This is a genomic window from Helicobacter brantae (assembly GCF_003364205.1).
In the GTDB taxonomy this organism is placed as follows: Bacteria; Campylobacterota; Campylobacteria; order Campylobacterales; family Helicobacteraceae; genus Helicobacter_G; species Helicobacter_G brantae.
The window spans coordinates 1-42,518 of record NZ_NXLV01000014.1 but is presented as its reverse complement, the minus strand read 5'-3'; the positions used below and the strand labels follow the sequence as shown (position 1 = coordinate 42,518).

Sequence of the window (42,518 nt, the reverse complement as noted above, 5' to 3'; positions counted from 1 at the left end):
AGCACACTCAATCTCTTAAGAGCCTTTAGCAAGGGGGGAATGGCAGACTTGCACCTTATTTCACGCTATAACCTTGATTTTGTAACGCATAATCCTTTGGGAGATGAGGTAAAAAATGAACTAAATGCCACAAGAGGGAGGGAGTAAAAAGCTTGAGGGATTGGGGTAGGGGAGAGGCAAAAAATCTCATCATCATATTCAAAGAGAGCTTTAAGAGAGGGGAGTGTTGAGGGGAGAGTGAAGGTTTTGCAATACTCTAGTGTGCGATTTTGATAGAAGCAAAGAAGAGAGAGTGAGGGATAGACAAACAAAACACAGATTTTTTCTCTATCAATTTGAGTGGGGAGAGATAAATCTAGCATTGCAAAATTGCTTTTTGGGATTTTTGAGGTTGGAGCAAAAAAGCATAGGGTTTGATTGTGAAATTTTAGAGGAAAACAAAAAGAGAGATAATTTTGATCTGAGGAGAGAATCTTATTTTGATAGGCTCTAAGAAGTGGATTGGGTTCATTGAGTTCAAAATGGGCTTGGATACACAAAGAAGAGGGAATGAGAGAGAGTGGATTTTGGGAAACATTGGGAGTGAGCGTGTTTCCTTTTTTCTCTAGCAAGATAATTTGATTTTCCAAAATCCAACCTTTAAGCTAAGATTTTATTATCCTAACATAAAATAAAAGTGATTTTAGGAAAATCTAAAGTTTTTTATGAGAATTTAGGATTTATTGTGTATCAAGCCTTTTAGAAAATATCAGCAAAACCACAGGGGTAAAGGCGATGATAAAGGCTGTGAGGGGAATAAAGCTTACACCAATATGAGTTAAAACTACACCACCAATCAATGAAGCGATTGCAATCCCAATATTAAAACTTGCCTCATTGATACTTATAGAGCTTTCAATCGTCTCAGGTGTGTAAGCCACAGCATATTCCATTGCAAACTTTTTCAGAGGTGCGACACAAGAAAACGCCCAAAATCCTACAGAGCAAAAATTAAAAATTGCCACAAAAGGATAGTGGATACTCCAAGTCATCAAAAGCAAAGAAAGGCTTAGCATTCCTAGAGCAATCAGCAAAGATTTATGAGAGCCTTTGCTGTCGGTGAGTTTGCCCCCAAAGAAATTCCCCCCTACCCCAAACACTCCATAAAGCAATAAAATCCAGCTTAGTTTGTCTTTGTTGAAATAGGGATTTGAGAGGAAAAATGGTTCAATGTAAGTATAGAGGGCAAAAATACTCCCACAAAAACATGCTGTAATCAAAAAGGCTTTGCACATTGGAAGACTTTTGCATGATAAAATCAAATCAAAAAAGCGTGTTTTTTGACTTTTGAGATTTTTGGGCATAAAGAAAAGCGAGAGAAAAAAAGTCATAAAAGCACAACAAAATACAAGCAAAAACACACTTTGGAATCCCAATGTATTACCCAAAAATGAGCCAAGTGGAACTCCACAAATCATAGAGAGTGTAAGTCCTGAAACCACAATAGCAATCGCTTGAGTTTCTCTGCCCTTTTGAGCCACTTGCAATGCAATCAAAGTAGCAATCACAAAAAACACCCCATGCATACACCCTGCCACAAACCTAGCAAGAGCTGTGAGGTAGAAGTTTGAACTCATATACACCACAGCATTTGCCAAGCCAAAAATCCCAATATTGATAAGAAATTGTTTTTTTCTATCAAAACGACTTAGGGGGATAGTGAGTAGAGGTGCTCCAATAATCACACCAAAGGCATAAATTGCCACCAAATACCCTGCTTCTTGTTGAGTGATTGAGAAAAAGTGGCTAACTTTTTCTAGCATTCCTGCGATTACAAGTTCTGCTACGCCCATACAAAACGCCCCAAATGCTAGGGGAATGATTGAATAATAAGAGGAGTGAAGTTTCATTGTGCCTATCCTTATGAGAATAAAGCGTGGGATTTTAGCATAGCTTGAGGGTGTTTAATTGTTTTTGGATAAAATAGATTGATTAAAATTTTTACTAAAAGAGAGATGATGAAAAAAATATTTTGTTTGGGTGCATTCTTTGTGTTTTTGGTGGCTCAAAATGTGGTAGATGGGATTGCTTTCAAAGTCAATAATTACCCTGTAACACTCTATGAACTCCAATCTTTGGAGCAAACCCAAAAACTCTCCCCCAAACAAGCCAAAGAGCAACTTATCCTCAAAGTGATTAAAATGCAAGAGATTGAGAGATTGCAAATCATTGCAGATGAAACGATGATAGATCAGCAGATTCAAGCTGCTGCGACGATGAAGGGAATCAGCCGAGATGAGTTTGTCGCCAATATGATAGGCAGTGGATACTCTTATGAAGAGCTAAGGGCTTTTTATAAAGAATATATCCAAAATGAGCTTCTCACTCAAAGAATTCTCTCCACCAACCTCAAAATCGTTGATGAAAAAGAGCTAAAGAAGTTTTATGATACTCATCAAAAAGACTTCACACTTCCCAAAGAAGTGGTGGTGATCCAATATGCTTCAAACAATGAAAAGCTCCTAGCTCAAGCGATGAATAGTCCATTGATGCAAATTCGTGGGGTAGAAAAAAGAGAGGAGAAAATCGCTCTAGGCAATATCAATCCTCAAATCGCTCAACTCTTTGCAGACACACCCAAAGGTGAATTTACTCAAATCCTCAATAATGGTGGGGCAGTTTTGGCTTTCTATATCAAAGACAAGATCGGAAGCACGACTTTGCCTTATGAGCAAATCAAGCCTATGATTATGCAAAAGATTGTATATGAGAGAAAGGACTTAATTTTGAAAGAATATTTTGAGCGACTTGTAAGCAGTGCAATTATCACAAATGTAAGGAATTAGCCTTGAATGAATTAACCCAAATTTATCGTGATCCACTCTTTGGGATTGCCATTCTTTTGGGAATCATTGCTTTGGTTATTTTGGGGGATTACTATCGCAACTATTATCGCAAAAAACAACGCCAAAAATCACTCAATACCCTTGTAAAAAGCTATGAGCATAATGGACTTTTTGATGGGATTTCAGAGTTTTTAAAAGTTTCCAAAGATCCTATCCCAACCCTTATTTTCCTAGCCAAAAGCTATGCAAAAGGAGGGGACAATCAACAAGCAATCAAAATCTATCTTACCCTCATTGAGCAATTTGATGATATGCAAAAAAAGATTGAAATCCTTCAAGAGCTAGGGATTTTGTATCTCAAAGCAGGGTTTTTGCAAAAAGCCAAAGAGAATTTTTTGGAGATTTTAAACCTCAATCCTCGCAATCTCAAAGTCCTCTACAAACTCATTGAGCTTTATGAGATTTTAGGAGATTTTAGGAGTGCTTATGATGCACTAGAGTGCGTTGAGGAAAATATACTAGAGATGACAATAGAGCAGAAAAAGAAAGTAAAACTTGCAAGAGATTATTTCCTTGCTCAGATTCTTTTTGGCTCAAGAGAAGAGGATAGAGAGGAGAGATTATGCAGACTAATTCAAGAGCAACCCTCATTGCATAAGCTAATTCTTGGACACTTCAAGCTCCATAACCCAAAGCTATTTTGGGAGAATCTTCCAACTAAGGGATGGGAAAACTACATTGATTTGTTGTGGGATTTTTCCCTAGAGCAAATCCCACTCTCAATCATCAAAGACTCCCCTTGTATTGAGCTATATCAAGCTAAGGGCTATTATCCTACAAGAGAGTGTCATAACTTTTATTTAGAAACTCTAAGGCTTTTTACTTCTTGCTCTGTGCAGAAAGCAACGCTAAGCTTTAGCTATACCTGCCCTCATTGCAAGGGCGAATTCCCTTTTGATACCTTTAGATGTTCTTCTTGTGGGGAGTTAGGAGTCCTTCATCTCAATCTCAAACCCCAAAGGGTAAAAAGTGAAAAAAATTACTCTCTACTCTGATGGCTCATCTTTGGGAAATCCTGGTGCTGGAGGGTGGTGTGGAATCTTGTGCTACAAAGATAAAGAGAGGATTGTGAGTGGGGGAGAAGCCAATGCTACCAATAACCAAATGGAGCTTAAAGCTGTGATAGAATCCCTCAAAGTTTTAAAAGAGCCTTGTGAAGTAGAGCTAGTGAGTGATTCTAAATATGTTTGTGAAGCCATTAACTCTTGGCTAAAGAATTGGATAAAAAAAGATTTCAAAGATGTAAAAAATCCACATTTATGGAGAGAATATTTACAAGTCTCAGCACCTCACAAAGTCAAAGCCACTTGGGTGAAGGGGCATTGTGGATTTGTCTATAATGAGAGGTGCGATACAATCGCCAAAGAAGAAGCTCAAAAATATCAAGGATTACGATGATAAAAGATTTGCAAAAAAAAATCGGATATGAGTTTAGAGATGAGAGTTTGCTGACTTTAGCACTCACTCACAAAAGCTACAAAAAGGGGGGCAATAATGAGAGATTGGAGTTTTTGGGAGATGCTGTGGTGGATTTGGTGGTGGGAGAGTATCTTTTTTTGCGTTTTCCCACTCATCAAGAAGGGAAGCTAAGCAAGATTAGAGCAAGTATTGTCAATGAAGAGGGATTGGCAAAATTTGCTCTATTTTTGGATATGCCACAATCCTTGCTTCTCTCAAGTGCTGAGGAGAGCAACAATGGAAGAAGTAAGCCCTCAATCCTAGCTGATGCGTTTGAAGCCCTTATCGGAGCAATCTATTTGGAATCGGGCATAGAGAAAGCCAAAGAGGTGATTTTGTCTCTTGTAGAGAGATTTTATTCTCATATTGATTTTGAAGGGGTGGTGCTAGATTACAAAACTGCACTCCAAGAGCTTACTCAAGCTCATTTCTCTCAAATCCCTGAATACATTTTGATTCAAGAAATTGGCCCTGATCATCAAAAAAGCTTTGAGATGGCAGTGAGGATTGAGGGAAGAGAGTATGCAAGAGCGATGGGGGGGAGCAAAAAAAGTGCTCAGCAAGAATGTGCCAAAATCGCCTATGAGGTTTTAAAATCATTATGAATACCTTTGGCTATGCACTAAGGCTAAGCACTTTTGGAGAATCACACGGTGAGTATATTGGAGGAGTGCTAGATGGATTGCCCTCAAATTTACAAATCAACTTAGATAAGATACAAGAAGATATCAAGAGAAGAGGTGGGGGAAGAAGTGCGTATGTAACGCCAAGAAAAGAGAGTGATATTTGTGAGATTATTAGTGGAGTATTTGAGGGCAAAACCACAGGAACTCCACTAGCTTTCATCATCAAAAACACTCATCAAAGAAGCCAAGATTACTCTCATATCAAAGATATTTTTCGCCCCTCTCACGCAGATTTTACCTACTTTCATAAATATGGCAATGTAGATTATAGAGGTGGAGGAAGGGCAAGTGCGAGAGAAAGTTTGGTGCGAGTGGTTGCCTCAAGTATCATCAAACCATTGCTTAAAGATATAGAAGTGGAGAGTGGTGTGCTAGGAGTAGGGGGGATTTTGGGAAGTGAAGTGGATTTCTCTTATGCTAGAGAGAGTGAAATCTTTGCACTTGATAGAGGTGTGGAAGAGGCTCAAAAAGAGTGTATCACTCTAGCAAGAGAGAGTGGGGATAGTGTAGGGGGAGTGGTAATGCTAAGGGCTAGAGGGGATTTGCTAGGATTGGGAGAGCCACTTTATTATAAGCTTGATGCTGAAATTGCAAGGGCGATGATGGGGATTAATGGCGTGAAGGCTGTGGAGATTGGAGAGGGAGTGAATGCTTCCAATCTCAAAGGCTCACAATACAATGATGTGATGAGTGAAAATGGATTTTTAAGCAATCATAGTGGGGGAATTTTGGGAGGAATTGCAAATGGAGAGGAGATTTTGGTTAAGATTCACTTCAAACCCACACCCAGCATTGCTCTCCCTCAAAAAAGTCTTGATAAAGAAGGGAGAGAGAGGGTGATAGAGATTAGAGGACGACACGACCCCTGTATCGCCATTCGTGGAAGTGTGGTAAGTGAGGCGATGATGAATCTTGTATTGGCAGATATGATTTTAGCAAGGAGCAAAAGATGACAATTACACAAATTCAAGCCAAAAAAGGCGTAGAGAAAATTACAGCGATTACAGCTTATGATGCACTTTTTGGGAAGATTTTTGATAATGAAGTGGATTTTATTTTGGTAGGAGATAGTCTTTCTCATAGCTTTGGAGGGAATAGCGATACATTAAGTATCGGAATTGATGAGATGATTTATCATACCAAAGCTGTATGCAAAGGAGTGAAAGAGAGTTTAGTGGTGGGAGATATGAGTTTTGGAAGCTACTGCAATGAGAGTGAAGCCCTTAAAAATGCCATTAGATTCTACAAAGAAACAAATGCAGGAGCTATCAAGCTTGAGGGTGGGTTAAATCGAGTGGGGATTGTAAAAAGCATTATCAATGAGGGCGTGGCAGTGATGGGGCATATTGGGCTAATGCCTCAATTTGCAAGAAGTGAGGGGGGATACAAAATCAAAGGCAAAAGTGAGGAGAGTGCTAATAGGCTCAAAGAAGAAGCCCTAGCCTTGCAAGAAGCAGGGGTTTTTGCTATTGTGCTAGAAGGGGTAAAGCACGAAGTTGCCACAGAGATTACTCAAATGCTCTCTATCCCTACTATTGGCATTGGCAGTGGAGTGCATTGTGATGGGCAGATTTTGGTATGGAGTGATGCCTTTGGATTTTTCACAGAGTTCAAGCCCAAATTTGTGCGACGCTATTTAGAAGGAGAAGCATTGCTTAAGGGGGCAATCAGAGAATATGTCAAAGATGTAAAAAATCAAAATTTCCCAAACTTAGATGAGAGTTATTGATGGAGAGGATTGTTGATATTGAGAAAATCAGCTTTGAGGAAAGCACAGAAGTTTCCTTGCGTCCGAGTGTGTGGGAGGACTACATCGGACAAGAGCAAATCAAAAAAAATCTTCAAATCTTTATCCAAGCCTCAAAAAAGCGTAATGAGTGCTTAGATCATATCCTTTTCTTTGGCCCCCCAGGGCTTGGTAAAACTACACTCAGTCATATTATCGCCCTAGAGATGGGAGCAGAGATTAAAGTAACAGCTGCTCCTATGATTGAGAAAAGTGGAGATTTGGCTGCGATTTTGACAAATCTAGGAGAGGGGGATATTCTCTTTATCGATGAGATTCATAGACTAAGCCCTGCGATTGAGGAGATTCTCTATCCTGCGATGGAAGATTTTAGACTAGATATCATCATCGGTTCTGGTCCAGCAGCACAAAGTGTCAAGATTGATATCCCACGCTTTACTCTCATTGGTGCAACTACAAGGGCAGGAATGCTAAGCAATCCTTTGCGTGATCGCTTTGGAATGAATTTTAGAATGCAGTTTTATAGCCCTGAAGAGTTAGCCAAGATTGTAAAGATTGCAAGCTCAAAGCTAGGCAAATCTCTAAGCAGTGAGGGGGCAATGGAGATTGCAAGGCGTTCAAGAGGCACTCCAAGAATCGCTCTAAGACTTCTTAAGAGAGTGAGAGATTTTGCAGATGTGTATGATGAGGAAAGTATCACTTTTGAGAGAGCCAAATCTGCCCTAGAAGAGCTAGGGGTCAATGACTATGGCTTTGATGAGCTAGATTTGAGATATTTGAGAATCTTGTGTGAGAGCAGAGGTAAGCCTATTGGGTTAAACACGCTTTCAGCTGCAATGAGTGAAGATGAAAGCACGATTGAAGATGTGATTGAGCCTTATCTTTTGGCAAATGGCTACCTAGAGCGAAGTGCCAAAGGAAGGGTGGCAACCTATAAGACATTTGAATTTTTTGGGATTAAGCAAGAAGGGAGTTTGTTTTGAAAAAAGCACAGGCTAAAGGATTGTATTTTTTTTGGGTGATATTTATTGCTAGTTTGTGTGCAATGGGGTATTTATACAATGCCTTTTTGCTCAACCTTCTCATTGCCATTTTGCTTTGTGTCTCAACCTTTTTTCTCAAAAACTTTTTTGATAAATATCTCAAATACAATTGGCTCTCCTCTCTTGCTAGCACGCTCATTCCTGTGATTTTGTTTGCATTGCCTATGGTGTTTGTCATCATCAAAAGTGCTGATGTGCTCTCAAGCCTTGATCCTGCCTCACTTAGTCAATTTATCGAATCCACAAAAGAGAAAATCTCTCTATGGCTTTATGACTTCTCTCCTGAAATTGCTCATAGAGCCAAAGATTTTATGAGTGATTTTTCAGCAAGTAATGTGTTAAATTATGTGTTTGGAATGAGTGCAGGATTTGCCAAATGGGGGATTAGCCTTGTTATCAATATTGGGTTTATCATTGTGTTTTTGTATTTTTGCTTCTTTTATTCTAGGGCTTTTAAAGACTTTGTTCTCAACCTCATTCCCTTTAGCAAAGAGCAAACAAGTGGGATTTATGAAGAAATCAGTGCTGTGCTAAATATCGTGTTTTTTACTTCTATTCTCAATATCTTGCTTCAAGGCTTTTGCTTTGGGGTGGCAAGTGGATTTTTGGGATATGATGGGTTTTTATTGGGGGTGCTTTATGGATTTGCTTCCATTGTGCCCATTGTAGGAGGGGCTTTGGTGTGGGTGCCTGTGGCATTTCATCAGCTCTATTTGGGAGATAGTGCAGGGGCGATTTTTATTGCTATTTATGGGGCGATTTTTATCGGACTTGTGATTGATAATGGAGTAAAGCCCCTTTTGATAGGGTTTGTTAAACGCAAGATTATCAAAACCTCTGTAAGAATCAATGAAATGCTTATCTTTTTTGCAATCTTGGCAGGGATTAGTGTCTTTGGGTTTGCAGGGATTATTATCGGTCCTGCTGCTACGGCATTATTTATTGCTCTGTTACGAATTTACGACAATACTTTCAAAAATTAGTTACCAAAAGTGATAATTAGAGAAAAATCTTTACTTTTTCTCTAATCTTTTGAATCATCTTCCTTTTTTCTGAAGTAAAATAAAGACTATTTAGAATTTTTAAGGAGGAAGAATGGCATATACAGCCTTGGCATTTTTGCCTATTGTATTGATTCTTGTGATGATGATTGGACTGAAAAAGTCTTCAGCCCTCTCACTTGGTTTGGCGTTATCATTGAGCATAGCAATTGCTCTAGGGTTTTGGAAAATGGACTTTACAGCAGTCAGTGCTTATGTCTTGTTTGGCTTTCTCAAAGCCTTTGATATTTTGGTGATTGTCTTTGGAGCGATTTTGATCCTTAACACTCTCAAATATAGTGGAGGAATGGATTCAATCAATCGAGCATTTAACTCTATCTCTACTGATAGAAGAGTGCAGATTATCATCATTGGTTGGGCTTTTGGTGCATTTATTGAGGGGGCAGCAGGTTTTGGAACACCCGCAGCTCTTGCAGCACCACTTCTCATCGGTCTTGGTTTCCCAGCTCTTGCAGCAGCGATGGGAACTTTGATAATGAATTCAAGCCCTGTAAGTTTTGGAGCTGTTGGGACACCTACAAATGGGATTAAGACTTCAATCTCTCAGCTTGTAGGAAGTGGAATTGATGGCTATATGTCAGAAGTTACATTCCTTACAGCCTTTATCCACTCTTTTGCAGCGATGATTGTTCCGACTTTGGTTGTCTTTATGCTTGTGAAGTTTTTTGGCAAAAATAAGAGCTTCAAAGATGCATTACCTATCATTCCTTTCTCAATCTTCTCTTCAGTAATGTTTATCATTCCTTATCTTTTGATTGCAAAATATGGAGGATTTGAAATCCCCTCACTTATCGGTGGGCTTGTATGTTTGGGTATTTTGGTTCTTGCAGCAAAAGTGGGATTCCTTGTGCCTAAGCAAACTTGGGATTTTGATGAGAGTCAAAAATGGCCTGATTTTTGGGTAGGAAGTCAGAAAAAAGAAGAGCCAAAAGAGCATAAAAAGATTGGGATTTTTATGGCGTGGGTGCCTTATTTGCTCATTTCTTTGATTCTTGTTGCTACAAGGATTCCAGCATTTGGATTGAAGCAAAAGCTTGTTGCACTTAAAATTTCTTTCCCACCTATTTTTGATACAGCAAACACAGCTTATAGTTTCTCTTATGCATATCTACCAGGGATTATTCCTTTCATTTTGGTAGCAATCTTGACAATTTTCTTGCACAAAATGAGTGGAGATGAAGTCAAAGAAGCGTGGGGTGCGACATTTAAGCAAGTAGGGAAGGCTGTCATTCCTTTGTGTGCAGGAGTAGCAATGGTTCAGCTAATGCTTAATACTGGAAACAATCCTGAGCATTTGGATTCAATGCTTAAAATGATGGCGAAATTCTTTGCAGATATTTCAGGGCAAGTTTATTTCATCGTTGCTCCACTTATTGGAGTTTTGGGAGCATTCTTCTCAGGTTCAAATACTGTTTCAAATCTTCTTTTTGCTCCATTGCAATTTGAAGCAGCTCAGCTTGTAGGACTCAAAACTCAAGTGATTATGGCATTGCAAAACATTGGAGGAGCAGCAGGAAATATGATTTGTATCAATAACATTGTTGCTGTTTGTGCGACTGTGGGATTGATTGGTAAAGGAGAACACCGCTTATTGACTTACAATATTTTGCCTTGTTTGCTCTATTGTATCATTGCAGTAAGCGTAGCATTCTTTTTATTGTAGGAGTTGAGAGATGAAAGTTTATTTCTTTGGGACTTGTCTTGGAGGGGTGGCTTACTCCAAGGCATTGATGAGTTCAATTAAGCTTTTGCAACATTTTGGATGTGAAGTAATTTACAAAAAAGATCAAACTTGTTGTGGGCAACCAAGCTATAACTCGGGGTATTATGATGAGAGTCGCCAAGTGGCTCTCAAAAACCTTGAGCTTTTTAAAGAGCCTTATCCTATCATCGTTCCCTCGGGTTCTTGTGCAGGAATGATGATGCATGATTATCTTCATCTATTTGAAGGAACAAATCAAGAGAGTAGAGTAAAAGAATTTTCTCAAAGAGTGTTTGATTTGAGTGATTTTCTAGTAGAAAATCTAGGAGTGGATTTAGTCGATCAAGGCAATAGCACAAGAGTAACTTGGCATTCCAATTGCCACGCTTTGCGTATTGCAAGATGCGTGGATTCTTCAAAAAAACTTCTTAGAATGCTCAAAAATGTAACATTGGTTGAGCTAGAAAGAGAAGAGGAGTGCTGTGGTTTTGGTGGGACTTTTAGTGTGAAAGAGCCAGAAGTGAGTAAGGCAATGGTTGAGCGAAAAGTCAATGATATTATCAGCAAAGATGTAGAGTATATCATCTCTGGTGATGGCGGGTGCTTGCTCAATATCTCTGGTGCTTTGCAAAAAATGGGAGCAAAAGTGAAACCTATGCATCTCTATGAGTTTTTGGCTCAACGCATAGGTTTGGTGTAAGGAGGAAGAGATGAATACTCAAGAATTGATTTCAGAAAAATTACACGATGAGCAACTCAGAAAAAATCTTGAATTTGGAATGGGATTGCTTCAAAACAATCGCAAAAAGCTTCTCAAAGAGCGATATGGGGATTGGGAAGCTTTGAGGGAAGAGGGAAGAAAGGTTAAGCAAAACACCCTCTCACGACTTCCTGAGCTTTTGGAGATGTTTGAGAAAAAAGCAAGTGAGAATGGAATCAAAGTGCATTGGGCAAGTAATCCCAATGAAGCCAATGAGATTATCTACAATATTGCCAAAGCAAACAATGTTACCACAATCCTCAAAGGCAAGTCAATGGCAAGTGAGGAAATCCACCTCAACTCCTATCTCAAACACAGAGGCATAAAAGCTATTGAAACAGATTTGGGAGAGATAATCATTCAGCTCATTGATGAGCCACCAGTGCATATCGTTGTCCCTGCGATTCATAAAAATCGCTATCAAATTGGAGAGATTTTTGAAAAACACTTAAAAGTTGAGCGATTTAGTGAGCCTGAAGATCTCAATGCTGTGGCTAGAACTCATCTTAGAAAAGAGTTTAAAGAGTTCAAAATGGGGCTTTCAGGAGTGAATTTTGCAATCGCCCAAGAGGGAGCAATTTGGCTACTAGAAAATGAAGGAAATGGGCGAATGAGCACCACCGTTCCTGATATTCATGTAGCAGTTTGCGGGATTGAAAAGATTGTTGAAAAATTTGATGATGCTGTGATTTTGGATACTTTGCTTATCCCCTCAGCCACGGGACAAAGTATCACTTGTTACAACAATATCATCACTTCTCCTAGAAAAGAGGGAGATTTAGATGGGCCAAAAGAGGTGCATGTGATATTGCTAGACAATCATAGAAGCGATATTCTCTCTCACAAACAATATGCCAAAGCATTGAGCTGTATTCGATGTGGAACTTGTATGAATCACTGCCCAGTGTATGACAAAATCGGAGGACACGCTTATGGTGCGACTTATCCAGGACCAATTGGAGAGGTGATTTCTCCTCAACTCTTTGGAATCGATAAATATGGCTATATCCTCAATCTCTGCTCTCTTTGTGGGCGATGCTCTGAGGTTTGCCCTGTAAAAATCCCACTCTCTGAAATGATTAGAGATTTAAGATATGAGAAAGTCAAAGAGAAAAAAGAAAAAATACTAGGAATTGAGCGAGTAGGAGCCAAAGGAGGAGAGAAGTTTGCATTTGGAACTTTTGCTTGGCTTGCGACTACTCCTTGGGCGTGGAGAGTGCTGATGTGGAAAATCAATCTCTTTGGCTCACTTGCCAAACCTTTTGCTTCTCTTATCCCAGGACTTAAGCAATGGACTTCTTGCAGGGCTTTCCCACAACTTGATGCAAGTTTTCATTCAGAAGTAAAAAAGATGGAAGGAGTCATTTATGAGTAAAGAAAAAATCTTACACAATATCCAAAATGCCCTCAAACACAACCCCTTGCAAAATGAGAAAGGGACTTATCGTGATATTATCATTCCTATTGAGAAGGATAAAATCGCAGAATACAAAAGGGCTCAAATTGCCAATAAGGCTGAATTGATTGAGACAAGTGAGGGAGAGATTCCTCAAGTTGTCAATGAGATTTTGCAAAAAGAGGGGTTTGAGAGTATTTTAGTCCCCAAAAATCTCTCTCATCTTCCTTTGCAGATCAAAAAGATCGATTATGATAAGCCAATGGAGGAGTTAAAAGATGAGCTTTTTAGCACTGATTGTGCACTCTTAGAGGCTGATTATGGAGTGAGCAATCTTGGAATCATCTCCCTAGTTTCTTCTCCCACTCAACCACGATTGCTCTCTCTTATCACTAAATGCAGTGTGATTTTGCTAAAAAAAGAGAAGATTTTGAGCAATATGTCAGAGGTATTTGCTGAGATAAAAAAACAATATCCTGAAGTATTGCCTACAAACATTCTTTTCATTGCAGGACCTTCAAGAACTGCTGATATTGAATTGCAAGTGGTTTTTGGAGTGCATGGACCTCAAAAGGTTTATATCATTTTATATTAACCCCCAAAAGATTTCCCTTGTGGAAATCTTTTGTTTTTCCTCGATAAAAGTGTAAAATCCCCTTTTTGATTTCAAAGATTTTAAGGAAAATAATGTTAGAGTTTTTCTTGAGTAACAAAAAGGCTTTTTTTGATGTTTTGAGTATGTGGATTTTGGCTGTGATGATGCCAGGACCAGATATGTTTTTGGTGATTACAAGTGCAATCAAGAAAAACAAAAAATACGCCCTAAGTGCAGTATATGGAATCGTTGCAGGGACTATTGTGTGGTTGATTGTAGGATTTTTCCTCATCGGAATGCTCTCAAAAACTTCATTTTTTCAGTGGGTTCAGCTCTGTGGGGGGTGCTATTTGCTCTATATGACTTGTAAGATTTTTCTCTCACTCTTTGCAAAATCTTCACAAGATTTTCAATCCCAAGAAAGCTTTGTCCCTCAAGAAAATCGAAGCAAAGCCTTTATGAGTGGCGTGATGACAAATCTCTCCAATCCCAAAGCCCCAATCTTTGTAGGTTCTGTTTTGACAAAACTTCCTCAAGAAACCCCTTTGGAAGGGAGTCTTGTATGCTTTGTGCTTATGCTACTCATTCCTATGATTTGGTTTTCTTTGGTGGCACATTTTTTCAGTATCAAAAGAATCTTTTCACTCTTTTTGCGTTATGCAAAAGTCCTAGACGTTTTGGCTGTATGTATTTTTGGTATTGTAGGGATTGAGTTACTTCGAGAATTTTTTGGTTTTTAGAAATATTATTTTTTGATTACTGATGAGATAGATTTTTCATTGTATAATCCTTTGTTTTCAAATCATTACAATAGGAGTAAAAAATGGGTCATTATATTGAACTAACAAAAGAAAACTTTGCAGAGCACACTCAAAGTGGTGTAGCACTTGTGGATTTTTGGGCACCTTGGTGTGGTCCTTGCCGAATGCTTTCCCCTGTGATTGATAAACTTGCTGAAGAATTTGCAGGAAAAGCTAATATCTGCAAAGTCAATACTGATGAGCAAGAAGAGCTTTCAGCTCAATTTGGAATCCGAAGTATTCCTACAATGCTTTTCTTCAAAGATGGATCAGTAGTTGATCAAATGGTGGGTGCAACTTCAGAGCAAGTTCTCAAAGACAAGCTCAACTCTCTTCTATAAGCACAGGGGCTTTTTGCCCTAGTGATACTTTTGGTTTATCTTGACTTAATAGTATAGATAATAATTTTTATCAAAGGAGAGAAAATGTTAGATTTAGCAATTATTGGTGGAGGACCTGCAGGACTAAGTGCAGGATTGTATGCGACAAGAGGTGGTTTGAAAAATGTTGCCTTGTTTGAGATGGGAATGCCTGGAGGGCAAATCACAGGAAGCAGTGAGATAGAAAACTATCCGGGTGTTTCTCAAATTGTCAGTGGAATTGACTTTATGCAACCTTGGCAAGAGCAGTGCTTTAGGTTTGGACTCAAACACGAAATGACTGAAGTAAAGCGAGTGAGCAAAAAAGGTGATATTTTTGAAATCATTCAAGCCGATGGCAAGAGTGTTGAGGCAAAAAGCGTGATTGTCGCCACAGGAGGGAAACCCAAAAAAAGTGGAGTCAAAGGCGAGAGTGAGTTTTGGGGAAAAGGTGTTAGCACTTGTGCGACTTGTGATGGCTTTTTTTACAAAAACAAAGAAGTTGTAGTTTTAGGTGGTGGAGATACAGCATTAGAAGAGGCTATCTATCTCTCAAGGATTTGCTCCAAAGTCTATTTGGTGCATCGCAGAGATGAATTCCGTGCAGCTCCAAGCACAATCGCTCACGCCAAAGAGAATGAAAAAATCGAATTCATCACTTCAGCAGTGATTGAAGAGATTGGGGGAGATAGTATGGGGGTAAGCTTTGTTGATGTCAAACAAAATGGAGAAATCAAAAGACTTAATGTAATGGGAGTATTTATTTTTGTAGGCTATGAGGTGAATAACTCTGTGCTTAAGCAAGAAGATGGCAGTATGCTTTGTGAGTGTGATGAGTGGGGCAGTGTGGTGGCAGACTTATCAATGAAGACAAGCATTAAGGGACTCTTTGTAGCAGGAGATATTAGGATTCAAGCTCCTAGACAGGTTATCTGTGCAGCAGGAGATGGGGCGACAGCAGCCCTAAGTGTGCTATCTTACCTAGAAGGACATTAAATGCTAAGAGTAGGACTAGTTGGCTTTTCAGGGAGAATGGGGCAACTGATTGCTACTCAGATAGAAAAGGAGAGAGATTTATCCCTCTCTTGTATTTTCTCTAGGAATCCCTCAAAAATTGAGGGAGTAGAAGCAACAAATGATTGGGAAGTATTTTTAAATCAATGTGATTGCTTGATTGATTTTAGCAATCCCTCCCTTACCCCCTCTTTGCTTCAAGCCCTTCTTAAAAACCCCAAACCTGCCATCATCGGCACAACAGGGCTAGAGAGTGAAGCAAAATCCTTGCTTTCTCAAGCCTCAAATCTTGCCCCCATTGTGTATGCTACAAACACAAGTCAAGGCATTGCACTTCTCAATCAGCTTGTTTTCTTGCTCTCTGAAAAACTTCCTCAAGCAGACATTGAAATCAGTGAAATTCATCACAACAAGAAAAAAGACGCCCCCAGTGGCACAGCAATGACTTTGGCTGAATTTTGTGCTAAGGGCAGAGGGGTAGAGCTAGAGAGTGTGAGAGTGAGTGGAAGAGATGGCAATATTGGAGAGAGAAAAAGTGGAGAGATTGGGGTGATGAGCTTTAGAGGGGGAGATATAGTGGGAAGACACACGGTGGGGTTTTATTGTGAGGGAGAGTATTTGGAGCTTACACACAATGCCACAAATCGCAATACTTTCGCACTAGGAGCAATCAAAGCACTCAAATGGGTAGTGGAGCAAAAAAGCGGACTTTATAGTATGCTTGATGTTTTGAAATTCTAAAAAGGACGCAAAATGAAGCATTGGAATGAAGAATGTGCAGTTGTGGGGGTGTATGGGGTTGAGAATGCAAGTTGGCTAACTTATTATTCTTTGTTTGCAATGCAACATCGTGGGCAAGAAGCAAGTGGAATGAGCGTGTTTGATGGGGAAAAGATTCACACTCACAAAGCTCAAGGATTGGTTTCTGAAGTTTTTGATGAAAACTCTTTGCAAACGCTGAAGGGCAATATCGCAATCGGACACAATCGCTATGCCACTGCAGGTAAGCAATCTAGCTCTGATGCTCAACCTCTATATGCAAGATGCTCTCTAGGAGAGATTGCAGTGGTGCATAATGGCAATCTTACTAATGCTAAGGCACTAAGAGAGAAGCTAACTTCTGAGGGATCAATTTTTCAGAGTTTTTTAGATACTGAAGTGATTTTGCATCTCATTGCCAAAAGCCAAAAAGAGAGTTTTGAGGAGTGTATCAAAGAGTGTTTGAAGATTATCAAAGGAGCATATTGTCTTATTTTTGTATTGAAAGACAAAATGATTGTAGCAAGAGATTGCTATGGGCTTAGACCTTTAAGTCTTGCAAAAATCTCAACTGAAAGTGGCGAGGGATATATCGTTGCAAGTGAGAGTTGCTCTTTTGATCTTTTGGGGGCTGAATATATTAGAGATATTGGGGCAGGAGAAATGCTTGTTTTTGAAAATGGCAAGATGACTTCTATGCAAATCTTTACCCCAAGAGATTTTAAATGCGTATTTGAATACATCTACTTTGCTCGTCCTGATAGTCAAGTTTTTGGAAAAAATGTTTATGCGATTCGCAAAGAAATGGGAAGAGAGTTGGCAAGAGAGTGCAAGATTAGTGCAGATGTTGTTATCCCTGTGCCAGATAGTGGAGTGCCTTCAGCTTTGGGTTATGCCCTAGAGAGTAATATCCCCTTTGAGATGGGAATTATTAGAAATCACTATGTGGGACGCACTTTTATAGAATCAGAGCAAAGTATTAGAGAGCTAAAAGTCAAGCTTAAACTCAATCCAATCAAAGAAATCATTGAGGGCAAAAGAGTGGTTGTGATTGATGATTCTGTAGTGAGAGGAACGACAAGTCGCCAAATTGTCAAGATTTTAAGGAATGCAGGGGCAAAAGAGGTGCATTTGCTTATCTCCTCTCCTCCTACAATCTCTCCTTGCTATTATGGAGTAGATACTCCAAATCGCCAAGAGTTGATTTGCTCTACCCATAGCCTAGAAGAGGTGAGGGCATATGTAGGAGCAGATTCTTTGTATTTTTTAAGCCTAGAGGGACTAGCTAGAAGTGTGGGAGGAGGTGGATATTGTCAAGCGTGCTTTGATGGGCGATATATCAAAGATTGCTTTGGGGAGAGCGAGGAGTGAGGGAACTTTTAACGCTAGGAAGATATTTCAAGAAAACTTTTGGGGAGAGGGTGAGGAAGATTCCTATCACCCTGCAAGGATTTACTTGTCCCAATATTGATGGCAGTGTGGCAAGGGGAGGTTGCATTTATTGTCGCAATGAGAGTTTTTCTCCTAGTATTATCAAACTCCCTCAAGAAAAGAGTGTGAAGATGAGTTTTTCTCTGAAGCAAAACCCCATTCTCTCCTCACAGCTCTCTCAGCTCAAAGAGCAATTTTTTTGGCACGCTGATTTTCACAAAGAGAAATTTTCAGTTGGCAAATATATGATTTATTTTCAATCCTATACCAATACCTATGCACCCCTCTCTACCCTCAAAGCCCTCTATGATGAAGCACTCTCTTTGCCAAATGTGGTGGGAATGAGTGTGGGGACAAGGCTAGATTGTGTAAATGATGAGATTTTGGATTTGCTAGAGGGTTATGTCAAAGAGGGTTTTGAGATATGGCTAGAGTATGGAGTGCAATCCATTTTCCCTCAAACCCTAGAGCTTATCAATCGTGGGGAAGATATGAGTAGGGCTTCAGAAATCTTTGCTGATACAAGAAAGAGGGGGATTAAAGTTTGCTCCCATTTGATTTATGGATTGCCCAATGAGAGTAGGGAGATGATGCTAGAGAGTTTGAGAAGTGTGCTAGAGTGGGGAGTAGATGGGCTAAAGCTCCACCCTCTTTATGTCGTAGAAGGCACACAACTTGCCAAAATGTATAAAAAAGGAGAATACACTCCAATTGATTTACAGACTTACACTCAGCTCATTTTAGATTCTATTGAGCTTATTCCTGAAAATGTCGTTTTACAACGCATTAGTTCAGGAGCTCACGATGAAACGCTCCTTGCTCCTAAATGGTGCTTTGACAAAAATATCCAAATGCGTTACATTCGAGATGAGTTAAGGGAGAGAGGGATTGAGTATTGAGCTAAGCTCTGATGGGAGCTATACACTTTTTAATTCAAGCTATCAAGAGAGTTACCATAGCCTCAAAGATGGAGCAATCAATGAAACGCTTTTTAAGCATATCTTCCCTTGTTTTGAATACGCACTTTTGGGAGAGAAAATCAGGGTTTTGGATATTTGCTTTGGGTTAGGATACAACACATTCTTTACACTCAAGCATTTTCTCTCTTCACACTATTCTCAAACCCTTGAGATTTACTCTCCTGAAAAAGATGAGCTTTTGCTTCCAAGTTTGCTTAATTTCTCTTATCCCAAGGAGATTGAAGACTTTGAGGGAATCTCACTCAAAGAGATTTTACAAACTCTCAATTCCCAAAAAGTCTTTAATGCCCCAAATTACAAAATCCAATGCTTTATCGGAGATGCGATTGAGTATATCAAACAATTTCCTGACAACTTCTTTGATATTATCTATCAAGACGCCTTTTCTCCTAACAAAAACGCAGAGCTTTGGAGCAAGGAATACTTCACGCTCCTTTATGAGAAGTTGAGCAAAAACGGAGTGATTAGCACCTATTCTCAAAGTGGAGCTGTAAGAGATAATGCCAAAGAAGCAGGATTTTTAGTCTATGAAATCCCCCAAGATCTCACACGCAACAGCCGAATTTTCTGCAAAAAAGAACAAAATTGCAAAAAATTGAGACAAAAATAGGTTTTGCTCTTGACTTTTAATATTTTAAACTCTATAATGCCACTTTTGTTTTGAATTGCTGGTTTAGCTCAGTTGGTAGAGCAGCTGCCTTGTAAGCAGCAGGTCGGGGGTTCAAGTCCCTTAACCAGCTCCATAATTTTTGGTGTTTGACCGGTAATAAGCTATTTTGGTGAGATACTCAAGTGGCCAACGAGGGCAGACTGTAAATCTGCTGACTTTGTCTTCCGTGGTTCGAATCCACGTCTCACCACCACTTTCTAGCCGAAGTGGTAGTCGATTAGCTAGTGTTAGAGATGCGGGAATAGCTCAGTTGGCTAGAGCATCAGCCTTCCAAGCTGAGGGTCGCGGGTTCGAGCCCCGTTTCCCGCTCCATATCTGGGAGCCAATCTTCTTTTTAGAAAATTATCCCAAAGTCTTTTTATTGTTTGGAGTTATGCCCATATAGCTCAGGGGCAGAGCACTTCCTTGGTAAGGAAGAGGTCGGCGGTTCAAATCCGCTTATGGGCTCCAGTAGGTGTTAGATGTTTTGAATGTAATAAAGAACGAGTTTTTTTGTTATAATTCAGAGCATTTTTTAATTTTAAAGCTAGGAGTAAATTATGGCTAAAGAAAAATTTGTAAAAAGCAAACCACACGTAAATGTGGGAACAATCGGACACGTTGACCACGGTAAGACGACTTTGAGTGCAGCGATTTCTGCTGTTTTGGCAACTAAAGGTTTGGCAGAGCTCAAAGATTATGACAATATCGATAACGCTCCAGAAGAGAAAGAGAGAGGGATTACAATCGCGACTTCTCACATTGAGTATGAGACAGAAAATCGACACTATGCTCACGTAGACTGCCCAGGACACGCTGACTATGTAAAGAATATGATTACAGGTGCAGCTCAAATGGACGGAGCGATTCTTGTTGTATCTGCTGCTGATGGCCCTATGCCACAAACTAGAGAGCACATTCTTCTTTCAAGACAAGTAGGTGTTCCTTACATCGTAGTATTCCTCAACAAGCAAGATATGGTTGATGATGCTGAATTGCTTGAGCTTGTAGAAATGGAAGTAAGAGATTTGCTTAGCAGTTATGAGTTCCCAGGAGATGATACTCCTATCGTTGCAGGTTCTGCTCTCAAAGCACTTGAAGAAGCAAAAGCAGGAAATGTAGGTGAGTGGGGACAAAAAATCCTTGATTTGATGGCAAAAGTAGATGAGTATATCCCAACTCCTGAGAGAGATACAGAGAAAACTTTCTTGATGCCTGTTGAAGATGTATTCTCAATCGCTGGAAGAGGAACTGTTGTTACAGGAAGAATCGAGAGAGGTGTTGTAAAAGTTGGTGATGAGGTTGAAATCGTTGGAATTAGAGATACTCAAAAAACAACTGTTACAGGTGTCGAAATGTTCCGAAAAGAGCTTGATAAAGGTGAGGCAGGAGATAATGTTGGTATCTTGCTAAGAGGAACTAAGAAAGAAGAAGTTGAGAGAGGTATGGTTCTTTGTAAGCCAGGATCAATCACTCCACACAAGAAATTTGAGGGAGAGATCTATGTTCTTTCAAAAGATGAAGGTGGAAGACATACACCATTCTTCAACAATTATAGACCACAATTCTATGTAAGAACAACTGACGTTACAGGTGCAATCACATTGCCTGCAGGAACTGAAATGGTTATGCCTGGAGATAATGTAAAAATCACTGTTGAATTGATTAGCCCAATCGCTCTTGAAGAGGGAACACGCTTTGCGATCCGTGAAGGTGGTAGAACAGTTGGTGCTGGTGTTGTTACAAAAATCATTGAATAATTGGATTTATTATGAAAGTCAAAATAGGTCTAAAATGTTCAGAGTGTGGTGATATCAATTACAGCACCACAAAGAATGCGAAAACTAACACCGAGAAGCTGGAGCTCAAGAAATTTTGCCCTCGGCTAAATAAACATACACTTCACAAAGAAGTGAAGCTAAAGAGCTAAGGCTCTTTAGCAACCATAGGTCAGTAGCTCCAATGGTAGAGCGTCGGTCTCCAAAACCGAGTGTTGGGGGTTCGAGTCCCTCCTGGCCTGCCAAATTTTAAATGAGATGCTAAGATGATAAAAAAAATTGTGACTTATTACCAAAACGCAAAAGAAGAGTGGAGAAAAGTGATCAATCCAACTAAGCAACAAGTGAAAACTTCATTTATTGCAGTTGTTGTAGTTGTAAGCGTTGTAACACTTTTTTTGGCATTAGTTGATTTTCTTTTATCGGCTTCTGTGTCAGGCATTTTGTAGAATTTTACTTAAGAGAGGTGTCGTTTGGATTGGTATGCTATACAAACCTACTCAGGAAGTGAGCAGTCAGTAAAGAGAGCGATTCAAAATCTTTTCCGTGAATGCAATATGCAATCAAGACTAGAGGAGATCGTTGTCCCTACTGAAGATATTATTGAGATGAAAAATAGCAAGAAAAGAGTGGTTGAACGCAGTCTTTATCCTGGATATGTTTTTATCAAAGTAGATTTGGATACAAAATTGTGGCATATGATTCAGTCTTTGCCTCGTGTTGGTCGCTTTATTGGTGAAAGTAAAAAACCTACACCCTTAACAGAATCTGACATTAAGAACATTCTAGAGAAGGTTGAAAACAGAGCCGCTCCAAAACCAAAGATTTTCTTTGATTCAGGAGAGGTTGTGCGAATCGTTGAGGGACCATTTGCAAACTTCACAGGTATTGTGGAGGAATACGATATGGAGCACGAAAAGCTCAAGCTCAATGTATCAATTTTTGGGAGAAATACACCTGTTGAAATTTTGTATTCCCAAGTTGAGAAAATTATTTAACTTTAGATAAGGAGAAAAGATGGCAAAAAAAGTTATCGGTGAATTAAAACTTCAAATTCCTGCAGGAAAGGCAAATCCATCACCACCCGTAGGACCTGCATTGGGACAAAGAGGTGTCAATATTATGGAATTCTGTAAGGCTTTCAATGAGAAGACTAAAGATATGGGTGATTTCAATATCCCTGTTATTATCACAGTTTATCAAGACAAAAGCTTTAGTTTCATAACCAAGAAACCCCCTGTTACAGATTTGATTAAAAAAGCAATCAAACTTCAAAAAGGATCTGATAATCCTTTGAAAAACAAGGTTGGAAAACTAAGCAATGCTCAACTTGAGGAAATCGCAAAAACAAAAATGGAAGACCTCAATACAAAAGACATTGAAGCAGCGAAGAAGATCGTTGCAGGAAGTGCCCGAAGTATGGGTATTGAGATTGTAGATTAAGGAGTTAGGAAGCTATGGCAAAGAAAGTATCAAAAAGATTACAAAACCTTGCAGGTAAGGTTGATGCAAGCAAGGTTTATGATGTAGAAAGTGGTGTAGCGACTCTAAAAACTTTGGCTTCAACAAAATTTGATGAAACCGTTGAAATTGCATTAAGACTTGGTGTTGATCCACGACACGCTGATCAAATGATCCGTGGTGCAGTTGTATTGCCTCATGGGACAGGAAGAACTGTGAGAGTAGCAGTATTTGCTAAAGGTATCAAAGCTGATGAAGCAAGAAGTGCAGGAGCTGATATCGTAGGTGATGAGGATTTGGCAGAAGAGATCAAAAATGGAAATACCAATTTTGATATGGTTATTGCTACTCCTGATATGATGGCTTTAGTTGGAAAAGTTGGAAGAATTCTTGGGCCAAAAGGTTTGATGCCAAACCCTAAGACTGGAACTGTAACTATGGATATCCAAAAAGCAGTAAGCAATGCCAAGAGCGGACAAGTGAATTTCCGTGTCGATAAAAAAGGAAATATTCACGCTCCTATTGGTAAAGCAAGTTTTGATGTTGAGAAAATTAAAGAGAATATGCTAGAATTCGTCAGAGCTGTTAATCGATTGAAACCTGCAAGTGCAAAAGGAAAATATATCCGCAATAGTGCCTTGTCTTTGACAATGAGTCCAGCTGTGAGAATTGATTCTCAAGAACTATTGGAAGTAAAGTAACCCTTTCTTCCGTTTTATCTTAGACTAAGACTATTGGTGCCTAAGGCTTAATTCCCAATATATGTTTAAGTCTGAAAGGAGAAGAAGATGACCAAACAAGAAAAAGTTGAAATAGTTGAGTTTCTAAAAGCTGAATTCTCTAATTCTTCTGCAATTGTTGTTTGTGATTACAAGGGTATCAAGACTAAACAACTTGAAGACTTGAGAAACAAGTCAAGAGATTTGAATGTCAAAGTTCAAGTAATCAAGAACAAACTTGCAAAGATTGCGATGAATGAAGCTGGATTACCTGAAAATCAGCTAAAAGATACAAATATCTTTATTTGGGGTGAAGATCAAATTGCTCTCTCAAAAGTCGTTTGCAAGTTTGCACAAGATAGCAAAGAGAACTTCTCTCTCAAGTTTGGATATTTTGATAAAGAACTTGTTGATGTAAATCACATCGAAGCGATTTCTAAATTGCCAAGCAAAGATGAGCTTATTGGTATGTTGTTGTCTGTATGGACTGCACCTGCTCGATATTTTGTCACTGGGCTTGATAATCTTAGAAAACAAAAAGAAGAACAATAAAACCATAAGGAGTAAAAAATGGCAATTACAAAAGAAGATGTATTAGAGTATATTGGTAGTCTTTCTGTTCTTGAGCTCTCTGAGCTTGTGAAAGAATTTGAAGAGAAGTTTGGTGTATCTGCTGCACCTACTGTTGTAGCAGGAGCTGGAGCTGTTGCTGGTGGAGCTGCTGGTGGAGCTGAAGAAAAAACTGAGTTCAATGTCGTGCTTGTTGATGGTGGTGCAAACAAAATCAACGCAATCAAAGCTGTAAGAGAGCTTACAGGTCTTGGACTCAAAGAAGCTAAAGAAGCAGTAGAGCAAACACCTTACACAATCAAAGAAGGTGCAAGCAAAGATGATGCTGAAGCAATGAAAAAGAAACTTGAAGAAGCTGGTGCAAAAGTAGAAATCAAGTAACTTTTGATTACAAAAAGCCCAAAAATGCCCCTAGAAAAGTCTAGGGGCATTTTGTATTTATAAAAATAAGTCTCTAAATAAGGTTCTTTTAGGGACTTTATTTAGAGTGCTTAGTGACTCTTTCAAATCCATATCTGAGGACAGAAAATGCCAATGAAAAATGACTTAAAAAGCAGACTACGCGTTGATTTCACAAAACACCCACAGAATTTAGATGTTCCCAATTTGCTTCTCCTACAAAGAGATAGTTATGATTCTTTTCTTTCCACTGATGGTCGGACAGATAGTGGTATTGAGAAAGTTTTTCGATCTATTTTTCCTATCCAAGATGCACAAAATCGTGTAACTTTGGAGTATATGGGATGTGAGTTTGGCAAACCTAAATATACTGCCACTGAAGCAATGGTAAGAGGAATTACTTATTCTATCCCACTCAAAATCAAAGTGCGACTTGTGCTTTGGGATAAAGATGAGAAGACAGGAGAGAAAATTGGAGTTAAAGATATCAAAGAGCAAAGTATCTTTATCCGTGAAATCCCCCTGATGACAGATCGCACATCTTTTATCATTAATGGTGTTGAGAGAGTTGTGGTTAATCAACTCTATCGAAGCCCCGGTGTGATTTTCAAAGAAGAAGAATCTTCAACTGCTTCAAACAAACTTATCTATACAGGACAAATCATTCCTGATCGCGGTTCTTGGTTGTATTTTGAATATGATGCCAAAGACACACTTTATGCAAGAATCAACAAGAGAAGAAAAGTTCCTGTAACTATTATCTTCCGTGCTATGGGATATAGCAAACAAGACATTTTGCAAATGTTTTACTCAAATCTTACAATCAAGCAAAAAGGCGATAAATACCTCACACGCTTTGATCCTGCAAACTTTGATGGGCGTTTGGAGTTTGATCTCAAAGATGAGAGTGGAAAGGTTATCCTTCAAGCCAATAAGCGTCTAAGTGTAAAAAAAGCAAAACAACTTCAAGATGAGGGATTAGAGTGGATTGAATATCCGACAGAAATCTTGCTTAATCGCTGTTTGGCACAATCTATTATTGATGAGGAGAGTGGAGAAGTAGTCTTTGATACTCTCACTCAGCTAGATGAGGCAAAGCTTAAAAGAATGCAAGAGCTTAATGTCAAAGAATTCCAAATCGCTAATGATTTGGCAAGTGGTTCTGATCGCTCTATTATCAACTCTTTCTCTGCAGATGCAGAATCTCTCAAACTCCTCAAGCAAACTGAGAAAATTGAAGATGAGAATGATCTAGCAGCAATTAGAGTATATAAAGTGATGCGTCCGGGTGAGCCTGTAACAAAAGAGGTTGCCAAAGCATTTGTTCGCCAACTCTTCTTTGATCCTGAGCGATATGATCTTACAAAAGTGGGAAGAATGAAGATGAATCATAAACTAGGATTGAATGTCCCTGATTATGTAACCGTTCTTACTCATGAAGATATTTTTGAGAGTGTGAAGTATCTCATCAAAGTCAAAAATGGACAAGGGCGAATTGATGATAGAGATCACTTAGGAAACCGAAGAATTAGAGCTATTGGTGAGCTTTTGGCAAATGAATTGCATGTAGGACTTGTCAAAATGCAAAAAGCAATCCGAGATAAACTCACAACAATGAGTGGGCAATTTGACACCATTATGCCTCACGACTTAATCAACTCCAAAATGATTACAAGCACAATTATGGAGTTTTTCACAGGAGGGCAACTCTCTCAATTTATGGATCAAACCAACCCACTCTCAGAAGTTACACACAAAAGAAGACTTTCAGCACTTGGAGAGGGAGGACTTGTCAAAGAGCGTGTAGGATTTGAAGCAAGAGATGTTCATCCAACTCACTATGGAAGAATCTGTCCGATTGAAACTCCAGAGGGTCAAAATATCGGTTTGATTAACACTCTTTCAACTTTCACAAGAGTTAATGATCTAGGATTTATTGAAGCACCTTACAAAAAAGTCAATGCTGGAGTAGTAAGTGATGAGATTGTTTATCTTACAGCCACTCAAGAAGAGGGACTTATCATTGCTCCTGCAAGTACAAAGGTTGATGAAAAAGGACAAATTGTTGAAGATTTGATTGAGGTGCGACAAGATGGAGAGATTATCCTTTGTGAGAAAAACAAAGTTGATCTAATCGACTTAAGCCCAAGAATGCTTGTAGGAGTAGCGGCTTCTTTGATCCCATTCCTAGAGCACGATGATGCCAACAGGGCATTGATGGGTTCAAATATGCAACGCCAAGCTGTGCCATTGCTTAAGCCTGATGCACCAATGGTTGGAACAGGGATTGAGAAAATCATCGCTAGAGATTCTTGGGAAGCAATCAAGGCTACAAGAGCAGGTGTGGTAGAGAGAATTGATGCAAGGAATATCTATGTTTTGGGTGAAGATGAGAGTGGAGCATTTATCGATCACTATGCACTTCTTAAAAATCTTAGAACCAATCAAAACACTTGCTTCTCTCAACGCCCAATCGTCAAGGTAGGAGATAGAGTAGAAGTAGGGCAAATCATTGCTGATGGTCCAAGTATGGATAAAGGAGAGCTTGCATTGGGACAAAATATGCGAGTTGCCTTTATGCCTTGGAATGGATACAACTTTGAGGATGCTATCGTTGTCAATGAGCGAGTTGTCAAAGATGACGCTTTCACTTCAATTCATATCTATGAGAAAGAGATTGAAGCACGAGAGCTTAAACACGGAGCAGAGGAAATCACAGCAGATATCCCAGGGGTGAGAGAAGAAGAAATCGCTCATCTTGATAGCAGTGGTATTGTAAAGATTGGAACTTATGTAAGTTCAGGAATGATTCTTGTAGGGAAAGTTTCTCCCAAAGGTGAGGTTAAACCAACTCCTGAAGAGCGACTATTGAGAGCCATTTTTGGAGAAAAGGCAGGACATGTTGTCAATAAATCACTCTATTGTCCTCCATCGCTTGAGGGAACGGTAATTGATGTAAAAATCTTTACCAAAAAAGGATATGAGAAAGATGCAAGAGCAATCAGTGCTTATGAGCAAGAAAAATCTGTGCTTGATATCGATCATCACGACAGATTGACAATGCTCAACAAAGAAGAAATGCTAAGAATCACCACAATTCTCTCCAAAGAAAAGCTTTCAGCCCCTGCTTCAATCAATGGCAAGGATTACAAAAAAGGCGAGGTGATTGCAAAAGAGGATATTTCAAATATCAATCGTTTTGCACTCAATACCCTCATCAAAAGCTACTCTGAAGAGATTCAAGCCCAGTATGAAGCGATCAAAAATAACTTCCTAGAGCAAAAGAAAACTTTGGGAGAGGAGCATGAAGAAAAACTTGCAATCCTAGAGAAAGATGATATTTTGCCAAGTGGAGTAGTCAAGCTTGTAAAAATCTACATTGCCACAAAGCGAAAGCTCAAAGTCGGAGACAAAATGGCAGGACGCCACGGAAACAAAGGTATTGTCTCAAATATCGTTCCAAGCGTAGATATGCCTTATACGATTGATGGAGAGTCTGTAGATATTGTGCTTAATCCTCTAGGAGTTCCTAGCCGTATGAATATCGGACAGATTTTGGAGGTGCATCTAGGACTTGTAGGTAAAAATCTAGGACTTCAAATCAATGAAATGATGCACAATCAGACTCAAGAGTGGCTCTCTTCTATCCGAGAGAAAATGATTGAGATTATTGATTTGGTGACTCCAAAGAGCTTGGAGGGCAAAAAATGGGCATTGTCTTTGAGTGATGAGCAATTGCTTTCTTATGCCAAAGATTGGAGCAAGGGAGTGAAGTTTGCAATCCCTGTATTTGAGGGAATTGAGCAAGAGAAGTTTAATCAACTCTTTGATATGGCACAAATCAGTCTTGATGGAAAAACTGAGCTTTATGATGGAAAGACAGGAGAGAAAATCAAAGAGCGAGTGAATGTAGGATATATGTATATGCTCAAACTCCACCACCTAGTTGATGAAAAAGTCCATGCAAGAAGCACAGGACCTTACTCACTTGTAACCCAACAGCCTGTGGGAGGAAAAGCACTCTTTGGAGGACAAAGATTTGGAGAGATGGAAGTGTGGGCATTGGAAGCTTATGGAGCAGCTCATACCCTCAAAGAAATGCTTACAATCAAATCTGATGATACAGAGGGAAGAGTTAAGGCCTATAAAGCGATTACAAGAGGAGAAACAGTAGGAGAGTCAGAAATCCCTGAGACTTTCTATGTCCTCTCAAAAGAGCTTCAATCTCTTGGACTTGATGTAAGTGTTTATAGCAATGATAGAGATGAGGATGGCAATCCAAAATTGCTTACAATCAAAGAAGATGATCGTCCAAAAGACTTCAATGCATTCCAGCTCAACCTTGCAAGTCCTGAGAAAATCCTTTCTTGGAGTCATGGAGAGGTTAAAAAGCCTGAAACTATCAACTATCGCACACTCAAGCCTGAGCGTGATGGACTTTTCTGTACCAAAATCTTTGGACCTGTAAGAGATTATGAGTGCTTGTGTGGTAAATATAAGAAAATGCGATACAAAGGGATTGTTTGTGAGAAGTGTGGAGTAGAGGTTACAAGTGCCAAAGTTAGACGCTCTAGAATGGGGCATATTGAGCTTGTAAGCCCTGTGGCTCACATCTGGTATGTTAGCTCACTTCCAAGCCGTATTGGAACACTCCTAGGAGTAAAAGTCAAAGACTTAGAGCGTGTGCTTTATTATGAGGCTTATATTGTCAAAGAAGCAGGTGAGGCATATTATGATAATGAGAAGACAAAGCCTGTAATGAAGTATGATGTGCTTAATGAAGAGCAATTTCAAAGCATTAATCAACGCTTTGAAATGACAGGATTTGTCGCTCAAATGGGAGGAGAAGCAGTCAAAGAATTGCTAGAGGGATTAGATCTAGTTTCTCTTCTTGCTTCGCTCAAAGAAGAGGTAAAAAACACCAATTCAGAAGCCAAGAAAAAAACAATCATCAAACGCCTCAAAGTCGTAGAAAGCTTTGTGGCTTCAGGGAATCGCCCTGAGTGGATGATGCTCACTGTGCTTCCTGTGCTTCCACCAGATCTTAGACCTCTTGTCGCACTCGATGGTGGGAAGTTTGCAGTCAGTGATGTCAATGACTTGTATAGAAAAGTAATCAACAGAAATCAACGACTTAAGCGTCTAATGGAGCTTGATGCACCTGAAATCATTATCAGAAACGAAAAAAGAATGCTTCAAGAAGCAGTTGATGCTCTCTTTGATAATGGAAGAAATGCAAATGCAGTCAAAGGTGCAAACAAACGCCCACTTAAATCACTTTCTGAAATCATCAAAGGAAAGCAAGGACGATTTAGACAAAACCTTCTTGGAAAACGTGTGGATTTCTCAGGAAGAAGTGTTATTGTCGTGGGGCCAAACCTCAGAATGGATCAGTGTGGATTGCCAAAAAATATGGCACTTGAGCTTTTCAAACCTCACCTTCTCTCCAAACTTGAGGAGAAAGGCTATGCCACAACACTAAAACAGGCTAAAAAAATCATTGAGCAAAAGAGCAATGAGGTTTGGGAATGTTTGCAAGAAGTGGTTGAGGGTTATCCTGTATTGCTTAACCGTGCTCCAACACTCCATAAGCAATCAATCCAAGCTTTCCACCCCAAACTCATTGATGGAAAAGCTATTCAGCTTCACCCACTTGTATGTTCAGCATTCAACGCTGACTTTGATGGGGATCAAATGGCAGTTCATGTGCCACTCTCACAAGAGGCAATCACAGAGTGTAAGGTATTGATGCTAAGTTCGATGAATATCTTGCTCCCTGCAAGTGGAAAGGCCGTAGCTGTGCCTAGCCAAGATATGGTTTTGGGACTTTATTATCTTTCACTTGGAAGAGATGGAAGCAAAGGAGAGCATAAGCTTTTTGGAAGCATTGATGAGATTATGACAGCTATTGAGCTAGATGAGCTTGATATCAATGCCAAAATCCGAGTCTCTTATGAGAGAAAAATCATTCACACCACAGCAGGTAGAATGATTTTGCGTTCAGTCTTGCCTGACTTTGTGCCTACTCACTTGTGGAATAAGGTGATGAAGAAGAAAGACATTGGAACATTGATTGATTATGTGTATAAAGTCGGAGGAATTGGGATTTCAGCAAGTTTCCTAGATAGTCTTAAAGACTTAGGATTTAAGTATGCAACCAAAGCAGGGGTTTCAATCTCAGCAGCAGACATTATCGTGCCTGAAAACAAGCAAAAAGTGATTGAAAGTGCCAAAGCCAAAGTAAAAGAAATCCAAAGCCAATTTGAATCAGGACTTCTCACAGAGCAAGAGCGATACAACAAGATTATTGATATTTGGACAGAAACCAACAATAATATGAGTAAAGAGATGATGAAGCTTGTAGAGAGTGATAAAGATGGATTTAACTCTATCTATATGATGGCAGACTCAGGTGCTAGAGGAAGTGCAGCACAAATCCGTCAGCTCTCTGCAATGCGTGGTTTGATGGCAAAACCTGATGGGACAATTATTGAAACTCCAATCGTTTCAAACTTCAAAGAGGGATTGAATGTTCTTGAATACTTTACTTCAACGCATGGAGCAAGAAAAGGTCTAGCAGATACTGCTCTTAAAACAGCAAACGCAGGATATTTGACAAGAAAGCTCATTGATGTTTCTCAAAATGTCAAGGTTGTTACAGATGATTGTGGCACACACGAGGGTGTAGAGATTACAGATATTACCGTGGGTAGTGAGATGATTGAGCCAATGGAGGAGAGAATCTTTGGGCGTGTTCTAGCTCGTGATGCAATCGATCCAATCACCAATGAAATCCTTGTGAATGAGGGCACAATGATTGATGAGGAAATGGCACAAAAGATTAAAGAAGCAGGATTGAAGTCAGTGGTGATCCGAACTCCTGTAACTTGTAAGGCTCAAAAAGGGATTTGTGCTAAGTGCTATGGACTAAATCTTGGTGAAGGAAAAATGGTAAAACCTGGAGAGGCCGTAGGTGTGCTTGCAGCTCAATCTATCGGAGAGCCAGGAACTCAGCTCACACTTAGAACTTTCCACGTGGGTGGAACAGCTTCAAGAAGTGCAGAAGAGCGACAAATTGTTGCAAACAAAGAAGGATTTATCCGCTACTACAATATTAAAACCTTCAAAAACAAAGAAGGTAAAAATATCATCGCCAACAGAAGAAATGCAGCGATTTTGGTAGTAGAGCCAAAAATCCGTGCTCCATTTGATGGTAAGGTAAGCGTAGAAACAGCTCACGATGAGATGATTGTAACCCTTGTTTCTAAAAAAGGTGAAGCAAAATTCAATCTAAGAAAAGATGATGTCGCCAAAGCAAATGAGTTGGCAGGAATCAGTGGAAAAATTGAAGGGAAAATCTTCTTGCCTTATGAGAATAATACAAGCGTGAAGCAAGGAGAGAGTATCGTAGATATCATCAAAGATGGTTGGAATGTGCCCAATCGTATCCCTTATGGAAGTGAGCTAGTGATAGCAGACAACACATCTATCCCACAAACTATTAGCTCTCAAGCTAATGGGGTTGTGAAGTATTATACGCTTGAAGTGGATACTTTGCAAAAAGCAGAGGGAATCAAAGCCAATGCAACAATCAAAAATGAAGGGTTGTTTGCTGTGGTTGTAGATGAGAATGATCGTGAAGCTTATCGCTACTACATTGCAAAAGGCTCTAAAGTGCTTATCGGAGAGGGCGAGAGCGTAGCAAGTGGAGGCGTTATTGCACAACCTGCAAATGCAGAGCAATTCATCGTGGCAAATTGGGATCCATATACAACTCCTGTGATTGCTGAGATTGCAGGTAGAGTGGTTTATGAGGACATTATCCCTGGATTGACTGTGGCAGAGCAGATTGATGAAACCACAGGGCAAACTTCACTTGTAGTCAATGAATATTTCTCAAGCAACTACAAACCTGCTATCGTGATTGAAGCAGAAGATGGAAGCAAAGCCACTTATCGCCTAGAGCCAAAGACTTCAATTATGGTTTCAGATGAGATTAAAGTGGGTGTAGCAGATATTATTGCTAAGACTCCTAAAGCTCTTGCAAAATCAAGAGATATTACAGGAGGTCTTCCAAGAGTATCTGAACTCTTTGAGGCAAGAAAGCCAAAAGATATGGCAATCCTCTCTGAGCTTGATGGAATCGTAACATTTGGAAAACCTGTAAGAGGCAAAGAAAAGCTTATCGTTACAAGTGAAGATGGAAGAGTATGTGAGTATTTGGTGGATAAAAACAAGAGAATTTTGGTGCATCAAAATGAATTTATCCACGCAGGTGAGGCGATGACTGATGGTGTAGTCAGTAGCCACGATATTCTAAGAATTAGTGGCGAAAAAGAGCTACACAAATACATCATCAGTGAAGTTCAGCAAGTTTATCGCCGACAAGGGGTAAATATTGCAGATAAGCATATTGAGATTATTGTCTCTCAAATGCTTAGACAAGTCAAAATCGTGGATAGTGGAGATACCAAATTCATTGAGGGTGATTTGGTAAGTAAGCGACACTTCAAAGAAGAAAATGAGAGAATCCAAAGACTAGGTGGTGCTCCAGCGATTGCTGAACCTGTGCTTCTAGGAATCACAAGGGCAGCAGTAGGAAGTGATAGTATCATCTCTGCTGCTTCATTCCAAGAGACAACAAAGGTTCTCACAGAAGCATCAATCGCGGCCAAAACCGATCACTTAGAGGATCTCAAAGAAAATGTCGTTCTAGGAAGAATGATTCCTGTGGGAACTGGACTCTATAAAGATAGCAAGTTCAAATTCCATATCAGCTAAATATATGGGAAATTTCCCATATATAAGGTAAAAACCAAGAAAAAATATTGTAGAATTACAGCATTTTTTCATTTTAAAAAAACATAAGGGAGAAAAAAGTGCCTACGATCAATCAGTTGATTAGAAAAGAAAGAAAGAAAGTCATCAAGAAGACTAAGTCTCCAGCATTGATGGAGTGTCCTCAAAGACGAGGAGTTTGTACTCGTGTTTATACAACAACACCAAAGAAACCAAACTCAGCTTTGAGAAAAGTAGCAAAAGTCAAGCTTACAAGCAAAGTAGAAGTGATTAGCTATATTCCTGGAGAGGGACACAATCTTCAAGAGCACTCAATCGTGCTTGTAAGAGGTGGAAGGGTAAAAGACTTACCGGGTGTTAAGTATCACATTATCCGTGGTGCATTGGATACTGCAGGTGTGGCTAAACGAACTGTTTCAAGAAGTAAGTATGGTGCCAAAAAAGCTAAAGCTGGCGATAAAAAATAATTAGAGAGGTTAGAGAATGAGAAGAAGAAAAGCCCCTGTTAGAGAAGTTTTAGGTGATCCTGTATACAATAACAAGGTTGTAACAAAATTCATCAACAAGATGATGTATGATGGTAAAAAAAGCGTAGCTGAGAAAATCATCTATGCAGCATTCAATAAGATTGAAGAAAAGAGTGGAGAGAAAGGAATTGAGACTTTTGAAAAAGCATTGGAGAAAGTCAAGCCTTTGGTAGAAGTAAGAAGCCGAAGAGTGGGTGGAGCGACTTATCAAGTGCCTGTAGAGGTTCGCCCTGCAAGACAACAATCACTTTCAATCCGCTGGATTTTGGAAGCGACAAGAAAGAGAAATGAGCGAACAATGATTGATCGATTGGCAAATGAGCTAATTGATGCTGCAAATGATCGTGGAGCAGCTTTCAAGAAAAGAGAAGATGTGCATAAAATGGCAGAAGCCAACAAAGCATTTGCTCACTATCGCTGGTAAAACTTTGGCTTTCCTTGTGAAAGCCCTCAACACTACAAAATCACAATAAGGAATCAAAATGGCAAGAAAAACCCCATTAAATCGAATTAGAAATATTGGTATTGCTGCTCATATCGATGCAGGAAAGACAACAACATCTGAGAGAATCCTTTTTTATACAGGTGTAAGCCACAAAATCGGTGAGGTGCATGATGGTGCAGCGACGATGGACTGGATGGAGCAAGAGAAAGAGCGAGGGATTACGATCACTTCTGCTGCTACAACTTGTTTTTGGAAAGATTATCAAATCAACTTGATTGACACTCCTGGACACGTGGATTTTACAATCGAAGTTGAGCGTTCTATGAGAGTTCTTGATGGAGCAGTTGCAGTATTTTGTTCAGTAGGTGGAGTGCAACCTCAAAGCGAAACTGTATGGAGACAAGCCAATAAATATGGTGTGCCAAGAATGGTTTTTGTCAATAAAATGGACAGAATCGGTGCAAACTTCTACAATGTCGAAGAGCAAATCAAAGCAAGGCTCAAAGCCAATCCTGTGCCTATCAATATCCCAATCGGAGCAGAAGATAGTTTCAAGGGAGTAATCGATCTTATCCAAATGAAAGCCATTGTTTGGAATGATGAAACAATGGGTGCAAAATATGATATTGAAGATATTCCTGCAGACTTGTTAGAGAAAGCCAATGAGTATAGAGAGAAGCTTGTAGAAGCAGCAGCAGAGCAAGATGAGGCTTTGATGGAGAAATATCTTGGTGGAGAAGAGCTAAGTGTAGAGGAGATCAAAAAAGGTATCAAAGCAGGGTGCTTGAGTATGAGTCTTATTCCTATGCTTTGTGGATCATCATTCAAAAACAAAGGTGTTCAAACACTTCTTGATGCAGTTATTGACTTCCTCCCAGCTCCAACAGAGGTAGCAGATATCAAAGGAATCGATCCAAAAACTGAGCAAGAAGTTAGCGTAAAATCAGGAGATAATGGAGAGTTTGCAGGACTAGCATTTAAGATTATGACTGACCCATTTGTAGGACAGCTTACATTTGTGCGTGTATATCGAGGAATGTTAGAGAGTGGAAGCTATGTGCTTAACTCTACAAAAGGCAAGAAAGAGAGAGTAGGACGACTTCTCAAAATGCACTCCAATAAGCGAGAGGATATCAAAGATGTATATGCAGGAGAGATTTGTGCATTTGTAGGACTTAAAGATACTCTTACAGGAGATACACTCTGCAGTGAGAAGGATCCTGTAATCCTAGAGAGAATGGAATTCCCTGAGCCTGTAATCCACATTGCAGTTGAGCCAAAAACAAAAGCAGATCAAGAGAAAATGGCTGTTGCACTTGGAAAACTAGCTGAAGAAGATCCTAGCTTTAGAGTAAGCACACAAGAAGAGACAGGACAAACACTTATCGGTGGTATGGGTGAGCTTCACCTAGAAATCATCGTCGATCGTCTTAAGCGTGAGTTTAAAGTAGAGGCAGAGATAGGACAACCTCAAGTTGCATTCCGTGAGACTATCAGAGGATCAGTAGAGCAAGAGTGCAAATATGCTAAGCAATCAGGTGGTAGAGGACAATACGGACACGTATTTATCAAACTAGAGCCAAAAGAGGCAGGAAGTGGATATGAGTTTGTCAATGAAATCTCAGGTGGTGTAATCCCCAAAGAATACATCCCAGCAGTTGATAAAGGGATTCAAGAAGCGATGCAAAATGGTGTGCTTGCAGGATACCCTGTCGTAGATTTCAAAGTAACACTTTTTGATGGAAGTTATCACGATGTAGATAGTTCTGAAATGGCGTTTAAAATTGCAGGTTCTATGGCATTCAAAGATGCGTGTCGCAAAGCTACTCCAGTGCTTCTTGAGCCTATGATGAAAGTAGAAGTAGAAGTGCCTGAAGAGTATATGGGAGATGTGATTGGAGATCTCAATAGAAGAAGAGGACAAATCAACTCAATGGATGATCGAATGGGATTAAAAATTGTCAATGCATTTGTTCCACTTGCAGAGATGTTTGGATACTCTACTGACTTGCGTTCTGCTACTCAAGGGCGTGGAACTTATACAATGGAATTTGATCACTATGGTGAAGTTCCTGCAAATATTGCCAAAGAAATTACAGAAAAGAGAAAGGGTTAATCCCTCTCTTTTCCCTCTCAAAACTTATAAAATCCTAAGCTTATTTTAATTTTTCTATTTTTTGTTTATTATTCTTTTATCTGTCTTTGTTAAATTGTCATATATTTTTAAACAAGGAGAAAAAAATGAGAATACTATCTTTAATCATTGTTTTTATCTTTACTCTCTCTCAAGCTCAAGACATTCAGCTTCCTCAAGATTTGGCTTCTAAGCTTCCTGATGCTTTGAAATACAAACTTGCTCAATACATTGATGAGGAAACTGCAGAGGCGATTAAAAAAGCCAATGAAAATGATGAATTGGGAAATAAAAGTGGTTTTGTGCTTGGAGTGTCTTTGGGACTTAAAAGCTTTGACGCTCAACAAATCATTAGTGGATTTCAAGAGCTTTCAAGCAGAACCCCCTCACTTAATGGTGGAATTGTTTTGGGATATCAATATTTTTTCAACAAATATGTGGGGATTAGACTTACAGGCACTGCAAATGTAGGGACTCAAGCAAGAATCAAGGCTCAAACACTCACACCTGCATATCTAGCAGGGCAAGTGCCATACGACAAGACAAGAGAGGTAGATTTGTATCAATCCTATTTACCTATCCAAGCAGGAGCAGATCTTGTATTTTTGGCTTCAGTGTATGAAAAAGGCAAACACGCCTTTGGTTTGAGTGCAGGGTTTGGGTATGAGGCAGATTGGTATGTTGTGCAAAAAGCTAGTTCTCAATCCACTTTTGACGCCCTCACCAATCTTTTTCAAAAGCCCAATAGTCTTATCACTCAAGGGATATATCCTGAGTTTGGGATTTTCTACTTCTATGGAAGTCATCAGTTTGAGATTGCTTATCGGTTTGCAGAATTTTCTTTTATGGGGAATGAGGGCAAGGATTGGAACTTTGATTTAGGAAATGATCAAATGAGTAATGCCAATACTAAATTCCTCAAAACAAGCTCACTTGTTTTGAGTTATCTCTATCGCTTCTAGACCAAAGGCTAGATGATTTTGAGTGCCTTAAATGTAGGTATCCACTCTTTGATTCTTTGGATTTGAGATTGAAGCTCTTCTTCAATCTCTGCCCCCTCCAATTCTCTTCCATTTTTGCTGATTTTTTCATTTCTTTTTGAAAGCCAATCTTTGACACACTCTAGCCACTTCTCTTCTCCGACTTTGAGATAAGTTGATAAAAAGAGCATTTCAAAGCGATTGAGAGCAAATGCTTCAGCACTTACAGGGCTAATGAGATGATGGATAAAATTGCTACTTTCTAGGGCTTGTTCTAAAATATAGCTATTGAGGGCTTGAGTATGAGGCAAGGCAAGTTCTATGGTCTCTTCATCTTGAGCAAGTTTGATATAGTCTTTGGAGCTTAGAGCGATGAGAGATTCTAAAAGCTCGTGATAATGCACTTCTCTTTTGAGAGATTGCTCCAATGCCTCTTTGATTTGCTCCACCAAAACAGGTTGATTGTCTTTGAGGGCTTTGAGGATAGGGGAGTAAAAATCTTGGTTGAGATTGAGTGCTCCTCTGCGAGTATTGAGCGTGTAATCCACTTTGCTAAAAGGCACAATCATCACTACTCTAAGTTTGAGAAGTTCTTTGAGGCTTTGCCAAGTGTTGAGCTTGATTGCACCCTTTACCCAATAATCACTCCTAAAGCTTGTAGCAAACATCAAATCTTTGAGCATTTCATAGATGATTTTTGAGTGAGAAACTTTGGAGAGAATATTGCGTTCTTGCTCAGAGAGTTGGATATTGCAGAGATGATCTGAGAAATTTGCATAAGAAGCAAACTCAAGCCTTGCACTTCCTAAATCATTGCTGATTTGTGAGAAATTAAACGCATTTTGAACTTCATTTAAAAGCTCGTGAGCTAGGTAGGTATCGTCCATTTTGGAGAGGGTTTGGAGCATTGAGATACTTTGAGGGTTTTTGATAGCTTCTGTGCTAGGAAGACACATCAATTCATTGATAAACTCCAATCCCTCTCTAGCTCTCTTGGGGCTTGATTTGCCACTTGGAGTAAGAAGAGTAGAGTAGGCATAGAGCAAATCCCTCAAAGGTGCCACAGAAGCCCACCCTGCTTGAGTGTTGTAGCTGATAAGCACGACTCCTCCGACATTGAGTTTTTTTTGGATAAAGGAGAGGATTTGCTCTCTTACTTTGGGAGATACCCAGCTGTAAATCCCATGCAAAGCGATGAAGTCAAAGCTAGGTAAATCTTCCCTCTCTAGCAACTCTTCAAAGGAATCATTGAGGATTGTAAGAGGAGCTTGAGAGATTTTGGAGAGATTTTTGGCAAATGTAGCTTGAGAGGGGTTAAAATCTGTCCCATACCATAGGGCATTTCTAGTGGCTGAATTGAAATTGAGCGTGATTCCTTGCCCAAACCCTAGCTCACACGCTGTGGAGATTGTAGGGGGGAGGAGGTTTTGAGCCAAGAAGCAGAGTTTGATTCTTAGAGGGTTGAGTGTCCCATAGTAGCCATTGGTGTAGTTGATATCTGTAACATAGCCTTGATTCCATTCTTGCATAGCAATTCCTTATAATTTTTCTTCAAATTATAGCTATTATTGGTGTTTTTGTGTGGTTTGTGTTTTTTGGCGTTGTTCTTTATCAATTTGAGCGATTTGATATTGATTGACCCAATACATAATCAAGCAAATCAAAACAATCAAGAAAAAATCAATTTTTCTAAGCTTAAGTCCCTTACAAAAAAAACAAGGCCTCTTTTTCTCTCTCATTCTATCCCTCCAAGATTGACTGCCTCTAGTGGGGGAAGCCAACCTATTGTTTGAATGTATTTGATTTTTTTTGCCTCACTTACTGCCCCCTCACTCATCTCCAAAACGATCATTTGTAAAATCACTTTTTGGCTCTTGGATACCTCAAACTTAGCTCTTGCTAGTCCTGTAAGTCCTCTCTCAATAGGTGCTTCACTCTCCATTCCAATCACACTATCAAACCCCCCACACATTCCTACATCACTCACATAAAAGCTCCCCTTATCAATCAGCAAATCATCTGTCCCTATATGGGTGTGAGTGCCAAAGACTGCTCCTACTTCTCCTTTGAGCATTTCAAAAATCGCTCTTTTCTCACTTGTAGCTTCTGCGTGCATATCTATAATAATATTGCGATATCCCCTCTCTCTTAGTAGCCTTACGCTATCTCTTGCACATACAAAGACATTATCACAATGAGGCATACCAAAATGCCCCATTAGGTTTAGCACTGCGATTTTCTCCCCACACACCTCCCCTGTATATATCCCACTCCCTTCAAGCTCTTTAGAATAGTTATGCGGACGCAAAATCTTCCCTCCCTCTTTGAGGTAGGCAGTGATTTCTTTTTTGTCAAAGCTGTGATTCCCACCTGTGAGGATATCAATCCCAAAAGAATGAAGCAAATTTGCGTGCTCTAGGCTTAGTCCAAAGCCGTGTGAGGCATTTTCTGCATTGGCAATGATAAAATCTAGCTGGTATTGGGTTTTGATTTGGGGGAGTAGGTGTGCTAGAAGCACTCTAGCAGATCGTCCGACAATGTCGCCAATAAGTCCGATTTTCATAAGTATTCCAAAAAGCTCTCCCCAAAAGGGAGAGAGTAGATTATCTCTTGGAGAATTGTGGGCTTCTTCTTGCCTTTCTCTTTCCGTATTTCTTTCTTTCAACCACTCTTGAATCTCTTGTAAGAAGTCCTTTTGGTTTCAAAATCGCACGGAAAGCGATATCATAGGCATTGAGAGCTTTAGAGATACCGTGTCTAAGTGCTTCAGCTTGAGCAGAGTATCCACCACCCAAAGTTACAGCGACAATATCTACGCTTTTTTCTTGTTTTGTGAGAACTAGAGGTTGCATTACTTTCATTTTAATAGCCTCGTGTCCTCCTAGCCAAGTATCAAGACTCTCTCCATTGACGCTAAGTTTTCCACTTCCATTTGTTAGCCAAACTTTAGCGACTGCTGTTTTTCTTTTTCCTGTTGCATAAACTTTTGCCATTCTCTATCCTTTATTTCGCTTTTGTGATTTGTGCTGTGTGAGGGTGTTCGCTTCCTCTATAAACTTTGAGTTTTTTGAGCATTGCACGACCAAGCTTGTTTTTGGGGAGCATTCCACGAACTGCCAAGTGATAAAGCTTCTCAGGGCTTTTCTCTAGCATTTCTTTGAGAGTTTTGCTCTTTGTGCTACCAAAGTATCCAGAGTGAGTGAAGTATTCTTTGTCCTCAAGTTTAAGACCTGAGAATTTCACTTCTGTTGCGTTGATAATCACGACATAATCTCCACAATCAAGATGAGGAGTGAAGCAAGGCTTGTGCTTCCCTCTCAAATAAGTCGCCACTTCTGTAATCAAACGACCAAACACTTTGTCCTTAGCGTCAAGAACAATCCACTTTCGCTCAATTTGAGCTTCTGTTGCAATTTTTGTAATTTCCATTGTTTTGCCTTTTTACAAAATTAAAACACGAACTTTATCCAAAAATACCTTAAACTATGCTTAAATTAAGGAAAAAATAAGCTAGTCTATTGTATTTTCTTCATCAGAAAAATATCTTCTCTCTTGATAATCTAGCAATCTCTTGGTTTCTGTGGGGAGAGTGAATGAGGTTTCATAGCCCTCTTTGATAATCTCAGTAATCTCATCAAGTTTTTGGGGAATCCCCTCAAAGGCATCAAGAATCAAAGAAAACATTTGAATGTTTTGCACGACCATTTCAAGGACTTTGTGTTTGTTTTCTTCAAATAGCTCTTGATTGAGGAAATATTTTCTTGCTTTAAACATTATCCGACGAAATACAATCTTGGGAAGAGGTTTATTGCGAATATGACGAGCAATAATCCTATAAATATTTTTTGTGCTAACCTCTAGTTTGTCTTCCCCTGCGATACATACACATACAGGAAGCAAAGCCATCATTTTATCTGCCTTAGTTCCCAAAGAGCGAGTTTGCCATTTGATAAAAAGATATTCAATCATATTCATATCATATTGTTCTAGCATAATACAATCTCACTTCCCACACCATCGCTTGTAAAAAGCTCTAGCAACAAACTATGCTCTACTCTTCCATCAATGATATGCACTTTTTTGACTCCTGACTCTAAGCAATCCACACAAGAGCGGATTTTGGGAATCATTCCCCCACTAATCACTCCATTTTGTATCAAATCCTCCACTTCACTTGCTTTGATACTCTCCAAAAGCTCTCCATTTTTGCCTAGCACTCCTAGAGTATCAGTGAGGAAGATGACTTTATCGGCTTTGAGGGCTTTAGCTACCTCACAGGCGACAATATCAGCATTGACATTATAGCTTGCTCCACTACTATCTCCACATACAGGAGAAATCACAGGAGTGATCCCTACTTCAAGCAATTTTTCCAAGACTTGAGGGTTGGCACTTTTGATTTCTCCTGTAAGTCCAAATTTTCCACCCTCTTTGCACTTTGCCTCAAAAAGAAGCGAATCTTTCCCACTCATTCCCAAAGCTTGGATTCCATTGAGTGAGAGAAAATAGGCGATTTCTTTGTTTATCTCCCCACTTAGCACCATCTCCACTACTTCCATACATTCTTTGCTTGTAACTCTATGTCCATCGATAAATTCACTCTCTACTCCCATTTGCTCTAGCACACTTGTAATCCTTTTGCCTCCACCATGCACGATAATGGGCTGAATCCCTAGCATATACATCATTGTAATATCTTTGGCAAATTGCTCTCTAAGTCGCGGTTCTATCTGGGCTGAACCCCCATATTTGATGACAATTTTTGAGCCTCTAAAGGACTTGATGAAAGGCAGGGCGTCAAGCAAGATTTCTGCTCTTTGGAAGTGATTGTGCATACAAAACCTCTGTATTGATGAAATAAAAGAAATTATATAAAAACTCAAAGAAAATACAAAAAGAGTTTTTGGATTTTAGATGAAGTATTTTACCCCCTATTTCCCACCCCCTTTATTTAAGCATTAAGCCTTATTCTCCTGCTTCTTGAGTTTGCTCTTCACCCTTTGCTTTCTCTTCCCCCTCTTTCTCTTCCCCTTCAATCTTTAGTGGTGCTTTGTAATCAGCTTTTTCAAGGATTGGGCTATATCCATCACTCTCTCCAAAGCTATATCTCACTCCTACATTCACTTGATAATCAGTATTGATTTTCCCTGCAAAGCTTTTCTCAAAGTCAAAGTAGATTCTAGTATTGTCTTTGATAGACATATTAGTCCCTACATTCATCACTACTCTTCCATCAGAGCTAATATCACTTAGCTCATTGCTTTGGATTCCATCATTTGTAGTCATTGTGATACTTCCCCCACTCACATAATCATACTCATAGAATGCTCCTACATAAAGTGAGGCATTGAAAGTATCTTTTTGAGTAAATTTCTTAAAGT

At 39.5% G+C, this 42,518-nt stretch carries 42 protein-coding genes and 5 tRNA genes; 37 read left to right on the top strand and 10 right to left on the bottom strand.

Features of this window, described 5'->3' with window-relative positions:
* Window positions 1–65 precede the first annotated feature (65 nt).
* Together CQA58_RS08265 and CQA58_RS06870 are read right to left on the bottom strand one after the other, a co-directional pair.
* Window positions 66–629, bottom strand: a complete 564-nt coding sequence (locus CQA58_RS08265) for a hypothetical protein (RefSeq protein WP_170126764.1) — start codon at window positions 627–629, stop codon at window positions 66–68.
* 90 nt (window positions 630–719) lie between these two features.
* On the bottom strand, window positions 720–1,889 hold the full coding sequence (locus CQA58_RS06870; protein WP_115569981.1) for an MFS transporter: 1,170 nt from the start codon (window positions 1,887–1,889) through the stop codon (window positions 720–722).
* Window positions 1,890–1,997: 108 nt separating this feature from the next.
* On the opposite strand from CQA58_RS06870, the gene CQA58_RS06865 reads away from it, so the two are divergent.
* From CQA58_RS06865 to CQA58_RS06685, 37 genes are all read left to right on the top strand, one after another.
* On the top strand, window positions 1,998–2,825 hold the full coding sequence (locus CQA58_RS06865) for a peptidyl-prolyl cis-trans isomerase (RefSeq protein ID WP_170126763.1): 828 nt from the start codon (window positions 1,998–2,000) through the stop codon (window positions 2,823–2,825).
* 2 nt (window positions 2,826–2,827) lie between these two features.
* Window positions 2,828–3,880 carry a tetratricopeptide repeat protein gene (locus tag CQA58_RS06860; RefSeq protein ID WP_115569979.1) on the top strand — a complete coding sequence of 351 codons (1,053 nt, stop codon included), beginning with the start codon at window positions 2,828–2,830 and terminating at the stop codon, window positions 3,878–3,880.
* Window positions 3,855–4,283, top strand: a complete 429-nt coding sequence (rnhA, locus tag CQA58_RS06855; RefSeq protein ID WP_115569978.1) for a ribonuclease HI — start codon at window positions 3,855–3,857, stop codon at window positions 4,281–4,283. Before CQA58_RS06860 ends, rnhA begins: the two co-directional genes overlap by 26 nt.
* On the top strand, window positions 4,280–4,948 hold the full coding sequence (gene rnc, locus CQA58_RS06850) for a ribonuclease III (RefSeq protein WP_115569977.1): 669 nt from the start codon (window positions 4,280–4,282) through the stop codon (window positions 4,946–4,948). Before rnhA ends, rnc begins: the two co-directional genes overlap by 4 nt.
* On the top strand, window positions 4,945–5,982 hold the full coding sequence (gene aroC / locus CQA58_RS06845; protein ID WP_115569976.1) for a chorismate synthase: 1,038 nt from the start codon (window positions 4,945–4,947) through the stop codon (window positions 5,980–5,982). Before rnc ends, aroC begins: the two co-directional genes overlap by 4 nt.
* Window positions 5,979–6,758, top strand: coding sequence for a 3-methyl-2-oxobutanoate hydroxymethyltransferase (gene panB / locus CQA58_RS06840; RefSeq protein ID WP_115569975.1), 780 nt, complete (start codon window positions 5,979–5,981; stop codon window positions 6,756–6,758). Before aroC ends, panB begins: the two co-directional genes overlap by 4 nt.
* The gene (gene ruvB, locus CQA58_RS06835) at window positions 6,758–7,759 is read left to right on the top strand and encodes a Holliday junction branch migration DNA helicase RuvB (RefSeq protein WP_115569974.1); all 1,002 of its coding nucleotides are present in this window, start codon (window positions 6,758–6,760) and stop codon (window positions 7,757–7,759) included. Before panB ends, ruvB begins: the two co-directional genes overlap by 1 nt.
* A complete protein-coding gene (locus CQA58_RS06830) occupies window positions 7,756–8,802 on the top strand; it encodes an AI-2E family transporter (RefSeq protein WP_115569973.1) in 1,047 nt (348 codons plus the stop codon). Before ruvB ends, CQA58_RS06830 begins: the two co-directional genes overlap by 4 nt.
* A gap of 112 nt (window positions 8,803–8,914) precedes the next feature.
* Complete coding sequence (locus CQA58_RS06825) at window positions 8,915–10,543, top strand: L-lactate permease (protein WP_115569972.1); 1,629 nt, start codon at window positions 8,915–8,917, stop codon at window positions 10,541–10,543.
* 10 nt (window positions 10,544–10,553) lie between these two features.
* A complete protein-coding gene (locus CQA58_RS06820) occupies window positions 10,554–11,282 on the top strand; it encodes a (Fe-S)-binding protein (protein ID WP_115569971.1) in 729 nt (242 codons plus the stop codon).
* A 10-nt stretch (window positions 11,283–11,292) separates the two neighbouring features.
* Entirely contained in the window at window positions 11,293–12,717 is a 1,425-nt protein-coding gene (locus tag CQA58_RS06815; RefSeq protein ID WP_115569970.1) for a LutB/LldF family L-lactate oxidation iron-sulfur protein, read from the top strand.
* Window positions 12,710–13,333, top strand: coding sequence for a LutC/YkgG family protein (locus tag CQA58_RS06810; protein WP_115569969.1), 624 nt, complete (start codon window positions 12,710–12,712; stop codon window positions 13,331–13,333). The genes CQA58_RS06815 and CQA58_RS06810 overlap by 8 nt, the downstream gene beginning before the upstream one ends.
* Before the next feature lie 92 nt (window positions 13,334–13,425).
* A complete protein-coding gene (locus CQA58_RS06805) occupies window positions 13,426–14,073 on the top strand; it encodes a LysE family translocator (RefSeq protein ID WP_115569968.1) in 648 nt (215 codons plus the stop codon).
* A gap of 83 nt (window positions 14,074–14,156) precedes the next feature.
* Entirely contained in the window at window positions 14,157–14,474 is a 318-nt protein-coding gene (gene trxA, locus CQA58_RS06800) for a thioredoxin (protein ID WP_115569967.1), read from the top strand.
* Window positions 14,475–14,558: 84 nt separating this feature from the next.
* Window positions 14,559–15,488, top strand: coding sequence for a thioredoxin-disulfide reductase (gene trxB / locus CQA58_RS06795; protein WP_115569966.1), 930 nt, complete (start codon window positions 14,559–14,561; stop codon window positions 15,486–15,488).
* On the top strand, window positions 15,489–16,247 hold the full coding sequence (gene dapB, locus CQA58_RS06790) for a 4-hydroxy-tetrahydrodipicolinate reductase (protein ID WP_115569965.1): 759 nt from the start codon (window positions 15,489–15,491) through the stop codon (window positions 16,245–16,247).
* A gap of 12 nt (window positions 16,248–16,259) precedes the next feature.
* Window positions 16,260–17,636, top strand: a complete 1,377-nt coding sequence (gene purF / locus CQA58_RS06785) for an amidophosphoribosyltransferase (protein ID WP_115569964.1) — start codon at window positions 16,260–16,262, stop codon at window positions 17,634–17,636.
* Window positions 17,633–18,595, top strand: coding sequence for a tRNA modification radical SAM protein MnmL/YtqA (mnmL, locus tag CQA58_RS06780; protein ID WP_115569963.1), 963 nt, complete (start codon window positions 17,633–17,635; stop codon window positions 18,593–18,595). Before purF ends, mnmL begins: the two co-directional genes overlap by 4 nt.
* Window positions 18,585–19,286 carry a tRNA (5-methylaminomethyl-2-thiouridine)(34)-methyltransferase MnmD gene (locus CQA58_RS06775; protein WP_115569962.1) on the top strand — a complete coding sequence of 234 codons (702 nt, stop codon included), beginning with the start codon at window positions 18,585–18,587 and terminating at the stop codon, window positions 19,284–19,286. Before mnmL ends, CQA58_RS06775 begins: the two co-directional genes overlap by 11 nt.
* 57 nt (window positions 19,287–19,343) lie before the next feature.
* Window positions 19,344–19,419 (top strand) — tRNA-Thr (locus CQA58_RS06770).
* A 35-nt stretch (window positions 19,420–19,454) separates the two neighbouring features.
* Window positions 19,455–19,539 (top strand) — tRNA-Tyr (locus tag CQA58_RS06765).
* 42 nt (window positions 19,540–19,581) lie between these two features.
* Window positions 19,582–19,658: transfer RNA gene (locus CQA58_RS06760), tRNA-Gly, on the top strand.
* A 63-nt stretch (window positions 19,659–19,721) separates the two neighbouring features.
* Window positions 19,722–19,796 (top strand) — tRNA-Thr (locus CQA58_RS06755).
* Between the two features lie 89 nt (window positions 19,797–19,885).
* The gene (tuf, locus tag CQA58_RS06750; RefSeq protein WP_115569961.1) at window positions 19,886–21,085 is read left to right on the top strand and encodes an elongation factor Tu; all 1,200 of its coding nucleotides are present in this window, start codon (window positions 19,886–19,888) and stop codon (window positions 21,083–21,085) included.
* Window positions 21,086–21,096: 11 nt separating this feature from the next.
* Window positions 21,097–21,255, top strand: a complete 159-nt coding sequence (gene rpmG, locus CQA58_RS06745) for a 50S ribosomal protein L33 (protein WP_115569960.1) — start codon at window positions 21,097–21,099, stop codon at window positions 21,253–21,255.
* A gap of 17 nt (window positions 21,256–21,272) precedes the next feature.
* Window positions 21,273–21,348 (top strand) — tRNA-Trp (locus CQA58_RS06740).
* Window positions 21,349–21,369: 21 nt separating this feature from the next.
* The gene (gene secE / locus CQA58_RS06735) at window positions 21,370–21,552 is read left to right on the top strand and encodes a preprotein translocase subunit SecE (protein ID WP_115569959.1); all 183 of its coding nucleotides are present in this window, start codon (window positions 21,370–21,372) and stop codon (window positions 21,550–21,552) included.
* Between the two features lie 24 nt (window positions 21,553–21,576).
* Entirely contained in the window at window positions 21,577–22,101 is a 525-nt protein-coding gene (nusG, locus tag CQA58_RS06730; protein WP_115569958.1) for a transcription termination/antitermination protein NusG, read from the top strand.
* A gap of 19 nt (window positions 22,102–22,120) precedes the next feature.
* A complete protein-coding gene (gene rplK / locus CQA58_RS06725) occupies window positions 22,121–22,546 on the top strand; it encodes a 50S ribosomal protein L11 (protein WP_115569957.1) in 426 nt (141 codons plus the stop codon).
* 14 nt (window positions 22,547–22,560) lie between these two features.
* A complete protein-coding gene (gene rplA, locus CQA58_RS06720) occupies window positions 22,561–23,265 on the top strand; it encodes a 50S ribosomal protein L1 (RefSeq protein WP_115569956.1) in 705 nt (234 codons plus the stop codon).
* Window positions 23,266–23,352: 87 nt separating this feature from the next.
* A complete protein-coding gene (gene rplJ / locus CQA58_RS06715) occupies window positions 23,353–23,835 on the top strand; it encodes a 50S ribosomal protein L10 (protein WP_115569955.1) in 483 nt (160 codons plus the stop codon).
* A gap of 18 nt (window positions 23,836–23,853) precedes the next feature.
* The gene (gene rplL, locus CQA58_RS06710; RefSeq protein ID WP_115569954.1) at window positions 23,854–24,234 is read left to right on the top strand and encodes a 50S ribosomal protein L7/L12; all 381 of its coding nucleotides are present in this window, start codon (window positions 23,854–23,856) and stop codon (window positions 24,232–24,234) included.
* Window positions 24,235–24,381: 147 nt separating this feature from the next.
* Window positions 24,382–33,033 carry a DNA-directed RNA polymerase subunit beta/beta' gene (locus CQA58_RS06705; RefSeq protein WP_425454672.1) on the top strand — a complete coding sequence of 2,884 codons (8,652 nt, stop codon included), beginning with the start codon at window positions 24,382–24,384 and terminating at the stop codon, window positions 33,031–33,033.
* Window positions 33,034–33,131: 98 nt separating this feature from the next.
* Complete coding sequence (gene rpsL, locus CQA58_RS06700; protein WP_115569953.1) at window positions 33,132–33,518, top strand: 30S ribosomal protein S12; 387 nt, start codon at window positions 33,132–33,134, stop codon at window positions 33,516–33,518.
* A 16-nt stretch (window positions 33,519–33,534) separates the two neighbouring features.
* A complete protein-coding gene (gene rpsG, locus CQA58_RS06695) occupies window positions 33,535–34,002 on the top strand; it encodes a 30S ribosomal protein S7 (RefSeq protein WP_104724704.1) in 468 nt (155 codons plus the stop codon).
* 58 nt (window positions 34,003–34,060) lie between these two features.
* Window positions 34,061–36,139: an elongation factor G gene (fusA, locus tag CQA58_RS06690; RefSeq protein WP_115569952.1), complete on the top strand. Its 2,079-nt coding sequence runs from the start codon at window positions 34,061–34,063 to the stop codon at window positions 36,137–36,139.
* A gap of 125 nt (window positions 36,140–36,264) precedes the next feature.
* Window positions 36,265–37,119 (top strand): hypothetical protein, encoded by an 855-nt coding sequence (locus tag CQA58_RS06685; protein WP_115569951.1) that lies wholly within the window; start codon window positions 36,265–36,267, stop codon window positions 37,117–37,119.
* 8 nt (window positions 37,120–37,127) lie between these two features.
* On the opposite strand, the gene CQA58_RS06680 is transcribed toward CQA58_RS06685, so the two are convergent.
* The 8 genes from CQA58_RS06680 to CQA58_RS06650 form a co-directional block, all read right to left on the bottom strand.
* Window positions 37,128–38,666, bottom strand: a complete 1,539-nt coding sequence (locus CQA58_RS06680) for a class I SAM-dependent methyltransferase (protein WP_115569950.1) — start codon at window positions 38,664–38,666, stop codon at window positions 37,128–37,130.
* A 36-nt stretch (window positions 38,667–38,702) separates the two neighbouring features.
* Window positions 38,703–38,876, bottom strand: a complete 174-nt coding sequence (locus CQA58_RS08260; protein ID WP_170126762.1) for a hypothetical protein — start codon at window positions 38,874–38,876, stop codon at window positions 38,703–38,705.
* Window positions 38,873–39,700, bottom strand: a complete 828-nt coding sequence (locus CQA58_RS06675) for a TIGR00282 family metallophosphoesterase (protein WP_115569982.1) — start codon at window positions 39,698–39,700, stop codon at window positions 38,873–38,875. The genes CQA58_RS08260 and CQA58_RS06675 overlap by 4 nt, the downstream gene beginning before the upstream one ends.
* Before the next feature lie 40 nt (window positions 39,701–39,740).
* Window positions 39,741–40,130: a 30S ribosomal protein S9 gene (gene rpsI, locus CQA58_RS06670; protein WP_115569949.1), complete on the bottom strand. Its 390-nt coding sequence runs from the start codon at window positions 40,128–40,130 to the stop codon at window positions 39,741–39,743.
* A 10-nt stretch (window positions 40,131–40,140) separates the two neighbouring features.
* Window positions 40,141–40,566, bottom strand: a complete 426-nt coding sequence (rplM, locus tag CQA58_RS06665) for a 50S ribosomal protein L13 (protein ID WP_115569948.1) — start codon at window positions 40,564–40,566, stop codon at window positions 40,141–40,143.
* A gap of 81 nt (window positions 40,567–40,647) precedes the next feature.
* Window positions 40,648–41,130: a hypothetical protein gene (locus CQA58_RS06660; RefSeq protein ID WP_115569947.1), complete on the bottom strand. Its 483-nt coding sequence runs from the start codon at window positions 41,128–41,130 to the stop codon at window positions 40,648–40,650.
* Entirely contained in the window at window positions 41,124–41,972 is an 849-nt protein-coding gene (argB, locus tag CQA58_RS06655) for an acetylglutamate kinase (protein ID WP_115569946.1), read from the bottom strand. The genes CQA58_RS06660 and argB overlap by 7 nt, the downstream gene beginning before the upstream one ends.
* 130 nt (window positions 41,973–42,102) lie before the next feature.
* On the bottom strand, window positions 42,103–42,518 hold a 416-nt coding region (locus tag CQA58_RS06650; protein WP_115569945.1), incomplete at its 5' end, for an autotransporter outer membrane beta-barrel domain-containing protein.

What these genes read in the sequence shown, in the direction of transcription:
- CQA58_RS06870 (WP_115569981.1), bottom strand. Translation starts at nt 1,889, where the DNA reads ATGAAACTTCACTCCTCTTATTATTCAATCATTCCCCTAGCATTTGGG.
- CQA58_RS06865 (WP_170126763.1), top strand. Translation starts at nt 1,998, where the DNA reads ATGAAAAAAATATTTTGTTTGGGTGCATTCTTTGTGTTTTTGGTGGCT.
- rnc (WP_115569977.1), top strand. Translation starts at nt 4,280, where the DNA reads ATGATAAAAGATTTGCAAAAAAAAATCGGATATGAGTTTAGAGATGAG.
- aroC (WP_115569976.1), top strand. Translation starts at nt 4,945, where the DNA reads ATGAATACCTTTGGCTATGCACTAAGGCTAAGCACTTTTGGAGAATCA.
- panB (WP_115569975.1), top strand. Translation starts at nt 5,979, where the DNA reads ATGACAATTACACAAATTCAAGCCAAAAAAGGCGTAGAGAAAATTACA.
- ruvB (WP_115569974.1), top strand. Translation starts at nt 6,758, where the DNA reads ATGGAGAGGATTGTTGATATTGAGAAAATCAGCTTTGAGGAAAGCACA.
- CQA58_RS06825 (WP_115569972.1), top strand. Translation starts at nt 8,915, where the DNA reads ATGGCATATACAGCCTTGGCATTTTTGCCTATTGTATTGATTCTTGTG.
- CQA58_RS06820 (WP_115569971.1), top strand. Translation starts at nt 10,554, where the DNA reads ATGAAAGTTTATTTCTTTGGGACTTGTCTTGGAGGGGTGGCTTACTCC.
- CQA58_RS06815 (WP_115569970.1), top strand. Translation starts at nt 11,293, where the DNA reads ATGAATACTCAAGAATTGATTTCAGAAAAATTACACGATGAGCAACTC.
- CQA58_RS06810 (WP_115569969.1), top strand. Translation starts at nt 12,710, where the DNA reads ATGAGTAAAGAAAAAATCTTACACAATATCCAAAATGCCCTCAAACAC.
- CQA58_RS06805 (WP_115569968.1), top strand. Translation starts at nt 13,426, where the DNA reads ATGTTAGAGTTTTTCTTGAGTAACAAAAAGGCTTTTTTTGATGTTTTG.
- trxA (WP_115569967.1), top strand. Translation starts at nt 14,157, where the DNA reads ATGGGTCATTATATTGAACTAACAAAAGAAAACTTTGCAGAGCACACT.
- trxB (WP_115569966.1), top strand. Translation starts at nt 14,559, where the DNA reads ATGTTAGATTTAGCAATTATTGGTGGAGGACCTGCAGGACTAAGTGCA.
- dapB (WP_115569965.1), top strand. Translation starts at nt 15,489, where the DNA reads ATGCTAAGAGTAGGACTAGTTGGCTTTTCAGGGAGAATGGGGCAACTG.
- purF (WP_115569964.1), top strand. Translation starts at nt 16,260, where the DNA reads ATGAAGCATTGGAATGAAGAATGTGCAGTTGTGGGGGTGTATGGGGTT.
- tuf (WP_115569961.1), top strand. Translation starts at nt 19,886, where the DNA reads ATGGCTAAAGAAAAATTTGTAAAAAGCAAACCACACGTAAATGTGGGA.
- rpmG (WP_115569960.1), top strand. Translation starts at nt 21,097, where the DNA reads ATGAAAGTCAAAATAGGTCTAAAATGTTCAGAGTGTGGTGATATCAAT.
- secE (WP_115569959.1), top strand. Translation starts at nt 21,370, where the DNA reads ATGATAAAAAAAATTGTGACTTATTACCAAAACGCAAAAGAAGAGTGG.
- rplK (WP_115569957.1), top strand. Translation starts at nt 22,121, where the DNA reads ATGGCAAAAAAAGTTATCGGTGAATTAAAACTTCAAATTCCTGCAGGA.
- rplA (WP_115569956.1), top strand. Translation starts at nt 22,561, where the DNA reads ATGGCAAAGAAAGTATCAAAAAGATTACAAAACCTTGCAGGTAAGGTT.
- rplJ (WP_115569955.1), top strand. Translation starts at nt 23,353, where the DNA reads ATGACCAAACAAGAAAAAGTTGAAATAGTTGAGTTTCTAAAAGCTGAA.
- rplL (WP_115569954.1), top strand. Translation starts at nt 23,854, where the DNA reads ATGGCAATTACAAAAGAAGATGTATTAGAGTATATTGGTAGTCTTTCT.
- CQA58_RS06705 (WP_425454672.1), top strand. Translation starts at nt 24,382, where the DNA reads ATGCCAATGAAAAATGACTTAAAAAGCAGACTACGCGTTGATTTCACA.
- rpsG (WP_104724704.1), top strand. Translation starts at nt 33,535, where the DNA reads ATGAGAAGAAGAAAAGCCCCTGTTAGAGAAGTTTTAGGTGATCCTGTA.
- fusA (WP_115569952.1), top strand. Translation starts at nt 34,061, where the DNA reads ATGGCAAGAAAAACCCCATTAAATCGAATTAGAAATATTGGTATTGCT.
- CQA58_RS06685 (WP_115569951.1), top strand. Translation starts at nt 36,265, where the DNA reads ATGAGAATACTATCTTTAATCATTGTTTTTATCTTTACTCTCTCTCAA.
- CQA58_RS06680 (WP_115569950.1), bottom strand. Translation starts at nt 38,666, where the DNA reads ATGCAAGAATGGAATCAAGGCTATGTTACAGATATCAACTACACCAAT.
- CQA58_RS08260 (WP_170126762.1), bottom strand. Translation starts at nt 38,876, where the DNA reads ATGAGAGAGAAAAAGAGGCCTTGTTTTTTTTGTAAGGGACTTAAGCTT.
- CQA58_RS06675 (WP_115569982.1), bottom strand. Translation starts at nt 39,700, where the DNA reads ATGAAAATCGGACTTATTGGCGACATTGTCGGACGATCTGCTAGAGTG.
- rpsI (WP_115569949.1), bottom strand. Translation starts at nt 40,130, where the DNA reads ATGGCAAAAGTTTATGCAACAGGAAAAAGAAAAACAGCAGTCGCTAAA.
- rplM (WP_115569948.1), bottom strand. Translation starts at nt 40,566, where the DNA reads ATGGAAATTACAAAAATTGCAACAGAAGCTCAAATTGAGCGAAAGTGG.
- CQA58_RS06660 (WP_115569947.1), bottom strand. Translation starts at nt 41,130, where the DNA reads ATGCTAGAACAATATGATATGAATATGATTGAATATCTTTTTATCAAA.
- argB (WP_115569946.1), bottom strand. Translation starts at nt 41,972, where the DNA reads ATGCACAATCACTTCCAAAGAGCAGAAATCTTGCTTGACGCCCTGCCT.